Source organism: Yersinia sp. 2541 StPb PI, assembly GCF_052217145.1.
In the GTDB taxonomy this organism is placed as follows: Bacteria; Pseudomonadota; Gammaproteobacteria; order Enterobacterales; family Enterobacteriaceae; genus Yersinia; species Yersinia enterocolitica_E.
Window position 1 is genome coordinate 4381914 of record NZ_JAZGQB010000001.1, and the last position, 57671, is coordinate 4439584.

A 57671-nucleotide genomic window follows, 5' to 3' on the forward strand; every position below is an offset into this window, starting at 1 on the left:
TTCGACGTCGGCGCGACAAGTAATCGGGGATTGGAAGCGTGGGCCTTCACCGGTTTCAAAATAGAGCCCCAGCCCCATAGCATCAGGGATGGTCAGAATGTCTGAAAACAGAATCGCGGCGTCCAATGGATAGCGACGTAATGGCTGCATCGTCACTTCACAAGCCAGTTCCGCATTTTTGCACAGCGACATAAAATCCCCGGCAACCGCGCGGGTAGCTTTATATTCCGGCAAATAACGGCCCGCCTGACGCATCATCCATACCGGCGTTACATCTACCGGTTGACGCAATAAGGCTCGCAGATAGCGATCGTTTTTCAACTCATTCATGGTGGAGCTCCCTTAATTATCTGGCGGCCATCTTTTAGCGGACCATATTGTAGCATGTCAGATAATACTTTCCTGCTAACTGCCGCCGCTATTAAGGGCGTGATAATGACTCACTCTCGTGGGATTTAAACTGCGTCGGCTATGAGGTTAGCGCTTCAGCACTCCCTTCTGATTAGATCAACTCACGGTGCTCGCGGCATAACACCACGGTATCTTCAATTAATCGTCGTGCTACGGTGCCTGGCGGCGGCAGTAATGGCAATTGGTCATAACGATACCAACCGGCATTTAGCAGCTCTTTAGGGTCATGTCGCAATTCACCACTGTCATACTCGGCCATAAACGCCATCATCAGTGAATGGGGGAACGGCCAAGGCTGTGATGTTACGTAGCGCAGATTTTTAATGTGAATATTACTTTCTTCTAAAACTTCACGGGAAACCGCCTGCTCCAGAGTCTCACCCACTTCGACAAAGCCTGCCAATACGGTATTAATGCCGCCTCGATGCCGTACATGCTGCGCCAATAAAATTTCATCATCACGGCGAATGGCAACAATCACACAAGGGGCGACTTGTGGGTAATAGCGCTCACGGCAGTGATTACACAGACAAGCCCACTCGGAACGGCTGGCCTGCATTTGGTGACCGCAATAACCACAAAAACGGTGAGAACGATAAAACTCTGCCAGTTGCACACCACGCCCAGCCAATTGGAACAAGCCGCGATCCACATCCAGTAATTGCCGCACGGAACCCATATCAGTAGACATCATCTGACGGATCAACCATACCGCCTGCCCTTGCCATTCACCGATTTGCCTTGCCGCTGCGCCCTGCAATGACCAATTAGCGGCATTACCTTGTGGTAACTCCCCTTTCGGCAACCATAATTTGTTTTCATGACTGACAATCCACCAGCCACTTTCTTTACCTGTAAGTTGTAGTTCCATATCGTTGTTGCACAACCTCGACTTCACTGGCAATCTAGAATCCGGCTTGTTACATTTTTGTAACCCACTATTACTTTTCCTTACTCACGGAGTCGTTCATGCTCAACCGACTAGAAAGCCTGACTCAACGCGTTGGCGGCAGTAATGAATTAATTGATCAATGGCTTCATGCGCGTAAAGAACTGTTAGTTTCATATTGCACAGTGATCGGTATTAAGCCGCAAAAAGAAAAGCATACCCCGCTTAACGAAAAAGCGCTGGAGAACTTTTGCCATAATTTAGTGGATTATCTCTCTTCCGGGCATTTTCATATCTATGACAGAATTATCAAACAGGTGGAAGGCGCGTCTAGCCCAAAAATGGCGCTGACGACCAAAGTGTATCCTGCGTTAAAAAATAATACTCAAACGATCATGACATTCCATGATCGTTATACCAACATTGAGATCGATCAGGACAGTTGTATCGAGTTTCAACAAGCATTATCTGATATCGGCGAAGCCCTTGATGCCCGTTTCCGCTTGGAAGATCAATTGATTCAATGGGCAGCCGAGTCATGGCAAGCCGCCCAGCCAGTTATTCAAACAGGGCCGGTAAAATAGCCCGCTGAACAGCACGGGCTTGTAGTTTTAATTCAACCTCATATACTGGGGTTTCTTGTCGGAGTGCCTAGCACCTGTTTTCTTAGGAAAGCAAACGCAGGCTGAGACCGTTAATTCGGGATCCGCGGAACCTGATCGGGTTAATACCCGCGAAGGGAACAAGAGTAATTTATCGCTACAGGCCCGGTCTTTATCCTTACAGGTAGCTGCCGGTTACTGGCCAACATCGTTACTCCCGCCAAGCTCCAGACAAGCAATTTTCCCTATAAACCACACTGGTAGGAATTGCTATGTCTAATAATACAACCACTAAAAGTTCATCACGCCCACGTAAACCTATTCCACGTAAACAACAACGTGAACAAGCTCAACAGTTTATTGATACTTTGCAAGGTGTCACTTTCCCCAACTCCCAACGTATTTACCTACAAGGCTCACGGCCAGATATTCTGGTACCGATGCGCGAAATCCAGCTCAGTCCGACACTGATTGGCGGTGGCAAAGACGCACCACGCTATGAAGATAACGAAGCCATCCCGGTGTATGACACTTCCGGCCCATATGGTGACTCAAATGCCAAACTGGATGTTCACAGCGGGTTACCCAAATTACGCGATAGCTGGATAGCTGAACGCCAGGATAGCGCCGCACTGACCTCTGTCAGCTCTGGCTTCACCCAACAACGTTTGGCCGACGAAGGCTTGGATCATTTGCGTTTTGAGCATCTGCCACACCCGAAGAAAGCCATCACAGGCAAATGCGTCACCCAACTGCATTACGCCCGTCAGGGTATCATCACGCCAGAGATGGAGTTTATCGCGCTGCGAGAAAATATGGGCCGTGAACGTATTCGTGGTGAGGTACTACGCCAGCAGCATCCAGGACAGGCTTTTGGCGCTAACCTGCCAGAAAATATCACTGCCGAATTTGTACGTCAGGAAGTGGCGGCGGGCCGAGCTATCATTCCCGCCAATATAAACCACCCAGAATCTGAGCCGATGATTATTGGTCGTAACTTTTTAGTGAAAGTGAATGCCAATATCGGTAACTCTGCGGTGACCTCCTCCATCGAAGAGGAAGTAGAAAAACTGGTGTGGTCAACCCGCTGGGGTGCAGATACCGTAATGGATTTGTCCACGGGACGCTATATCCATGAAACCCGCGAATGGATCCTGCGCAATAGCCCGGTCCCTATTGGTACCGTTCCTATCTATCAGGCATTAGAAAAAGTAAATGGTGTGGCTGAGAACCTAACCTGGGAAATGTTCCGTGACACACTGTTAGAGCAGGCCGAGCAAGGGGTGGATTACTTTACTATCCATGCCGGTGTGTTGTTGCGCTATGTACCGATGACCGCCAAACGCTTGACCGGTATCGTCTCCCGTGGTGGTTCAATTATGGCGAAGTGGTGCCTTTCCCATCATCAGGAAAACTTCCTGTATCAGCATTTTCGCGAAATCTGCCAGATCTGTGCGGCCTATGATGTCTCACTGTCACTGGGTGATGGCCTACGCCCTGGTTCCATTCAGGATGCCAATGATGAAGCCCAGTTCGCTGAGCTGCATACCTTGGGTGAATTGACCAAAATCGCCTGGGAATATGATGTGCAGGTGATGATTGAAGGCCCCGGTCATGTGCCGATGCAGATGATTCGCCGCAATATGACGGAAGAGTTGGAACACTGCCATGAAGCGCCATTCTATACCTTAGGCCCGCTAACTACGGATATTGCGCCGGGTTATGATCATTTCACTTCAGGTATTGGGGCCGCCATGATTGGTTGGTTCGGTTGCGCCATGTTGTGTTACGTCACACCGAAAGAACATCTTGGCCTGCCTAATAAAGAGGATGTGAAACAAGGTCTTATTACTTATAAAATCGCCGCCCATGCCGCAGATTTGGCCAAAGGCCACCCCGGTGCGCAGATCCGCGATAATGCCATGTCGAAAGCGCGCTTTGAATTCCGCTGGGAAGATCAGTTCAATCTGGCGCTTGATCCAGAAACCGCACGAGCCTATCACGACGAAACCCTGCCGCAGGAGTCCGGCAAAGTGGCCCACTTCTGCTCAATGTGCGGGCCGAAATTCTGCTCGATGAAAATCTCTCAGGAAGTCCGCGACTATGCCGCTACGCAAGAACAGGCTGTGGCGCAAGAGCTAGCAGCGACACAAGAAACAGCAGCCCAACCGATCGAAATTTTACAATCAGGTATGGAACAGATGTCAGCGGAGTTCCGCTCTCGCGGCAGCGAGCTGTATCACAGCCCCGTTAACCTCAAGAGCGAGGCCAATAATGAACCTGTCTAATCATGCCTCATTTTCTGCAAAGAAAGGTTTCCCTGCGACGGTACAGCGTCTTGGTCTCTATCCCGTCGTCGATAGCCTACTTTGGATAGAGCGCCTGCTTGCCGCAGGCGTAACCACAATACAACTACGTATCAAAGAGTTAGATGATGCGCAGGTAGAACAAGGCATTGCCGCTGCCATAGCGTTAGGCAAACGCTATCAGGCACGCTTATTTATCAATGATTATTGGCGGCTGGCGATTAAGCATGGTGCCTATGGTGTTCATCTGGGTCAGAAAGATCTGGAAACAGCCGACTTGGCCGCGATTCAGCAAGCTGGATTACGGCTGGGCGTATCAACCCATGATGAGCAGGAACTGGCGATAGCTAAAGCTGTCCGGCCCTCTTATATCGCCATGGGCCACATCTTCCCCACACAAACCAAGCAAATGCCGTCATCACCACAAGGGTTGACGGTACTCAAGCAGATGGTCGACAACACGCCAGACTACCCGACAGTTGCCATCGGCGGCATCAGCATTGAGCGCGTACCGGCGGTCCTGGCCACGGGTGTCGGTAGTGTAGCGGTCGTCAGTGCTATTACCCTGAGTGACGATTGGCAGCAGGCAACAGCACAATTACTGCACCTGATTGAGGGCAAGGAGCTGGCTGATGACAAACAAGCATGAGTTGAGTGACAGCGAATTCTTGCGCTACAGCCGCCAGTTATTACTGGAGGATATCGGCCCTGAGGGCCAGTTGAAGCTGAAAAGTGCCTGTGTGCTGATTATCGGCCTTGGCGGCCTTGGTTCGCCTGCTGCGCTCTATTTGGCGGCAGCCGGTGTCGGTAAGCTATTACTGGCTGATGATGACCAACTGGAACTGACCAATTTACAGCGCCAAATCCTGTATCGCACCACAGATATCAGCCAAACATCCTCAGCTAATCAAAGTAAAGCACGGTTAGCCCAACGTCATTTGCAAAGCCTCAATCCGTTGATTGAGATTGTCCCATTTGATACGCGGCTGCTAGGTGCGGCATTGGCCGATGCGGTAGCTAACGCTGATTTGGTGCTGGATTGCAGCGACAACATGGAGACGCGCCATCAGGTAAATTCAGCCTGTATCACTGCACAAAAACCATTAATTAGCGGTAGTGCCGTGGGATTCAGCGGGCAATTGCTGGTGATTGAGCCGCCTTATTCTCAAGGCTGCTACGCCTGTCTATATCCCGATAAAGAATTACCACAACGTAACTGCCGTACTGCTGGCGTATTGGGGCCGGTGGTCGGCGTCATTGGTACCTTGCAAGCACTGGAGGCCATCAAGATGTTGGCAGGACTGCCGTCGGCACTGAGCGGGAAATTACGCTTATTCGATGGCAAGCAGCAGAGCTGGAGCACCCTGCAACTGACTCGGGCCAAGCATTGCCCTGCCTGCGGAGGTGCACAGTGAAAACGGGTTATATACAGATTGTGCTCAATGATCAGCCATTAGAAGTGGTGAGCAATATCACTGCGGCAATGCTGCTCAATCAGCTCAAACGCCACCAGCCGGGTACGGCTCTGGCAATTAATCAGGTCATCGTCCCCCGCACTGACTGGGAAAAATGCCAGTTACACGCGGGTGATAACATTTTGCTATTCCAAGCGATTGCCGGGGGCTGACATGCTGAAGATCGCCGATACCACTTTTACCTCACGTTTATTTACCGGTACGGGAAAATTCTCCACCCCGGAACTAATGCTGGAAGCATTGCGCGCCTCGGGGTCACAACTGATTACTATGGCGATGAAACGGGTTGATTTACGGGCAGGGAACGATGCAATTCTTGCGCCCTTGCAACAATTAGGTGTGCGTTTGCTGCCTAATACCTCGGGGGCCAAAACTGCGCAAGAGGCTGTATTTGCCGCCCGTCTGGCGCGTGAAGCGCTGGGTACCCATTGGATAAAATTGGAAATTCATCCCGATGTGAAGTATTTACTGCCTGACCCAATAGAAACCCTGAAAGCCGCCGAAATACTGGTGAAAGAGGGATTTGTTGTTTTGCCTTACTGTGGTGCGGACCCGGTATTGTGCAAGCGGCTGGAAGAAGCAGGCTGCGCTGCCGTCATGCCATTGGGTGCACCGATTGGCTCAAATTTGGGCTTACGTACCCGCGACTTTCTGCAAATCATTATCGAGCAGGCCAAAGTGCCCGTGGTAGTCGATGCTGGAATTGGTGCGCCAAGCCATGCGCTTGAGGCAATGGAATTGGGAGCTGATGCCGTGCTGGTCAATACCGCAATTGCCGTGGCACGCTCACCCGTACACATGGCGCATGCTTTCCGTTTGGCGGTTGAATCCGGTGAATTGGCGCGTCAGGCGGGGCTTGGCAACCAACAGTTTGGCAAGGCCATTGCCACCAGCCCACTGACTGGCTTTCTCAGCCAGTTAGAGGAGGAGCATCATGTCTGAAGATTTCAGCCAACACTGGCAACAATTAGATTGGGATGATATTTCTCTGCGTATTAACAGTAAAACCGCCGCTGATGTTGAACGGGCCATTAATGCCGTCAAACCGAATCGCGACGACTTAATGGCGTTGATTTCGCCCGCAGCACTGGCTTATCTCGAACCGATGGCGCAGAAGGCTCAACAATTAACCCGCCAGCGTTTTGGTAACACGGTGAGTTTTTATGTGCCGCTCTACCTTTCTAATCTGTGTGCTAATGATTGCACTTATTGTGGTTTCTCGATGAGCAATCGCATCAAGCGCAAAACCTTAGATGAAGCAGAAATCATCCGTGAGTGTGATGCTATCAAAGCGCTAGGCTTTGAACATCTGCTACTGGTCACTGGTGAACATCAGGCAAAAGTAGGAATGGATTACTTTCGTCGTCACTTCCCAGTCATCCGTAGTCGATTCAGTTCACTGATGATGGAAGTTCAACCATTGGCGCAAGAAGAGTATGCGGAGCTAAAAACGTTGGGATTAGACGGTGTGATGGTTTATCAGGAAACCTATCACCCAGCGACTTACCAGCAACATCACTTGCGCGGGCACAAGCAAGATTTTCACTGGCGACTGGCAACCCCAGATCGTCTCGGTCGGGCTGGGATCGACAAGATCGGACTAGGTGCGTTGATCGGGCTGTCTAATAGTTGGCGCACGGACTGTTATATGCTGGCGGAGCATCTGTTTTATCTGCAACAGACCTATTGGCAAAGTCGCTACTCTATTTCGTTTCCACGACTACGACCTTGTGCGGGCGGTATCGAGCCAGCATCTCTGATGAGTGAGCCGCAACTGCTGCAATTGATCTGTGCTTTTAGATTGTTTGCCCCGGATGTGGAACTGTCGCTATCTACCCGTGAATCACCTTTCTTCCGCGACAATGTCATTCCGGTCGCGATTAATAATGTCAGTGCGGGTTCCAAAACTCAGCCTGGTGGGTATGCAGATAATCATCCAGAACTTGAGCAATTTGCTCCGCATGATAATCGCACACCGGAGCAGGTAGCACTGGCATTGACACAGGCGGGGTTACAGCCGGTGTGGAAGGATTGGGATCGCCATTTAGGGCGTTCTCTGCAATAAACCGGCCGTTTAAATCCTAAAAAAAGCAAAAAAAAACCGCCCCGTAAGGAGCGGTTTTTACGTTGGTGAACAACAAAGAGATTAGTCTTTGCTGTTACCAAAACCGGCGTTAAGCAATTCAGCCAGGTTAGCCGTTGCTTCATCCGCGCTAACTTGCGGTACAACGGGAACTTCACCCAGAGCTTTACGGCGTGCACGATCCTGATGATAAGCGTAACCGGTACCGGCTGGGATCAGACGGCCCACGATTACGTTTTCTTTCAGGCCACGCAGTTCATCACGTTTACCGGCAACTGCCGCTTCAGTAAGAACGCGCGTGGTTTCTTGGAACGAAGCCGCAGAGATGAAGGACTCGGTCGCCAAGGATGCCTTAGTGATACCCAGCAGGTCACGCGTGAACGTAGCCTCGATTTTGCCTTCGGCTGCCAGCTTACGGTTAGCGATTTTAACGCGAGACATTTCTGCCTGCTCGCCTTCCAGGAAGTCAGTGCTACCTGAATCAACGATGGTGCCTTTACGCAACATCTGACGAACGATAACTTCGATGTGTTTATCGTTAATCTTAACGCCTTGCAGACGGTAAACTTCCTGCACTTCGTTGGTGATGTAACGGGTAACTGCGTGAACGCCACGCAGACGCAGAATGTCATGTGGAGATTCTGGGCCGTCGGAGACCACGTCACCGCGTTCTACAATTTCACCTTCGAACACGTTGAGCTGACGCCATTTCGGAATCATCTCTTCGTATGCATCGCTACCATCCAACGGTGAGATAACCAGACGACGTTTGCCTTTGGTCTCTTTACCGAACGAGATGATCCCGCTGATTTCAGCCAGGATTGCAGGCTCTTTCGGACGACGTGCTTCGAACAAGTCAGCAACACGTGGCAGACCACCGGTAATATCCTTGGTACCGCTTGATTCCTGAGGAATACGCGCCAGGGTATCACCCGCACCGATCTGAATGCCGTCTTCCAGCTGTACAATCGTTTTACCTGGCAGGAAGTATTGAGCAGGCATATCAGTACCTGGGATCAATACATCGTCGCCTTTGGCGTCAACGATTTTCAGTGCCGGACGCAGGTCTTTACCGCTACCGGTACGCTCTGCACTATCCAGTACTACCAGAGAAGACAAACCAGTCAGTTCGTCGGTCTGGCGGGTAATGGTCTGGCCGTCAACCATGTCCGCGAAGCGAATGAAACCGCTCACTTCGGTCACAACTGGCATGATGTGCGGATCCCAGTTAGCAACGGTTTCGCCGCCCTGGACTTCTGCGCCATCGCCTTTAGCCATTACAGCACCGTAAGGCACTTTGTAGCTTTCTTTAGTACGGCCGAATTCGTCGATCAGCTTCAGCTCGGTATTACGAGAAGTAATAACCAGCTTGCCCGCTGCATTGGTAACGAACTTGACGTTGCTCAGTTTCAAGCTGCCTTTGTTCTTAACCTGAATGCTGGACTCTGCTGCCGCACGAGATGCCGCACCACCGATGTGGAACGTACGCATCGTAAGCTGGGTACCCGGCTCACCGATTGACTGCGCTGCAATAACACCAACTGCTTCACCTTTGTTGATGATGTGACCACGTGCCAGGTCGCGACCATAGCAGTTTGCACACACACCAAAGTCAGTTTCACAGCTTACTACTGAACGAACTTTAACGCTGTCGACGGAGTTTTCTTCTAACAGATCACACCATTTTTCGTCCAATAGGGTGTTACGCGGAACCAGAATATCAGCCGTACCCGGCTTGATAACTTCTTCTGCGGTCACACGACCCAGAACGCGATCGCGCAGTGGCTCTTTAACATCACCACCTTCGATAACCGGGGTCATCACGATACCGTTATGGGTACCACAATCGTCTTCGGTTACCACCAGATCCTGTGCCACGTCAACCAAACGACGGGTCAGGTAACCGGAGTTCGCAGTTTTCAATGCGGTATCCGCCAAACCTTTACGCGCACCGTGGGTTGAGATGAAGTACTGAAGTACGTTCAAACCTTCACGGAAGTTCGCAGTGATTGGCGTTTCAATGATCGAACCATCTGGCTTGGCCATCAGACCACGCATCCCTGCCAGCTGACGAATCTGTGCAGCAGAACCACGCGCACCGGAGTCGGCCATCATAAAGATGCTGTTGAATGACACTTGCTGTTCGACAACGCCGTCACGGTTGACAACATCTTCTACAGACAAGTTATCCATCATCGCCTTGGCAACACGTTCGTTAGCCGCGGCCCAGATATCGATCACTTTGTTATAACGTTCGCCTGCGGTTACCAGACCAGATTGGAACTGCTCCTGGATCTCGGCAACTTCAGTTTCAGCTTCTTCGATGATCCCTGCTTTCGCTTCTGGGATAACCATGTCATCGATACCTACAGAGGCGCCTGAGCGTGCTGCGTAAGCAAAACCGGTGTACATGATCTGGTCAGCAAAGATAACCGTTGGCTTCAAGCCCAGGATGCGGTAACAGGTGTTCAGCATCTTGGAGATAGCTTTCTTGCCCAGCGGCTGGTTCACGATAGAGTAAGGCAGGCCTTTCGGGACGATCATCCACAAAATAGCACGGCCAACTGTCGTATCGATGATGCTGGTACGCGTAATGCTTTCGCCTTCGACATTACGAATTTCTTCAGTAATACGCACTTTTACGCGAGCATGTAGCGATGCCAGGCCACCACGATAAATACGTTCAGCTTCTTTCGGGCCAGTCAGAACCATGCCTTCGCCTTTGGCGTTAACACAGTCGCGGGTCATGTAATACAGACCCAATACAACGTCCTGAGAAGGAACGATGATTGGCTCGCCGTTCGCTGGTGACAGGATGTTGTTGGTAGACATCATCAACGCACGCGCTTCTAACTGAGCTTCCAGTGTTAGCGGTACGTGAACAGCCATTTGGTCACCATCGAAGTCGGCGTTATATGCCGCACAAACCAATGGGTGCAACTGGATTGCCTTACCTTCGATCAGAACCGGTTCAAACGCCTGGATACCCAAACGGTGAAGGGTTGGTGCACGGTTCAGCAGCACTGGGTGTTCGCGGATAACTTCATCCAAGATATCCCAAACCACAGCTTCTTCACGCTCAACCATCTTCTTGGCGGCTTTAATGGTGGTAGCAAGACCACGCAATTCCAGCTTGCCGTAGATGAACGGTTTGAACAGCTCAAGAGCCATTTTCTTAGGCAGACCGCACTGATGCAGACGCAGGTATGGACCAACGGTGATAACCGAACGACCTGAGTAGTCAACACGTTTACCCAGCAAGTTCTGACGGAAACGACCTTGCTTACCTTTGATCATGTCAGCCAGTGACTTCAACGGACGCTTGTTAGAGCCGGTAATCGCACGACCGCGACGGCCGTTATCCAGCAATGCATCTACTGCTTCTTGCAGCATACGCTTTTCGTTACGTACGATGATGTCAGGAGCCGCCAAGTCCAGCAGGCGCTTCAGACGGTTGTTACGGTTGATCACGCGACGATACAAATCGTTCAGATCAGAAGTCGCAAAACGACCACCATCCAACGGAACCAATGGACGCAAATCTGGCGGCAACACAGGCAGCACGGTCAGGATCATCCACTCTGGCTTATTGCCAGACTGTACGAACGCTTCCAGCAGCTTGATACGCTTAGTCAGCTTCTTACGCTTGGTTTCAGAATTTGTTTCGTTCAATTCTTCACGCAGGATCTCGCACTCAGCTTCCAGATCCATGTTTTTCAACAGGGCCTGAATCGCCTCGGCGCCCATTTTCGCGTCGAACTCATCACCAAACTCTTCCAACGCGTCCAGATACTGCTCTTCAGTCAGGATCTGACGACGTTCCAGGTTGGTCATACCGCCTTCAACAACCACATAGGATTCGAAGTACAGTACACGTTCGATGTCACGTAATGGCATATCCAGCAGTAAACCGATGCGGGATGGCAGCGATTTCAGGAACCAGATGTGCGCAGTTGGAGAAGCCAGTTCGATGTGACCCATACGCTCACGGCGTACTTTGGTTTGAGTCACTTCAACGCCGCATTTCTCACAAATAACACCGCGATGTTTCAAACGCTTGTACTTACCGCACAGGCATTCGTAATCTTTTACTGGGCCAAAGATACGGGCGCAGAAAAGGCCGTCACGTTCTGGTTTGAACGTACGGTAGTTAATGGTTTCCGGCTTTTTAACTTCACCGAACGACCAGGAACGGATCATGTCTGGCGATGCCAGAGCAATTTTGATCGCATCAAACTCTTCGGTCTTAGTTTGCGCTTTCAGAAACTTTAATAAGTCTTTCACGGATTGGCTCCTGTCGGAGTTAGACCTGATAGGCGCTCAAAACGAAATTTGAGCGCCCCTGTGACCAGTGCGAACCACCAGCAGACTCCCGGCTGTAAGAGTCTGCCGTCTGGCGAAGAGTTACTCTTCTTCCAGCTCGATATTGATGCCCAGCGAGCGGATTTCTTTCAACAATACGTTGAAGGACTCCGGCATGCCTGGTTCCATACGGTGATCGCCATCCACGATGTTTTTGTACATCTTGGTACGGCCGTTTACATCGTCGGACTTGACGGTAAGCATTTCCTGCAATGTGTACGCGGCGCCATAAGCTTCCAACGCCCACACTTCCATCTCACCGAAGCGCTGACCACCGAACTGAGCCTTACCACCCAGCGGCTGCTGAGTAACCAGGCTGTAAGAACCGGTAGAACGCGCATGCATCTTGTCATCAACCAAGTGGTTCAGTTTCAGCATGTACATGTAGCCGACAGTAACCTGACGTTCAAATTGCTCGCCGGTACGGCCGTCAAACAGAGTAATCTGACCAGAAGTTGGCAGACCACCTAGCTGTAACAGTTCCTTGATCTCTTTCTCTGTCGCGCCGTCGAAGACTGGTGTTGCAATTGGCATACCTTTTTTCAGGTTCTCAGCCAGACGCAATACTTCGTCATCGGTGAAGGTGCTCAGATCAACTTTCTGACAAACGTTGTCGCCCAGATCGTAGGCTTTCTGGATGAACTCACGCAGTTTGGCAACTTCTTCCTGCTTCTTCAGCATGGCGTTGATTTTCTCGCCAATGCCTTTCGCTGCCATCCCTAAGTGGGTTTCCAAAATCTGACCGATGTTCATACGCGATGGTACGCCCAGCGGGTTCAGAACGATGTCTACCGGCGTACCGTTTTCATCGTAAGGCATATCTTCGATCGGGTTAATTTTGGAGATAACACCTTTGTTACCGTGACGACCGGCCATCTTGTCACCCGGTTGAATCTGACGTTTAACCGCCAAATACACCTTGACGATCTTCAGCACGCCTGGTGCCAAATCATCACCTTGGGTGATCTTACGACGCTTGGCATCCATCTTCTTCTCGAATTCGGATTTCATTTCGTCGTACTGCTCTGCCAACTGTTCCAGTTGGTTTTGCTTGTCTTCGTCGGTCAGGCCCAGTTCGAGCCAACGATCACGTGGTAACTTACTCAGCTTGTCAGCTTCGATGCCACCAGAAACCAGTACTGCATGGATACGTGCAAACAGGCCCGCTTCCAGGATCTGCAACTCTTCAGTCAGGTCTTTCTTAGCCTGCTTCAGTTGCATCTCTTCGATTTCTAACGCACGTTTATCTTTTTCTACACCGTCGCGAGTAAAGACTTGTACGTCAATAACCGTACCGGAAACACCGTTTGGTACACGCAGAGAAGAGTCTTTAACATCAGACGCTTTCTCACCGAAGATCGCACGTAACAGCTTCTCTTCTGGCGTCAGTTGGGTTTCACCTTTAGGTGTTACCTTACCCACCAGAATGTCGCCGCCAGTCACTTCAGCACCGATATACACGATACCGGACTCATCCAGTTTGGACAGTGCAGCTTCACCCACGTTCGGGATATCAGCCGTTATCTCTTCTGGCCCCAGCTTGGTGTCACGGGACACACATGCCAGTTCTTGAATGTGGATGGTGGTGAAGCGATCTTCTTGTACCACGCGCTCGGAGACCAAGATGGAGTCTTCGAAGTTGTAACCGTTCCAAGGCATGAACGCTACGCGCATGTTCTGACCCAATGCCAGTTCGCCCAGATCTGTTGATGGGCCATCTGCCAGCACGTCGCCGCGCTCGATTGGCTCACCCAGATTCACACACGGCATCTGGTTGATACAGGTGTTCTGGTTTGAACGGGTGTATTTGGTCAGGTTATAAATATCAATGCCTGCTTCGCCCGGATACATTTCGTCTTCGTTAACTTTAATAACGATACGGGATGCATCTACGTATTGAACCGTACCGCCACGTTTGGCTACAGAGGTTACCCCTGAGTCAACCGCTACTGCACGTTCCATACCAGTACCCACCAGCGGCTTATCAGCACGCAGAGTAGGAACCGCCTGACGTTGCATGTTCGCACCCATCAATGCACGGTTGGCGTCATCGTGTTCCAGGAATGGAATCAGAGAAGCACCAACGGATACGATCTGTTGAGTGGAAACGTCCATATAGTCAACCTGGTCGCGGCTAAACAGGCTTGATTCGCCTTTGCTACGACAAGTGACCAAGTCTTCCAGGAAGCGGCCTTCATCATCTAGGTTGGAGTTCGCCTGAGCGATAACGAAATTGCCTTCTTCAATAGCAGACAGGTAGTTAATTTCATCGGTCACCACACCATCGCGTACGCGACGATAAGGTGTTTCCAGGAAACCATACTCGTTGGTCTGTGCGTAGACAGACAAGGAGTTGATCAGACCGATGTTTGGACCTTCTGGCGTTTCGATTGGACATACGCGACCGTAGTGAGTCGGGTGTACGTCTCGAACTTCAAAGCCAGCACGTTCACGGGTCAAACCGCCCGGGCCCAATGCAGAGATACGGCGTTTATGCGTAATCTCAGACAACGGGTTGTTCTGGTCCATAAATTGTGACAACTGGCTGGAACCGAAGAACTCTTTCACCGCCGCCGAAATCGGCTTGGCGTTGATCATGTCCTGAGGCATCAGAGTGTCGAGGTCACCCAGAGACAAACGCTCTTTAACTGCACGCTCAACACGAACCAGACCTACACGGAACTGGTTTTCAGCCATTTCACCAACGGAACGAATACGACGGTTGCCCAAGTGGTCGATATCATCCACTTCGCCGCGACCATTACGGATATCGATGAGCTTTTTCATCACTTCGGTGATGTCTTCTTTGCTCAGGATACCGGAACCTTCGATTTCGTCACGCAGCAGGGAACGGTTGAACTTCATCCGGCCAACCGCTGACAAATCATAGCGGTCTTCAGAGAAGAACAGGTTCTCAAACAGATTTTCAGCAGCTTCACGTGTTGGTGGCTCACCAGGACGCATCATGCGGTAGATCTCAACCAAGGCGCTCAAACGATCGCTGGTTGGGTCAACACGCAGGGTCTCGGAGATATAAGCACCGTGATCCAGGTCGTTGGTGAACAATGTTTCGATATGCTTGTGGCCAGACTGGCTCAGTTTAGCCAGTAAATCCAGTGACAGCTCCATGTTGGCTGCACAGATAAGCTCACCGGTGTTCGTATCGATATAGTCTTTTGCAACCACTTTACCGGCAATGTATTCAACCGGAACTTCGATGCGATCAATGCCGTCTTTTTCAAGCTGGCGAATATGACGCGCAGTAATACGACGCGCTTTCTCGACGTAAACTTTGCCATTCGCTTCAATATCAAAGGATGCCGTTTCACCGCGCAGGCGCTCTGGAACTAATTCCATCTGCAGCTTGTTGTCACGAATCTCAAAGACCACTTTCTCGAAGAACAGATCCAAGATCTGTGCAGTGGTGAAACTCAATGCGCGCAGAATGATGGTTGCAGGCAATTTACGACGACGGTCAATACGGACAAACAGGTTGTCTTTCGGGTCAAACTCGAAATCTAACCATGAACCGCGGTAAGGGATGATACGTGCGTTGTACAGCACTTTACCCGATGAATGGGTTTTACCCTTATCACTGTCAAAGAATACGCCAGGGCTACGGTGTAGCTGAGATACGATAACCCTCTCAGTACCGTTAATGACAAAGGTACCGTTTTCGGTCATGAGTGGAATTTCACCCATGTAGACTTCTTGTTCTTTGATGTCTTTGACCGTACCTTCAGGAGCTTCGCGCTCATAGATTACCAGACGCAGCTTAACGCGTAGCGGTGCGGAATAGGTCACACCACGGATCTGGCACTCTTTAACATCAAATACAGGTTCACCAAGACGGTAGCTAACGTATTGCAGCTCCGAATTGCCACTGTAGCTCTGAATTGGAAAAACAGAACGGAATGCTGCTTCCAGACCGTGCTGCCCTTCGGGATCTTGCTCGATGAATTTCTGGAACGAGTCAAGTTGGATAGAAAGGAGATAAGGTATGTCCAGAACTTGTGGACGTTTACCAAAATCCTTACGAATACGTTTTTTCTCGGTATAGGAGTAAACCATAGGGTTCCTCAGCTCGCTGAAAAGTCGACCCACTCTGTCTGCCCCGAACATAGGACAGTTCATGCAACACTATTATTTAGAATGAGAAGTTGAAACACTTCTCGAAATACTCTTTTCTATCACTCTTAAACCATTTCATCGCGTTACTTTGACTACCGAGCTACCCGAGTGGGTCGTAGCTGAGAACGCAGTATATTAAGTCGTAAATAGAAAGGAATATTGGGGGGTTAGTCAGCCGCTAAACAGTGTGAAATGCGACTAACGCCCTACAGCGCAAAAAGGCTGATGACTAAAAAGTCACCAGCCATCAGCCTATAAGTTAGGCTGCGAACTCAAAGCTAAACTTACTTGATCTCAACAGAAGCACCAGCTTCTTCCAGAGATTTTTTCAGAGACTCAGCTTCGTCTTTGTTCACGCCTTCTTTCAGAACTGCAGGTGCAGACTCAACCAGATCTTTAGCTTCTTTCAAGCCCAGGCCAGTTGCGCCGCGAACAGCTTTGATTACTGCAACTTTGTTGTCGCCGAATGAAGCCAGAACAACGTTGAATTCAGTTTGTTCTTCTACAGCTTCAGCAGCAGCAGCAGGACCTGCAGCAACAGCAGCAGCTGAAACGCCGAATTTCTCTTCCATAGCAGAGATCAGTTCAACGATTTCCATTACAGACAGAGCTGCAACGCCTTCCAGAATTTGGTCTTTAGTGATAGTTGACATAACAAGTGTTCCTAAAATACAGAAATAGTTTATACGTTAAAAAGCAGTGACTGACAAAAGTGAGGGCGATTAAGCCGCTTCAGCTTCTTTCTGATCACGCAGCGCAGCCAGAGTACGAACCAATTTGCCAGCAGCGGCTTCTTTCATGGTTCCCATCAGACGTGCGATTGCTTCTTCGTAGGTTGGCAGAGTTGCCAGGCGGTCGATCTGAGCCGCAGGGATTAACTCGCCTTCAAAGGCTGCTGCTTTAACCTCAAATTTTGCATTATCTTTAGCAAATGCTTTGAACAGACGAGCAGCTGCGCCCGGGTGTTCAGAAGAGAATGCGATCAAGGTTGGACCAACAAACGTGTCTTTCAGGCATTCGAATTGAGTGCCTTCAACAATGCGGCACAGCAAGGTGTTACGAACAACTTGCATGTGAACGCCAGCTTCACGACCTGCTTTACGCAGTTCAGTCATTTTGTCAACGGTAACGCCACGAGAATCCGCAACAACCGCAGACAGCGCACCTTTGGCTACTTCTTTAACTTCAGCAACAATCGCTTGTTTGCCTTGAAGATTTAGTGCCATTAGTTCTTGCTCCTGGATTAACCGGAGAGTAATTCCCCGGAACTCACGTCACCCAATCCACTACAAAATGCAATGAACGGGCGTTGAAACACGGTGAGCAGAATTCAGCAAGGACAATTCTTTATAGGAAAGAAAAAAATGCTTTAGGTTCTGTCACCGTCTACGCAGGAAATTAAGTGTCTTACGACACACCTGCGGTCTTGGACGGAGGCTTGGATAAGGCCAAGCTCCAACCGAAAATTCTGGTGTTCTGCTGATAAGTAACCCCATCAACAGAAGCATGGGCGTAAGATTCTAGACAAACCTTACGCCCACGTAAAGCGATAAAATCAATTCGTGATTAGATCACTACTGCTGACAGACCGCTTTGATCGATTGCAACGCCAGCACCCATGGTGGTGGAGAGGCTGATTTTCTTGATATAAACGCCTTTCGCTGTAGCAGGTTTAGCACGCTTCAGCGCAACAACCAGAGATTCTAAGTTTTCTCTCAACTTATCTGAGTCGAAATCAACTTTACCAATGGTAGTGTGGATAATACCGTTTTTGTCGTTGCGATAACGAACCTGACCTGCTTTAGCATTCTTAACTGCTTCAGCAACGTTAGGAGTAACAGTACCCACTTTAGGGTTAGGCATCAGGCCACGTGGACCCAAGATTTGGCCCAATTGACCTACAACGCGCATTGCATCTGGGGAAGCAATAACAACGTCGAAGTTCATTTCGCCTTTCTTGATCATATCAGCCAGATCTTCCATACCTACCAATTCAGCGCCTGCTTCTTTCGCAGCTTCAGCGTTTGCACCCTGAGCGAAAACAGCAACGCGTACTGAACGGCCAGTACCATGTGGCAACACAGTTGCACCACGAACGTTCTGGTCAGATTTACGTGCGTCGATACCGAGGTTAACGGCAACGTCTACACTTTCTACGAATTTAGCAGTAGCCAGCTCTTTCAGCAGGGCAACAGCTTCGTTGATATCGTATTGCTTAGTCACATCAACTTTGTCACGGATCACGCGCATGCGCTTGGTCAGCTTAGCCATTTATTAACCCTCCACTACCAGGCCCATGGAACGAGCAGTACCTTCGATTGAACGCATCATGTCGTCAATTGAAGCACCAGTCATATCCGCAGCTTTGGTTTCTGCGATTTCACGGACCTGAGCACCGGTCACAGTCCCTACTTTGTCTTTGTTCGGCTTGCCAGAACCAGACTTAATACCTGCCGCTTTTTTCAGCAGAACTGCTGCTGGCGGGGTTTTAGTAACGAAAGTGAAAGAGCGATCAGAATAAACAGTAATAACAACAGGGATCGGCAGGCCTTTTTCAATGCTTTCAGTCTTAGCATTGAACGCTTTACAGAATTCCATGATGTTAACACCCTGCTGACCCAAAGCTGGACCAACTGGTGGACTTGGGTTCGCCATACCAGCTGCTACTTGCAGCTTGACATAGGCTTGTACTTTCTTAGCCATTTACGATTTCCTCGATTTGGGTAGTATCGCCTCGCGTTCGAGGCTCCCCGTGTTTTGTCTCGCTATTATTTACGATGAAATAAGTTGCCACGGATGACAAAAAGCAAGACATCTAAAAACAAAAGGCGCGAAATTATATTTTAATTTCGCGCCTAAGACAAGACTCAAATTTCAATCACTGCTGAAAAATGAATCAGCCTTTTTCTACCTGACTGAAATCCAGCTCGACCGGTGTTGCACGGCCAAAGATAGAAACAGATACTTTCAGGCGGCTCTTCTCGTAGTCCACTTCTTCAACAACACCGTTAAAGTCGGCAAATGGACCATCGCTGACACGCACCAGTTCACCTGGTTCAAACAGTGTTTTAGGACGTGGTTTATCACCCACTTGTTGAAGACGATTCATAATCGCATCAACTTCTTTATCACTGATTGGTGCAGGGCGATCGGATGTACCACCGATAAAGCCCATTACACGTGGCACGCTACGCACTAAGTGCCAGCTGGCATCGTTCATCACCATCTGGACCAGTACATAGCCTGGGAAGAATTTGCGTTCACTTTTACGACGTTGACCACCACGAATTTCGACGACTTCTTCCGTTGGAACCATGACTTCGCCAAACAGCTCTTCCATGTCATGTAACTTGATATGCTCACGCAGCGATTGAGCTACGCGGCCTTCAAAACCGGAAAACGCCTGAACGACGTACCAACGCTTTTTTGGTGCTTCAGACATCTTAGAACCTCAGGCCAGTAATAAATGATACCAGGCGGACTAGGATACCATCTAGCCCCCATAGAATCAGTGACATTACAGCAGTTACCGCAGCAACGATTAACGTTGTATGCAGAGTTTCCTGACGGGTAGGCCAAATCACTTTACGCACTTCCGTGCGTGCTTCACGAGCAAACGCTACAGTGGCTTTACCTTTTGCCGTCATCAATGCAACAGCACCGGCAACAGCGATAATTACTACAACTGCCAACGCACGCAACGGCAGGCTGTAATCACGGAAATAATAGTTACCAACAATAGCTGTAACTAATAATACAGCAACGATTAGCCATTTAGCCGTTTCCAGGCCGCGTCCGCTCCCTGGAGCCTCGGTATTCGCACTCATAAACCAACCTGTCACTATGATTCAGAACAACAACTTTGCTTCGCATCGCAAAGCAAACCAAGCCGAAGGATGCTCTAGAGACTCTCTAATCGGCACCACTCGGCACTATTCGCCGTATTTCCAGAGCCCATCTCACCAGTAATTATGATGAAAAAACCACTGATGAGATAGGTTCTAGCATGACAACGTAGAAAAAGGGCATCAAATGATGCCCTTTTATCGCATGTCGCGTCAAATCTTATTCAATGACTTTAGCAACAACGCCGGCACCTACCGTACGGCCGCCTTCACGAATTGCGAAACGCAGACCATCATCCATTGCGATAGGCGCAATCAGGTTAACAATCATTTGAATGTTATCACCTGGCATCACCATCTCAACGCCGTCTGGCAATTCAATAGTACCGGTTACATCCGTTGTACGGAAGTAGAACTGAGGACGGTAACCTTTGAAGAACGGAGTATGACGGCCGCCTTCGTCTTTGCTCAGAATATAAACTTCTGATTCGAATTTAGTATGTGGCTTGATAGAACCTGGCTTAGCTAATACCTGACCACGCTGTACGTCATCACGTTTAGTACCACGCAGCAGAACACCAACGTTCTCACCCGCGCGGCCTTCGTCCAGCAGTTTGCGGAACATTTCAACGCCAGTACATGTTGTTCTAATGGTATCGATAATACCAACGATTTCAACTTCTTCACCAACTTTAACAATGCCACGCTCTACACGGCCAGTGACAACTGTACCACGGCCTGAGATAGAGAATACGTCTTCGATTGGCAGCAGGAATGGTCTATCGATTGCACGCTCAGGCTGTGGGATGTAGCTATCCAGTGCCTCAGCTAATTCAATAATTTTTGCTTCCCATTCTGGCTCGCCTTCTAACGCTTTCAGCGCTGAACCACGGATAACGGGAGTATCGTCGCCAGGGAAATCGTATTGAGACAGAAGTTCGCGGACTTCCATTTCTACCAATTCCAGCAATTCTTCATCGTCAACCATGTCACACTTGTTCAGGAAGACCAGGATATAAGGAACACCAACCTGACGACCTAACAAGATGTGCTCGCGAGTCTGTGGCATCGGGCCATCAGTTGCAGCAACAACCAAAATCGCGCCGTCCATCTGAGCAGCACCGGTTATCATGTTTTTAACGTAGTCGGCATGCCCTGGGCAGTCAACGTGCGCATAGTGGCGCGACGGGGTGTCATATTCAACATGTGACGTGTTGATGGTGATACCACGCGCTTTCTCTTCCGGAGCGTTGTCGATCTGGTCGAATGCACGAGCACTACCGCCGTAGGTTTTAGCCAGTACGGTGGTGATTGCAGCAGTTAGGGTAGTTTTACCATGGTCAACGTGGCCAATAGTACCCACATTAACGTGCGGTTTTGTACGTTCAAACTTTTCTTTAGACATCGATTGTCCCTCTAAGACACGGAATCGGTGGTTTCACCACATCAACCAAGCGCATGCTTGCTGAATCCATAACACAGAAAGAAAATCAGGGGACGAGAGAATGAGAAATGGTGCTGATAGGCAGATTCGAACTGCCGACCTCACCCTTACCAAGGGTGCGCTCTACCAACTGAGCTATATCAGCACATCTTGGAGCGGGCAGTGGGAATCGAACCCACATCATCAGCTTGGAAGGCTGAGGTAATAGCCATTATACGATGCCCGCATCTTAGAACTCGGCTACCTGACTTAATCTGCAGAAATTTGAAAGGAAGGGCTTGGCCACTTCACTCTTCATCGAGAGCGGTGCTCTCGCCTTGAGTGTGTATTAGGAGTTCGATCTTCTGAATCACCCTGAGACTCAAGGTTAAATATGGTGGTGGGGGAAGGATTATTCGTCACTTCGCTCCTCACCCTTCGGGCCGCCGCTGCGCGTCGTTGACTCGCTACGCTCGGCTCGAACCTTCGTCGAAGGTTTTCACCTTCCCCTTAAGTAACTCATTTAGATTCATGACACTGAATCGGCTTGAGACTCAAGAGTAAATATGGTGGTGGGGGAAGGATTCGAACCTTCGAAGTCGATGACGGCAGATTTACAGTCTGCTCCCTTTGGCCGCTCGGGAACCCCACCTAAATTTTAGTACTTGAATGGTGCCGGCACCAAGAGTCGAACTCGGGACCTACTGATTACAAGTCAGTTGCTCTACCAACTGAGCTATGCCGGCATCAAGTGCAGCGCATTCTAGGTAGAGCGAGCTTATGATGCAACAAAAAAATTGCATAAGTCGACCTTTCGCTCACAAAACAGCCACTTTTTAAAAGCCAGATGTATTATTAACCATAGTTAGCTCATTTCACATCCAGCACACCCGCTTTTGTAATCAACGCCATGAATGAAAAATTCCCCCTTAAATGAGTTCACCTCTCATTGTGCCACCAATTTTAGTACCACTGACTGAGTATAAATTTAGTTTTGCGCCTCAAAAAAGGGAGAGTGCCCCAATTGAGTGCATCTCGTCTAAAAAAATATTGCTCCAATGAGGGTAATCACACTACTCATATTTGGCTTGTTTATTGCTTAAACATAGACATAAGCATAGACCAGCAGCGGTTGAGGAGTTTTATCATGAAGATAGTTTTACTTAATGCGGCAACATTGCCTATATATCGCAGTGAGCTGGCAAGTTTACTGATTGATGCCGTAGCTCATGGGGCATCTGTAGGCTATGACTCCCGCTCTCTGTCGCAGAAAGAAGCTGAGAGCTATTACGATGGTCTGCGCCCGGCCATCGCCAAAGGAGCATTACTATTATGGATAGCACGCGATGAGATGGGGATTACTGGAACTATCCAATTAGACCTTTGCCAAAAGCCAAATGGTTTAAATCGAGCCGAAGTGCAGAAATTATTGGTGCATAGCCGTAGCCGTCGTACTGGTATTGGGCACAAATTGATTCTCGCGATGGAGAGTACCGCGGTTCAACTACGCCGTGGATTGCTATATCTCGATACTCAAGCAGGTTCTCCTGCTGAATCTTTTTACCGTGCACAAGGTTATCGTTGCATGGGAGAAATTCCGGATTATGCCTGCACACCCGATGGCAGCTATCATCCGACCGCAATCTATTTCAAACGTTTATTTTCAGTAAATCAATCACATACTGCCATAGCCAGTTGATGACCGTGATTGTTATCTATAAAAAGGGTAGAACCTACCATCTGTGTTCTTAATTGATTGGAATAGCAACGTACATCAAATAAATCACTCACTAAGCACAAAAATGTCTACGCCAAAAAGCAAGCTGCCTATAATATGCAGCTTGTTTCTTATCTGGAGTTGGCGTCCAGCGCCTTTCCCAACCTGCGTTAACAGGCAGAATTTGGCTTATGACAAAAAGAGATCAATCTTTAGCGACGCCTTATCTACAGTTCGATCGTACTCAGTGGGCAGCCTTGCGCGACTCAGTACCATTGACACTAACAGAAGAAGAAATCGTTAAACTCAAAGGGATTAACGAAGACCTTTCATTAGATGAAGTGGCACAGATATACCTGCCACTTTCGCGCCTGCTTAACTTTTATATTAGTTCTAATTTGCGGCGACAGGCGGTTCTGGAACAATTCCTTGGAACTGATGGCCAGCGTATTCCCTATGTCATTGGCATTGCAGGCAGTGTTGCTGTCGGTAAAAGCACCACCGCGCGCTTACTGCAAGCGTTACTGAGCCGCTGGCCGGAACATCGCAGTGTAGAACTGATTACAACAGATGGTTTTCTTTATCCCAATAAAGTCCTGAATGAGCGTGGGCTGATGAAGAAAAAAGGATTCCCACAATCCTATGATATGCATAATCTGGTGAAGTTTGTCTCAGAAGTAAAATCAGGGACAGGTTATGTTACGGCGCCGGTTTATTCTCATTTAATATATGATGTTGTCCCTGACGGTAATAAGATCATCAAGCAACCTGACATTCTCATATTAGAGGGCTTAAATGTTCTACAAAGTGGAATGGATTACCCTCATGATCCGCACCATGTATTTGTCTCTGATTTTGTAGACTTCTCTATATATGTCGATGCCCCTGAAGATTTACTTCAAAGTTGGTATATAAACAGGTTCCTTAAGTTTAGACAGGGTGCATTTTCCAATCCTGATTCTTATTTCCATAATTATGCTAAATTGCCTGAAGCAGAGGCAATCAAGATTGCCACTCAATTATGGAAAGAGATTAACGGATTGAATTTAAAGCAAAATATACTACCAACGCGTGAGCGTGCCAGTCTGATAATGACTAAAAGTGCCAACCATGCCGTTGAGAGTGTACGTTTGAGAAAATAGCCAAAGTGGGAGGTTCTAGCCTCCCATCTATTATAAAATTAAACGCCACGTAGAGATATTTCACCGCCAATATAAGGTTTTACATTGCCATTTTGCTCCAATAATAATGCACCTTGTTGGTCAATACCTCTAGCAATACCAAATATCTCTTGATTGCCAATAATCAATTTCACAGGGCGATCAAGGTAATTGTCCATTTCTCGCCAACGAGAAATAAAAGCAGATAAGCCTTCGTTTTCAAATTTAACGACTGCAAGTCGTAATTCAGATAACAGTTCAGCCGTCAGTTTATTACGATCAATATTAACACCCGCTTCCTGTAAGTTGATCCAATCCTGACTGATGACGTTAGTCGTTGATTCACGCATTGTTAAATTAATGCCCGCACCAATTACCAACTGAGCAGCATCTCCTGTTTTCCCTGTGAGTTCTACCAATATACCTGCCAGTTTTTTATCATTTAAATACAGGTCATTTGGCCATTTTACACGAACCTGCTCAGCTCCGAGTTTACGTAGAACCTCAGCCATAACAATCCCAACCACCAGGCTTAATCCCATTGCAGCAGCAGGGCCTTGCTCCAGCCGCCAGAACATAGATAAATAGAGATTCGCACCAAAGGGAGAGATCCACTGACGTCCCCGTCTTCCTCGCCCTGCATGTTGGTATTCAGCCACACAAGCATCGCCAGACTTCAATTCAGTAATGCGGTCTAATAAATATTGATTCGTCGAGTCGACGACAGGCAAGATAGCCACCTGGCCTGCGGGGAGATAATTTAATATTGTTTGTTCATTAAGCAGTTGAATAGGTGCAGGTAAACTATAGCCCTTACCAGGGACAGTAAAGACATCTAGTCCCCACTCTCTGATAGTTTGCATATGCTTGTTAATTGCGGCACGACTCATCCCAAAGGTTTCGCCTAATTGCTCTCCTGAATGGAAAGCACCATCAGCTAATATGCCAATCAACCGTAAAGGGATTTTAATATCTTTCACGACAAACACTCCACAGCATTAACCTCACCATTACTTGCGATAAATCGCACTTCTGGTTCCAACCAGATTGCAAATCTCTTAGCAACTTGCTGACGGATATAACTGGCAAGGCCTATCACATCCTGACCTGTCGCTTCTGCTAGGTTAATCAACACTAGCGCCTGCTGCTGATGCACCGCCGCACCGCCAATCTGATATCCCTTAAGCGCACATTGATCGATAAGCCAACCAGCAGCCAGCTTAACAGACCCATCGGGTTGCAGGTAATGGGGCGCATTGGGGTAGCGCTTTACAATCTCTTCAGCTACAGCGGCATCCACAACTGGATTCTTAAAAAAACTGCCTGCATTGCCGGTCACTGCGGGATCGGGTAGCTTACTACGCCGCATGGTACAAACTGAGTTGAATATCTCTTCTGCTGTAACTGTCGATGGATCCATTCGCGTTAGATCACCATAGCCCAATGTTGGGATCCATGATTTTACCAATTTAATGCCTACGGCTACGATGGCAAATCCATGACCATAGTGATGCTTAAAAATGCTGTCGCGATAGCCAAATTGACAATCTTTAGCGGAAAGGCGTAGCACTGTACCCTTATCCATATCAAGTAAATCAACGTATTCGCATACCTTTTGCAGCTCAACACCATAAGCACCAATATTCTGAATGGGTGCAGAACCGACACAACCTGGGATTAACGCCAGATTTTCTAGGCCTGGCATGTTATTTAGTAATGAATAACAAACCAATTGATGCCAATTTTCTCCAGCCCCAACATGCAGGTGCCAGGCAATATCATCCTCAGTAGAAGTGATACCCTTAATCCGATTAAGTAATACTGTTCCTGAATAGTTTTCAATAAACAGCACGTTGCTGCCTTCGCCAAGTAAAAGCACTGGCTGATGCTTAGAAACAGACTCATGCCAAGCATTAATCAATTCTTCAGGTGAGTTAACGCTAATTACTTTGCTCGCATAAGCTGCTAATGCAAAAGTATTGAGATGTTTTAGCGGGGAATGTTGATTCGACATGACATTGGATACTCATTCTAACTAGTTCTGGCGCTAGTCTAACCGATCATAATACTCATATTGTATTTTGTTTTAACTGAAGGTAAAAAAAGCCACCTATCAAGGTAGCCTTTTATTTTATTCATCGCTGTGACGGCCGGATTTGACTCACCTGCCCCTGCAATATTTGACTCGTCTGACTATGAGCCCTGCGACGCAACCACTCTAAGGTCACTATTTATACCTATTTCACTATTCTGCCCATAGCAAAAACCCCACGCTTTTGGCATGGGGTCTCGGCTTTATTTGATGCCTGGCAGTGTCCTACTCTCGCATGGGGAGACCCCACACTACCATCGGCGCTACGGCGTTTCACTTCTGAGTTCGGCATGGGATCAGGTGGGACCACCGCGCTATGGCCGCCAGGCAAATTCTGTCTAAACTAAACCCGCTATATGTCTCCACACAGCCAGCCAGCCCAATCTCGGAACTTCGCTGAAAATTTCTATCTCTCAAATCTAAAACACCTTTGGTGTTGTAAGGTTAAGCCTCACGGATCATTAGTACTGGTTAGCTCAATGCATCGCTGCACTTACACACCCAGCCTATCAACGTCATAGTCTTTAACGTTCCTTCAGGGGGCTTAAAGCCCCAGGGAAGACTCATCTCGAGGCAAGTTTCCCGCTTAGATGCTTTCAGCGGTTATCTCTTCCGAATTTAGCTACCGGGCAATGCCATTGGCATGACAACCCGAACACCAGTGATTCGTCCACTCCGGTCCTCTCGTACTAGGAGCAGCCCCTCTCAATCTTCCAACGCCCACGGCAGATAGGGACCGAACTGTCTCACGACGTTCTAAACCCAGCTCGCGTACCACTTTAAATGGCGAACAGCCATACCCTTGGGACCTACTTCAGCCCCAGGATGTGATGAGCCGACATCGAGGTGCCAAACACCGCCGTCGATATGAACTCTTGGGCGGTATCAGCCTGTTATCCCCGGAGTACCTTTTATCCGTTGAGCGATGGCCCTTCCATTCAGAACCACCGGATCACTAAGACCTACTTTCGTACCTGCTCGAGCCGTCACTCTCGCAGTCAAGCTAGCTTATGCCTTTGCACTAACCTCACGATGTCCGACCGTGATTAGCTAACCTTCGTGCTCCTCCGTTACTCTTTGGGAGGAGACCGCCCCAGTCAAACTACCCACCAGACACTGTCCTCACCCCGGATCACGGGGCCGAGTTAGAACATCAAACATTAAAGGGTGGTATTTCAAGGTTGGCTCCATGCAGACTGGCGTCCACACTTCAATGCCTCCCACCTATCCTACACATCAAGGCTCAATGTTCAGTGTCAAGCTATAGTAAAGGTTCACGGGGTCTTTCCGTCTTGCCGCGGGTACACTGCATCTTCACAGCGAGTTCAATTTCACTGAGTCTCGGGTGGAGACAGCCTGGCCATCATTACGCCATTCGTGCAGGTCGGAACTTACCCGACAAGGAATTTCGCTACCTTAGGACCGTTATAGTTACGGCCGCCGTTTACTGGGGCTTCGATCAAGAGCTTCGCCTTGCGGCTGACCCCATCAATTAACCTTCCAGCACCGGGCAGGCGTCACACCGTATACGTCCACTTTCGTGTTTGCACAGTGCTGTGTTTTTATTAAACAGTTGCAGCCAGCTGGTATCTGCGACTGGCTTCGGCGCCGGGAGCAAGTCCCATTACCTAATGCCAGCGTGCCTTCTCCCGAAGTTACGGCACCATTTTGCCTAGTTCCTTCACCCGAGTTCTCTCAAGCGCCTGAGTATTCTCTACCTGACCACCTGTGTCGGTTTGGGGTACGATTTAATGTTACCTGATGCTTAGAGGCTTTTCCTGGAAGCTTGGCATCAACTACTTCACCACCGTAGTGGCTCGTCATCACACCTCAGCGTTGATAAGCAACCGGATTTACCAAGTCGCTCCGCCTACATGCTTAAACCGGGACAACCGTCGCCCGGCTAGCCTAGCCTTCTCCGTCCCCCCTTCGCAGTAACACCAAGTACAGGAATATTAACCTGTTTCCCATCGACTACGCTTTTCAGCCTCGCCTTAGGGGTCGACTCACCCTGCCCCGATTAACGTTGGACAGGAACCCTTGGTCTTCCGGCGTGCGGGTTTTTCACCCGCATTATCGTTACTTATGTCAGCATTCGCACTTCTGATACCTCCAGCAACCCTCACAGGTCACCTTCAACGGCTTACAGAACGCTCCCCTACCCAACAACACCTAAGTGTCGCTGCCGCAGCTTCGGTGCATGGTTTAGCCCCGTTACATCTTCCGCGCAGGCCGACTCGACCAGTGAGCTATTACGCTTTCTTTAAATGATGGCTGCTTCTAAGCCAACATCCTGGCTGTCTATGCCTTCCCACATCGTTTCCCACTTAACCATGACTTTGGGACCTTAGCTGGCGGTCTGGGTTGTTTCCCTCTTCACGACGGACGTTAGCACCCGCCGTGTGTCTCCCGTGATAACATTCTTCGGTATTCGGAGTTTGCATCGGTTTGGTAAGTCGGGATGACCCCCTAGCCGAAACAGTGCTCTACCCCCGAAGATGAGTTCACGAGGCGCTACCTAAATAGCTTTCGGGGAGAACCAGCTATCTCCCGGTTTGATTGGCCTTTCACCCCCAGCCACAAGTCATCCGCTAATTTTTCAACATTAGTCGGTTCGGTCCTCCAGTTAGTGTTACCCAACCTTCAACCTGCCCATGGCTAGATCACCGGGTTTCGGGTCTATACCTTGCAACTAGACGCCCAGTTAAGACTCGGTTTCCCTACGGCTCCCCTATTCGGTTAACCTTGCTACAAAATATAAGTCGCTGACCCATTATACAAAAGGTACGCAGTCACCCAACAAAGTAGGCTCCCACTGCTTGTACGTACACGGTTTCAGGTTCTATTTCACTCCCCTCGCCGGGGTTCTTTTCGCCTTTCCCTCACGGTACTGGTTCACTATCGGTCAGTCAGGAGTATTTAGCCTTGGAGGATGGTCCCCCCATATTCAGACAGGATGTCACGTGTCCCGCCCTACTCATCGAGTTCACAGCAAGTGTGTTTTGGTGTACGGGACTATCACCCTGTACCGTGCGACTTTCCAGACGCTTCCACTAACACACAAACTGATTCAGACTCTGGGCTCTTCCCCGTTCGCTCGCCGCTACTGGGGGAATCTCGGTTGATTTCTTTTCCTCGGGGTACTTAGATGTTTCAGTTCCCCCGGTTCGCCTTGCATGGCTATGTATTCACCATGCAATAGTGCAACGAATTGCACTGGGTTTCCCCATTCGGGTATCGTCGGTTATAACGCTTCATATCAGCTTACCGACGCTTTTCGCAGATTAGCACGCCCTTCATCGCCTCTGACTGCCTAGGCATCCACCGTGTACGCTTAGTCGCTTAACCTCACAACCCAAAGGTGTTTTTCGTTATTGGTGTGGCTGTGAACACACTCTGCTATGTTGTGCAGTGCGCGCAATCCTCATGAACGTTAAGTTCACTCCGGTTGCTGTGCGCTGTACGCCTTGCTGAGTGTCTTCTCGCTCACACTGCAACAATGATTACCCATTGGCATTGCGATTATTTGAGAGACTCTAATACAGGTTAATCCTTATCTCAGTCATTCTACGGAGAGATAAGTTTCAGCTGTATTGTTTCAATTTTCAGCTTGTTCCAGATTGTTAAAGAGCAATATCTTAAACACGACTCGTTAAAGTCATCTTTAAGATATTCAGTTGATAATGTCTTTCACACATTATCGGCGTGGCGTCCCCAAGGGGATTCGAACCCCTGTTACAGCCGTGAAAGGGCAGTGTCCTAGGCCTCTAGACGATGGGGACACAAAAATTTCTACTGAATCACTGATTCAGTATTTTTGTGTAAAGGTGAGAATGTGGTGACACATTCGAACGACTGATGCAGTAAAAACTCGATACCGAGGTCTTATTACACAATCATCACCCTCATCAACAGGTGCTCTTGCTCATTTACATTCATCAGACAATCTGTGTGGACACTGCGCAATGCGTATCGTTAGGTAAGGAGGTGATCCAACCGCAGGTTCCCCTACGGTTACCTTGTTACGACTTCACCCCAGTCATGAATCACAAAGTGGTAAGCGCCCTCCCGAAGGTTAAGCTACCTACTTCTTTTGCAACCCACTCCCATGGTGTGACGGGCGGTGTGTACAAGGCCCGGGAACGTATTCACCGTAGCATTCTGATCTACGATTACTAGCGATTCCGACTTCATGGAGTCGAGTTGCAGACTCCAATCCGGACTACGACAGACTTTATGTGGTCCGCTTGCTCTCGCGAGTTCGCTTCACTTTGTATCTGCCATTGTAGCACGTGTGTAGCCCTACTCGTAAGGGCCATGATGACTTGACGTCATCCCCACCTTCCTCCGGTTTATCACCGGCAGTCTCCCTTGAGTTCCCACCATTACGTGCTGGCAACAAAGGATAAGGGTTGCGCTCGTTGCGGGACTTAACCCAACATTTCACAACACGAGCTGACGACAGCCATGCAGCACCTGTCTCACAGTTCCCGAAGGCACCGAAGCATCTCTGCTAAGTTCTGTGGATGTCAAGAGTAGGTAAGGTTCTTCGCGTTGCATCGAATTAAACCACATGCTCCACCGCTTGTGCGGGCCCCCGTCAATTCATTTGAGTTTTAACCTTGCGGCCGTACTCCCCAGGCGGTCGACTTAACGCGTTAGCTCCGGAAGCCACGCCTCAAGGGCACAACCTCCAAGTCGACATCGTTTACAGCGTGGACTACCAGGGTATCTAATCCTGTTTGCTCCCCACGCTTTCGCACCTGAGCGTCAGTCTTTGTCCAGGGGGCCGCCTTCGCCACCGGTATTCCTCCAGATCTCTACGCATTTCACCGCTACACCTGGAATTCTACCCCCCTCTACAAGACTCTAGCTTGCCAGTTTCAAATGCAGTTCCCACGTTAAGCGCGGGGATTTCACATCTGACTTAACAAACCGCCTGCGTGCGCTTTACGCCCAGTAATTCCGATTAACGCTTGCACCCTCCGTATTACCGCGGCTGCTGGCACGGAGTTAGCCGGTGCTTCTTCTGCGAGTAACGTCAATCAATCGTGCTATTAACACGATTGCCTTCCTCCTCGCTGAAAGTGCTTTACAACCCGAAGGCCTTCTTCACACACGCGGCATGGCTGCATCAGGCTTGCGCCCATTGTGCAATATTCCCCACTGCTGCCTCCCGTAGGAGTCTGGACCGTGTCTCAGTTCCAGTGTGGCTGGTCATCCTCTCAGACCAGCTAGGGATCGTCGCCTAGGTGAGCCATTACCCCACCTACTAGCTAATCCCATCTGGGCACATCCGATGGCGTGAGGCCCTAAGGTCCCCCACTTTGCTCTTGCGAGGTCATGCGGTATTAGCTACCGTTTCCAGTAGTTATCCCCCTCCATCAGGCAGTTTCCCAGACATTACTCACCCGTCCGCCGCTCGCCGGCAAAGTAGTAAACTACTTCCCGCTGCCGCTCGACTTGCATGTGTTAGGCCTGCCGCCAGCGTTCAATCTGAGCCATGATCAAACTCTTCAATTTAAGATTTGTTTGATTTGCTGCTAATAAAAGCAGCGATGCTCAAAGATTACTTTCTGCAAATATGCATTCGAACCGAAGTTCAAATGTGTACTGCTTTGGTCACTCTTCAAGACTTTGATATTTCTTCTGCCTGTCGAAACAGGCTTCGATATCGTCTTGCGAGTGCCCACACAGATTGTCTGATAAATTGTTAAAGAGCGTTCGTTACCCGTTTGCCTTTCGGCGAATCTTACGGTAACGCGGGAGGCAGATAATACGCTTTCCCGCTGAAGAGTCAAGAGTTTCTTTGGTTTCTTTCGAAGTCAAAATCATTCTTTTCGCTTCCTGACCCGGCGAAGTCTGTTTCGTTGTTCCCAGTCAGTGGAGGCGCATTATAGGGAGTTCCTGCCAGCCTGCAACCCCTAATTTGAAAAAACTTTTCAACCGCGTTTTATTTCAACGATTTGCCGTGATAAACGGCATTATTGCTATTTTTTGTACTGTAGCGCCAAGAAATCCTGAGAAAAACTGCTTACCTGTTGCCAATCCGTATATTCAACTTCTTTACTGGTATCCGTTTCGCCGCCCGTCATACGCATAATAAGTTGAATCATCACCCGGTCTATCCAGCGATAACGGGGATAACGCAAAGCGCCCGCAAATACCGTACATAGCGTTGGCTGCCACGGGGTACTGAGTAAGAACTTACGCACATAGGAATTGGTTTGCGGGGATCGCTTTTCCGGCTTGCGTGCTGTCAGATTCACTGCAAAGAACGCACTCGGCATCTGATTAAGTTGTTCAACGTGTTTGTTGACGAATTTACTCAATACTGGGCTGAAGTGCCCATAACGCACCGACGCACCAATCATGACTTGCTGGTATTGATTCAGATCGATTTGCCCTACCTGCGATAAGTCCTGTATTTCACAGGTAGCTGCCGCTGATAACTGTTTAGCTATATAAGAAGCAATAGTCTGTGTTTGGCCATCTCGGCTGGAGTAAAGAATCAGAACTTTCATTGCAATGTTCCTTATGCAGAATTACTCACGCCAGAATGTTGGAGTGAATAGAACCAGCAGGGTGAAAACTTCTAACCGACCAAATAGCATGGTGATCACCAATATCCACTTAGCGGCCGGGTTCATCGACGTGAAGTTATCAGCTACCACCCCCAGACCAGGGCCAAGGTTATTCAGCGTCGCAGTCACCGCTGCGAAAGCAGAGAACTCATCAACACCGGTCGCGATAATAGCCAGCATGCTAATAATAAATACCAGAGCATACGCGGAGAAGAATCCCCAGACCGCCTCCAGGATTCGTTCCGGCAGCGCCCGCCGCCCCAATTTGATGGTATAGACCGCATTCGGGTGGACCAGTCGCTTTAACTCACGCGAACCTTGCAGGTAGAGCAACAGAATACGGATAACTTTCAGGCCGCCACCGGTTGAGCCCGCACAACCACCAATAAACGCAGAACATAATAAGAGTATCGGCAGGAACAACGGCCATTTTGAAATACTGTCAGTGGTGAAACCCGCAGTAGTAGCCATTGATACTACTTGGAAAAATGCCTGATTTATCGTCTCCAGACCGGATTTATAGACATTATGATACCAAAGCACCAAGGTACACACGGCGACCAGTGTCAATTGGACAAAGATAAACATACGGAATTCAGGGTCACGCCAATAAACTTTTAAACTGCGCCCACTCAATACCGCGAAGTGCAAACCAAAGTTACAACCAGAAATCAGCAAGAAGATAGCGATAATGGTGTTAATAGTTGGGCTGTTGAAGTAACCGATACTGGCGTCATGGGTCGAGAAGCCGCCAATCGCAATTGTCGAGAAGCTGTGGGAGATTGCATCAAATACCGACATCCCTGCCCCCCATAAAGACAGCGCGCAAGCAATGGTCAGTAAGACATAGATAAGCCACAGGGTTTTAGCTGTCTCCGCAATGCGGGGCCGCATTTTATTATCTTTCAATGGGCCAGGCATTTCCGCCCGATAGAGCTGCATTCCCCCGACCCCCAAGATAGGCAGGATAGCCACCGCTAACACGATTATCCCCATACCGCCGAGCCATTGCAGCATTTGGCGATAAAATAGAATGGCTTTCGGCAGTGAATCTAACCCTACTAATGTGGTCGCGCCAGTAGTAGTCAGCCCGGAGAATGATTCAAAGAATGCATCCGTTAATGAAAGATTAGGCCGCTCTGAGAATAAGAAAGGTAATGCCCCTACACTGCCCAGCACCGTCCAGAACAGAACCACGATGAGAAAGCCCTCACGAGGCTTTAACTCATGCTTCTGTTTTCGGTTCGGCAACCAAAGAAAGAGGCCAATTGCCAGAGCAACAAAAAAGGTTTCGCTGAAGGCACGGCCGGCACCATCACGATAGATCAATGCCACCAGTCCGGGAATAAACATTGTTCCAGAGAATAAGATGACCAGCAGACCAACAATACGGGTTATGGCACGAAAATGCATTCCGGCACGTTCCTTAGCAATTCACTTGGATGGGGATTATTGCGAAATGGGCGTCAATTGCAACGTACCACGACTGAGATCACGCAATTTGTCCCCAACCTGACTGGCTTGAGTTGCTGGCAAAGAGAGATGAAGCGTTACGAATTGTGCGTACTCACTCCGTATAATCTGGCCTTCAACCTGCTGTAACAAGGTTTCTACTATGGCAAGCTGCCCATAGTCACACTGCAAAGTATATTCTACCTGTGGGACTTTATATTTTACTTCGATCTGTTTTAACGCTTGTTGAACACCGCTACCATAAGCCCTTACTAACCCACCAGTACCGAGTTTGATGCCACCATAATAGCGCACAACTACTGCGGTTATCTCACCAATGCCACTCCCCATCAGTTGAGCCAAGATAGGTTTACCCGCAGTACCTGAGGGCTCACCATCATCAGAAAAACCTAATTGCTGCGAATCCGTCGGCTTGCCGGCAACAAAAGCCCAGCAATGATGCCGGGCGGTGGGATGCTGCTGCTTAACCTGCTGAACAAAATCTTTCGCTTCACTCACCCCACTGGTATGGGCCAGCAAGGTGATAAAACGACTTTTTTTGATCTCTTCGCTGATAGTCACCGGACTTGCAGGGATTAGATAAGGCTGCATCAGGCCAGTTTCAGGTCACGTGTCATGTTCTCAACCCGGTTATCGTGAATAACGATATTATCTTCTATACGAATACCGCCATAAGGCTTCAGCGCATCAATACGTTCCCAATTGAAATACTTGCTGAACTCACCGTTACGCCAAGGTGCCAGCAGAGATTCGATGAAGTACAGACCCGGCTCAATAGTCAGTACCATACGCGGTTGTAAAATACGCGTACAACGCAAGTAAGGATATTTGGATGGTGCGCCAAGATGGGTGCCTTTATCATCTTGCATAAAACCAGCAGTATCATGCACTTGTAGCCCAAGAGGATGGCCTAACCCGTGCGGCAGGAATGGGCAGGTAATGCCTTGTTCGACCATGGCCTCTTCACTGATACCGGTAACCAGATGATGCGTACGCAATAACTTCGCAATGCGCTGGTGCATCTGGATATGGTAATCGGTATAGCGCTCACCACTTTTAATGGTTTTGATCAGTTCAAGCTGCTCGGTATTAAGGTCATTAACCAACGCGGCAAAATCGCTATCACTGTTTGCGGCGTAAGTGCGAGTCAGATCTGCGGCATAACCGTTATATTCCGCACCGGCATCCATCAAGAAACTACGCATTTCTGCCGGAGGCTGATGTTCGAACGTGGTGTAATGAAGTACCGCCGAGTGTTCATTCAGCGCAACAATATTATCGTAAGGGACATCAGTATCACGATGACCGGTAGCCATCAGATAGGCCAGATTGATATCGAACTCACTCATACCGGACTGGAATGCTTCATGTGCTGCACGATGGCCGACAACTGCCGTCTTTTGTGCTTCACGCATACAAGCCAGTTCATAATCCGTTTTATAAGAACGATAGAAATGCAGGTAATCCAATACTGGTTGCGGGTTAATGTTTTCAGCACTAAACCCCAGCGCCTGCGCACGTTGTTGGGAATAACCGATATAGGCCACACGCTCCCGTTGCACCGGTAATTGCTGGGCAATATCATCTGCATCGGCTAATGGCTGGATATCGATAGCCTTGGTCCAGAAGCTATCTGGTAATGGCTCAACACTGTGCCAATAATCAACTGGGGAATAAAACCATAATTTTGGTGTATTAACCCCATCGACCCATAACCAACAGTTTGGTACTTGAGTGACCGGCACCCAAGCTTTGAACTGCGCATTGGCTTTAAAAGGATAGTCACGGTCATCGAGAAAAATACGTTGTAACTCACCGGAATGAATCAGTAAAGCGTCTAACTGATGGCGTTCCAGCACATCGCGGGTGCGCTGTTGTAGAGTGGATAAATGTTCGTTATATAAAGAAGCCAGCGTTTCCATCACAGTACCCTTTGCTATTAGAACTTAATTTTTTTCATCTTATCATAGTCGCCAGAATCATGTTTTAGCGACCGCTTATCTGCCTATCAAATACATTACCCGCCCCCCAAAACTGAATATTTCCCCCTCTAATCCACTGCGAATAAATATGATAGAAATCAATTACCCCATCTGAATGACTGTGATCTTCACTGCAAAAAATCAATCTCTTATTTGCAATTCGTTAACAAAATATCCACACTTCCTGAATATCTGGTCATACCAGATCACATGCGCTTATTCAGGAGATAGATATGCTCTACCAAAGCGAAACACTACAGCTTCACTGGTTGGAAAACGGCATTGCCGAGTTGGTGTTTGATGCACCGGGTTCAGTAAATAAGCTGGATACTAAAACTGTAGCCAATCTGGGTGAAGCCCTAACGGTGTTAGAGAAACAAAGCGAACTCAAAGGGTTGCTGTTGCGCTCCGCCAAAGCGGCCTTTATCGTCGGTGCCGATATCACCGAATTTTTATCCCTGTTTAATGCCCCACCAGAAAAGCTGCACCAGTGGTTGGTTTTTGCTAATGATATTTTCAACCGTCTGGAAGATTTACCGGTTCCGACCATTTCTGCGATCAATGGATATGCATTAGGTGGTGGCTGTGAATGTATTCTGGCCACAGATTTCCGTGTTGCCTCGCCAGAAACACGGATCGGTCTGCCGGAAACCAAGTTGGGCATCATGCCAGGCTTTGGCGGTTCTGTGCGGTTACCACGTTTGTTAGGTGCGGACAGTGCATTAGAAATTATTACCGCAGGCAAAGATGTGAATGCCGCTGAAGCATTAAAAATTGGTTTGGTTGATGCCGTTGTCACCCCCGAAAAACTGGCCGATGCCGCCCTAATCATGCTGAAACAGGCGATTGACGGCAAGCTGAACTGGAAAGCCGCGCGTCAGCCGAAACTTGACCCACTGAAACTCAATTCAACTGAAGCGGCCATGTGCTTTACCATTGCTAAAGGCATGGTGATGCAAGTCGCCGGGAAGCACTACCCAGCACCACTGGTTGCAGTAAAAACCATCGAAGCTGCCGCTAAACTTGGCCGAGCTGAAGCATTGAAACTGGAAACCAACAGTTTTGTCCCGTTGGCAGGTTCCAATGAAGCACGCGCGTTAGTTGGGATATTCCTCAACGACCAATTTGTGAAAGGGCAGGCGAAAAAACTGTCGAAAGGTGTTAGTGCACCGAAACAAGCAGCAGTTTTGGGCGCCGGGATTATGGGGGGTGGGATTGCCTATCAGTCAGCACTGAAAGGTGTGCCAGTCATTATGAAAGATATTAATGACAAATCCCTGATTCTGGGGATGAACGAAGCGGCCAAATTACTGAATAAACAGTTGGAACGCGGCAAAGTGGATGGCCTGAAAATGGCAAACATTTTAGCGACTATCCAACCCACTCTGGATTACACCGGCATTGAGCGTGCTCAGGTCATTGTGGAAGCGGTAGTGGAAAATCCCAAAATCAAAGCTGCGGTGCTGGCAGAGGCTGAAGCACTGATCGGCGAAGATACGGTACTTGCTTCTAATACCTCTACAATCCCTATCGACCAACTCGCAAAATCACTTAAACGCCCTGAGAATTTCTGCGGTATGCACTTCTTCAACCCCGTGCACCGCATGCCGTTGGTTGAAATCATTCGTGGCAGCAAAACCTCAGATAAAACCATCGCTGCGGTGGTGGCATACGCCACACAAATGGGTAAAACACCAATAGTGGTTAATGATTGCCCAGGCTTCTTCGTTAACCGCGTGTTATTCCCTTATCTGGCTGGCTTTGGCATGTTGGTTAGAGACGGTGCTGACTTCCGCCAAATTGATAAAGTGATGGAAAAACAGTTTGGCTGGCCGATGGGACCAGCCTATCTGCTAGATGTCGTGGGTATTGATACCGCACACCATGCACAAGCCGTGATGGCCGTTGGCTTCCCTGATCGGATGAACAAAGATTATCGCGATGCGGTTGACGTGATGTTCGATAACCAACGATTTGGCCAAAAAAATGGCCAAGGCTTCTACCGCTATACCCAAGATGCAAAAGGTAAGCCGCGTAAAGAAAATGACGAAATTGTGGATAACTTGCTGGCAACAGTTAGCCAACCGATTCAGAAATTCAGTGACGACGATATTATTGCCCGCACCATGATACCGATGATCAATGAAGTGGTGCGATGCCTGGAAGAAGGCATTATTGCCAGCCCAGCCGAAGGTGATATGGCGTTGGTATATGGTCTTGGCTTCCCTCCTTTCCACGGGGGCGTGTTCCGTTATCTCGATACTATCGGCAGTACAAACTATGTCGAAATGGCCCAGCGCTATGCTCACCTTGGCGCGCTGTATCAAGTCCCCGCAGGGCTGAGAGCCAAAGCTGAACACAACGAAAGCTATTATCCTGTGGCAGCAGCGCTGCTTGATGTTTCTACCAGTCAACCGGCATGAGGTCTGAAAATATGGAAAATGTAGTCATTATTGATGCCGTCCGTACACCTATGGGCCGCTCCAAAGGGGGCGCATTCCGTCAGGTTCGGGCTGAAGATCTCTCCGCTCACTTAATGCGTGAGGTTCTGAGCCGTAATCCTGGGCTAAACGCGGCCGAAATTGACGATATCTATTGGGGTTGTGTGCAGCAGACATTGGAGCAGGGTTTTAACATCGCTCGCAATGCTTCTTTACTGGCAGAAATCCCCCATAGCGTACCAGCCGTTACTGTTAATCGCCTGTGTGGTTCATCAATGCAAGCTTTACATGATGGTGCCAGAGCCATCATGGTGGGTGATGCACAAATCAGTTTGATTGGTGGCGTAGAGCATATGGGTCATGTGCCAATGAATCACGGTGTGGACTTCCATCCTGGTATGGGCCGAACTGTGGCTAAAGCCGCCGGAATGATGGGATTAACTGCTGAAATGCTGGCAAAAATCTACAATATCAGCCGCCAATCTCAAGATGAATTTGCTGTTCGCTCTCACCAACGCGCTTATGCCGCGACTCAGACGGGGCATTTTGCCAGTGAGATTGTCGCCACCAATGGGCATGATGCTGATGGTATCCTGAAACGTTTTGATTTCGATGAAGTTATTCGCCCGGAAACTAATCTCGCAGGTTTGGCAGCATTGCGCCCAGCCTTTGATCCGGTCAATGGCACGGTGACTGCCGGAACATCATCTGCATTATCCGACGGCGCTTCTGCCATGCTTATCATGAGTGAATCCCGAGCTAAATCATTAGGTTTAAAACCGCGAGCCCGTATTCGCTCAATGGCCGTGGTGGGTTGCGATCCGTCAACCATGGGTTATGGCCCCGTGCCCGCTAGCCAATTGGCATTAAAACGTGCCGGGCTAACCTTGGAAGATATTGGTTTATTTGAATTAAACGAAGCGTTTGCAGCTCAGTCGCTGGCTTGCCTGAAAGGGTTGGGTCTGCTGGAAAGCATGGATGACAAAGTGAACCTGAATGGGGGCGCTATTGCATTAGGCCATCCACTGGGTTGTTCAGGTGCTCGTATCTCTACCACCTTACTTAATCTGATGGAACGCCGTGACGTGCAGTTCGGTTTGGCAACCATGTGTATCGGTTTAGGCCAAGGCATTGCGACCATTTTTGAACGCGTATAACCTCCAAACGAATTAATCTGAAAAATATTAAGGGCCTGAATACAGGCCCTTATAACCGCTGTACCTGGTGTTTAGTTGCCGTTTTCCCGCCTGTCAGGGGCGGGCTTTTTTTATCCGCGATACAAACAACAATATGGATAAAATTTTAATATACCCAAAATAATTGAAGTTGCATTAAGGCAGCTAACACCGATGCAGCTTCAAATATGACTGGTATATTAGATAAAGGCGAAAGCATCACCATAGATATACGCTTCCTGAGCGCCGCGCTCAGCACAAAAACGCTCACGAGCAATTTTAGCCATTTCAAAACGGCCAGCGATATAGATATCTTGCTCAGCAAGAGAGCCATAGTCTTGTAATACAGCACTCAATACCGTTCCTGTGCGGCCACGCCACCCATCTTCCGGCTGCTCTACCACTGGGATAACTTTCAACTGTGGATACTTAATTGACAGCGCTTCCAGCTCGTTTAGATCATATAAATGCACGGCTTCGCGCCCACCCCAATAGATAGATACTTCACGGTCAGGTTGCTCGGCTAATGCCGCCAATAAAATTGAACGCACATAGGAAAAACCAGTGCCGCCAGCAATCAGGACCAATGGACGTTCACTGCCCTCACGGAACCATGCTTCTCCGTGAGGAATATCCACATCCAGCGTTTTCTCTTTCAGAATACGGTCCATCACTGCCATGGCGTACAGATTCAGTTCCGACGCCCCGATATGCAGCTCGATAAAGTCTTGCTGCAACGGCGTGGATGCCATAGAGAATGGGCGCTTATCACGTTCGTCCATTACTACCATCAAATACTGCCCAGCACGGAAAGAAAACGCAGATGCAGGCACCAATTGCACCCGGTACACCGTATCGGTAATGGCCTCTACGGAGGTTACTTTACAGCTTAAAGTTGTCATGCCTTCCCTCTGTCGGGTCATCAAATGCAAAACCAAGGACAAAATCGACGCCGGTTAGCGTTTCGTCTCTTTGTCACTGAAAATGGCGAGCTCATCCCAAATAGCATCAATACGGGCGCGAACGTCTTCATCCATTTTAATTGGACGCCCCCATTCACGCGAAGTCTCAGCAGGCCACTTATTGGTGGCATCCAGCCCCATTTTCGATCCTAAACCGGAAACCGGTGAAGCGAAATCCAAATAATCTATTGGTGTATTTTCAATCAACACCGTATCGCGGGATGGGTCCATTCGGGTCGTAATTGCCCAAATGACATCATTCCAATCACGAGCATTAATATCATCATCACAAACAATAACAAATTTTGTATACATAAACTGACGTAAAAACGACCAAACCCCCATCATTACGCGTTTAGCATGCCCTGCATATTGTTTCTTGATGGTTACAACAGCCAGCCGGTATGAGCACCCCTCGGGCGGAAGATAGAAATCAACAATTTCCGGGAATTGCTTTTGTAAAATAGGAACAAACACTTCATTCAGCGCAACCCCCATCACCGCAGGTTCATCCGGTGGACGACCCGTATAAGTGGAATGGTAAATTGCATCTTTGCGCTGAGTAATATGTGTGACCGTAAAAACAGGGAAGCTATCTATCTCATTATAATAACCCGTATGATCACCATAAGGGCCTTCTGGCGCCATATCACCCTGCTCAATATATCCTTCCAATACAATTTCTGCACTCGCAGGAACTTCAAGTGAGTTGGAAAGGCACTTTACGACCTCTGTTTTATGCCCGCGCAACAAACCGGCAAAAGCATATTCAGACAGCGTATCGGGAACCGGGGTTACCGCAGCCAGAATAGTCGCAGGATCTGCGCCCAAGGCGACGGCGACGGGGAAACGTTCACCGGGGTGTGCTTCACACCACTCTTGATAGTCCAAAGCGCCGCCACGATGGGATAACCAGCGCATAATTAATCTGTTTTTACCCAACACTTGTTGGCGGTAGATACCCAGGTTTTGTCGTTCTTTATGCGGGCCACGCGTAATAGTCAGCCCCCACGATACTAACGGAGCTGCATCCTCAGGCCAGCAATGCATAACTGGAATGCGGCTAAGATCGACATCATCGCCCTGCCAAACTTGCTCCTGACAAGGAGCCGAACTCAAGCATTTCGTTGGCATATTCAACACTTGCTTAAATTTCGGCAGTTTATCGAATAAATCACGGAAACCTTTCGGCGGATCCGGCTCTTTCAGGAAAGCCAACAACTTGCCAACATCTCGCAGGGCGCTGACATCTTCTTGCCCCATGCCCATGGCAACCCGTTTGGCCGTACCAAACAAGTTACACAATACGGGCATTGTGTAACCCTTAGGGTTTTCAAACAGTAATGCAGGCCCACCGGCGCGTAAGGTACGGTCGGCAATTTCTGTCATTTCCAGATAGGGATCAATGGGCTGGCTAATACGTTTAAGTTCACCCCTCTGTTCCAGCAACGAGAGGAAGTCACGTAAGTCACGGTATTTCATGCTGATCATTTCGGCGGCTATGTGATGCGCCATTATAGGCTGTCTTTATAGCAGTTGCTGTCTTTTTGTTAAAAATGAATACAGGCTCACTCAAAAAAATATCATGCTGCAATTTATCGCTAATTATCATCAGTACAAATATGATTTTGTCGATATAAAATAGACTAAATCTTTGTATAACAAACTATATATCCTGACTGATGTATTCTTCCTCTCTATATATATCCTTCTACTTTTGTTATGCTGCCAAGTAGTACTTAAAGGCATGTGAAATTATGAAACACTGGCATTTATTATATTGTAAACGTGGTCAGCTTTTGCGCGCCAAAGAACATTTAGAGCGGCAAACTGTGGATTGCTGGACACCGATAGTGACTATCGAAAAGATAGTGCGAGGGAAACGCATTGAGGCGACTGAGCCCTTATTCCCTAACTATCTGTTTGTGGAGTTCGATCCTGAACATATTCACACCACAACAATCAGCGCAACACGTGGTGTAAGCCACTTCGTCCGTTTTGGCGCACAACCCGCTGTGATCCCAGCAATTGTTATTGCCGAGATGCAATCTCATACAACGGATAAAATCATTGCTCCAGAGGTGCCGGTTCCAGGCGATATCGTGACGATCACTGAGGGTGTTTTTGCTGGGTTACAGGCGATTTATACTGAACCAGACGGTGAAGCGCGCTCAATGTTGTTACTGAACATGCTTAATAGCCAAGTGATGCAAAGTTTGGATAATCGTCAATTCGAAAAGCAATAATATATCTGCCAAGGTAGGCACGCTCGGTACCTACCTTATCAACAACCATCCCCATGGCTTAACGTTGCATATGATCGTCATGTAACCATTGTGCGACTTGCTTGGCGAAATAAGTTAATACCCCATCAGCACCGGCACGCTTAAAGCACAACAGAGACTCCATAACGGTTGGTTTCTCTTGCAGCCAGCCATTCTGGAAGGCAGCCATATGCATAGCATATTCGCCTGACACCTGATAGGCGAAGGTCGGCACACCAAAGGTATCTTTCACCCTACGTACCACATCCAAATATGGCATCCCCGGCTTAACCATTACCATATCAGCACCTTCCTGCAAGTCCTGAGCAATCTCTTGTAAAGCCTCATCACTGTTGGCCGGGTCCATCTGATAGGTTTTCTTATTCCCACCTTTCAGATTACTGCTAGAGCCAATGGCATCACGGAATGGGCCATAGTAGCAAGACGCATATTTCGCTGAATAGGCCATAATTTGCGTATTCACCAACCCTTGTAGCTCTAGTTGATCGCGCACTGCACCGATGCGTCCATCCATCATGTCGCTTGGCGCGACAATCTCGGCACCAGCCTCGGCGTGTGATAACGCCTGACGGACTAAAATCTCTTTAGTTATGTCATTAATGACATAACCATCGGTATCAATTACCCCATCTTGCCCGTGGGTTGTATAAGGATCGAGAGCAACATCAGTAAGGATACCTAACTCTGGTACTGCGTCCTTTAACGCACGCACGGTTCTTTGTACTAAGCCATTCGGATTATAGGCTTCTTCGGCATGTAATGATTTCAAGCTAGATTCAATAACTGGAAACAGCGATATGACCGGCACACCTAGCTTAGCTATGGCCTCAGCTTCTTTCACTAGCAGATCGATCGTCATACGTGAAACACCCGGCATTGACGGGACGGCTTGCTGCTGGTTGGTCCCCTCCATAACAAACACCGGATAGATCAGATCATTGACTGTCAGCTGATTCTCTGCGACCAGACGACGACTGAAATCATGACGGCGCACACGGCGCATACGGCGACCAGGGAAGGTGCCCGGAAATGCATAGCTCATCTTGTTCTCCTAACTCAAACCAACCGGAAAATCCGGCGGGCGTTTTCATCAGTTTTCTGCCCCAGCCATTTAGGGTCTTCTTGTCGCCAGACAGCAACCTGCTGGACGATATGGGGTAGAAAGCAGGGTTCATTGCGGCGGGATGCCGGCTTAGGATGTAAATCCCTTGGCAATAAATAGGGGGCATCTGTTTCTAGCAACAATTGCTGAACAGGAATACGTGGCAGTAACGCCCGCAGCTCAAGACCACGACGCTCATCGCACACCCAACCGGTAATACCAATAGATAAGCCTAATGCCAGACAAGAGTCCAACTCATCAGCCGTGCCAGTAAAACAATGCACAACCGCAGCGGGGAGCTTATCTAGCCAAGGCGCAAGCAAGGCAATGAAACGTTCGTGGGCATCGCGGCAATGTAAAAATACCGGCAGTTCGAGTTCGGCAGCCAGCGCCAGCTGTGCAGTAAATGCGACTTCTTGTGCTACTGGAGTAGAAAAATTGCGGTTAAAATCCAGTCCGCATTCACCAATAGCGACTACTGCCGCATTCGCTGCTAATAATCTGATTTGCTGTTCAACATCTATTTGCCAACAACTCGCCTGATGGGGATGAACACCCGCAGTTGACCAGCAGTAGCCGGGATAGGCAAGGGTAAGCTCCAGTGCTGCCTGGCTTTCTTCAGCATCAGTACCAGTAATAAGCATACCGGTAACTGCAGCATTTTTGGCTCTGTTGACCACTTGATCGTAATCTTTGGCAAATTGCGCGCTGGTTAAATTCACACCAATATCAAACATGAACGTTCCAAAACAGAAGCCGCCTCAAAGGGCGGCTAAAATATCCAGGCATATACCCACAGATTTAAGGCACTTTCGGATGGCTATCCGCTTCTTCATCCTCTTCGTCAATATCTACCCGGCGTTGCTTACCCGTATAAAAACGAGCAAAGAACACCCCAACCTCAAAGAGCAGATACATCGGGATCGCCAATAATGTCTGAGACAGCACATCTGGCGGGGTGAGAAGCATGCCGACAACAAAAGCGCCGACAAATACATAAGGGCGTTTTTTCTTCAATGCCTCGGGCGTTGTAACCCCTGCCCAGCACAGTAGAATTATCGCAATTGGGACTTCAAAAGAAATACCAAAAGCCATAAAGAGCGCCATAACAAAATCAAGGTATTTAGTGATATCCGTGGCAATCAGCACACTTTCCGGTGCTGTTTTGGCAAAAAAACCAAAAGCTAACGGGAAAACCACAAAGTAAGCAAATGCCATACCCAGATAAAACAATAGGCTGCTGGAGATAAGCAGCGGCACCATCAGACGGCGTTCATGCTTATATAACGCTGGGGCAATGAAAGCCCACACCTGATAAAGGATCATCGGTGCGGAAACAAACACCGAGACCATCATGGTCAATTTAATCGGGGTAAAGAAAGGTGATGCAACATCTGTTGCGATCATACTGGCACCGGCGGGCAACTGTTTGATTAACGGTGCTGATACCAAGTGATAAATATCATTGGCAAAAAATACCAATACCAGAAAAACCACCAAAATAGTGATTATGCAATTCAATAGCCGCTTACGCAGTTCTATCAAATGAGTGATTAAGGGTTGGGTATCATCAACAGCCATGTTTACCGATCGCCGCCAGGTTGGTGAGTTAGAGATTGTTCAGTACTGAATGAATCAGTGCTATGGGAGTCAGTTGCGGTAGTTTGGACCTTGGTTACGGATGGATTCGTAACAGTCACAAGATCCCCGGCTACAGTAGGAATAGGCTTAACAGATTCCTCAACCTGAACTACGGGTTTCTCAACGCCAGCAGGCACAGTTTCAACAGTTGGTTTAATTGTCACCAACGCGCCCGCATTATCGACATCAGGAATTTGCGGTGATGCCGAAACTTGAGTTGCGGACTCCGCAGGCGTAACACCATCATGAATCGCTTCCGGCTCAGTCACCAGTGGATTATGGATAGTATGCGGTGCCTGGGAGCTAACGTCTGAGTGATAAGAACGTTTCAGCGCTTCTGCGGCTTCCTTAAGTTCATCCATCGAAGCTTTCAACTCCGGTGTCAGATTCTGCAAGCCAGCCTGTTCTGCTTTTTTCAGGCTGTCTTGCAACTCTTGAATCTTAAGTTCTTGTGCCAACTCGTTTTGTACGGTTGCCGCCAGTGAACGTAGTGTACGAATCCAACCGGCAACCGTTCTTACAGCAACCGGTAATCTTTCCGGCCCAAGCACGACTAGGCCGATCACAAGTACCAGCAGCAGTTCACTAAACCCGATGTCGAACACAGCTTATCCCTGCTCTTTGTCGTGACTCTTAGACTCTTCAGCTTTAACTACCGGCTGCTGTTTTTCAGTAATCGATTTTGCAAAATCAGCATCATTGCTGGTTTTATCAGTGTTAGTTGGAGGAGTCTGTGGATCATCACCAATTGCCTTTTTAAAGCCTTTGATGGATGCACCCAGGTCTGACCCCAAAGTCCGCAGTTTGTTCGTGCCAAACAGCAGAACGACAATCACGGCAATGATTAACAACTGCCAAATACTTATACCGCCCATCACATTCACCTCTATATTACAGGGGTTATTCCACAGAGGGCCGCATTATACGTCATACTGCCTCTTTGGATACTAATCTAACTTACCGCATTTTGAACTCGCGCATAGCGTTTTTAACTGATGAATGACTTCTTGAACAACTTTTACATAACACTCATACATAACGCCCAAGCTATGCTCTCGTCCATTAACCGGCACTCTTAGCAATAAACAAATTAACTGGTTCGTCGCCAACCGATAAACCAAGCCAATGCGCCTGCGATAATACATCCCGTAGAGATTTCTACCGCATCCGCCAAAAATAAAATGGTACCACTGACTAATAGTGTAGCGCCAACACCGAACAAATACCGTGACTGACCCTGACGTTGTTGCTGACCTTGCATCTGGGTGGTTAGTTTATCAACACTTTGCTGTAATAATTTATGTTGCTGCAAGCTGTCGTAAACCAATTCCGGCAACTCAGGAAATTTTTCTGCCCAAAAAGGTGCCTTTTCTTTCAATGCCCGGATAACAGCAGGCAGACCGACTTGATCCCGTAGCCAGCTTTCCAGGAACGGTTTCGCTGTTGTCCAGAGATCAAGCTGAGGATACAACTGACGACCCAAGCCTTCGACATACAATAAGGTTTTTTGTAGCAGAACCAACTGTGGCTGCACTTCCATATTAAAGCGGCGCGCAGTGTTAAAGAGATTCAACAACACATGTCCAAACGATATTTCGGCCAGTGGTTTTTCAAAAATGGGTTCACAAACAGTGCGAATAGCGAACTCAAAATCCTCAACATTGGTATCACGGGGAACCCAGCCTGAATCAACGTGCAGTTCCGCAACCCGCCGATAATCCCTATTAAAGAAAGCAATAAAGTTTTCAGCCAGATAGCGCTTATCTGCTTTGTTCAGTGAGCCTACAATACCGCAGTCAATACCGATGTAAAGTGGATCATGAGGATGCTCATAGCTGACAAAAATATTCCCCGGATGCATATCTGCATGGAAAAAACTGTCACGAAAAACTTGGGTGAAGAAGACTTGAACCCCACGTTCGGCCAGCAACTTCATATTGGTACCTTGGCTTTCTAAAGCCGTAATATCAGATACCGGAATGCCGTAAATACGCTCCATCACCAATACACTTTCCCGGCAATAATCGGAATAGACTTCGGGAATATAGAGCATTGGGCTGTTTTCAAAATTACGACGTAATTGGATAGCATTAGCTGCCTCACGCAGCAGGTTCAGCTCATCAAGCAGGGTTTTTTCGTATTCACGCACCACTTCGCGTGGCCGTAATCTACGTCCATCAGGCAACAACTTAGGTACCCAGCCAGCCAGCCGGTACATCAAGCGCACATCTGCTTTGATAATCGGCAAGATATCAGGGCGAATCACTTTCAGGACCACTTCCTGACCGTTCTCTTTTAAACGCGCCGTATGTACCTGAGCAATTGAGGCGGAGGCCAAAGCTTGCTGATCAAAATCGTCAAACCAGGTTTCTAATGGCCCACCCATTGCTATTTCAATATACTTTCGTGCGAGTGCGCCATCAAATGAAGCAACCCGGTCTTGTAATAGGGCAAGTTGATCGGCAATTTCCGGTGGGAAGAGATCACGGCGAGTAGACATCATCTGACCAAATTTGATCCAGACTGGTCCTAATTCTTGTAAGGCAAGGCGTAAACGCTCACCCAATGGCTTATCTTTATGTCGATTCGGCAACCAGAAAAACAGATGACGGCCAATACGTAGTGGTAACGTCAAACGGATATTCGGGATTAACTCATCTAACCCGTAGCTCAAGAAAACCCGAATAATTAGATACAGGCGCCGAAGTTCTCCTGGCGTCATTATTTTTTCTCCATGGTTGCCAATCTGGCATTCAATGCCTCAGTTGCACGGGCTGTGGCATCAACCTCTTCGTTAAACCACACCACTTCCAGCGGTGCTGGAGCCACTTTCCATTCTTCGGTTATTGCTTCAGCCAGATAGTGTTGTTGCTGCTGCAATTGCCCACTCAGAAAATAGCTACTTTTATGCACAACCTGCCCGATGGTTTCCGCGGCAATATCACCGATATAGGGCGCCAGCCACTCAGCCGGATCCCACTCAGCAAGATCCAAAAGCGCGACAACTTGCTGAACCACTTGTATATCGCCTTCAACAATCAGTTTACCGCTACGCATCAAAGGTGAAAGTTGCTGGCGATCCCGCAGTTTTGCCAACACAGCAACTTCCGTTTTAACTATGCAATCCGCATCACCATCCCATTGACTTAACACGTCAACCTGCCGTTCACTAAATACCAACAGCAAAGGAAAATTGATCTCACGTAACTCGATCCGCAGGACTTTTCCTACCAAGCGTAAACGTGCAGCCTTCATGCTTTTATCGCGAAACAGCACACTGTTTAATGATGTTTCTATCGCAGCAGTAATGAGTTGCGACAGCAACATAGGTTTCAGTGAGAAGGATTTAGATATCAGTGATTTTAGCGGCATAGCCATATTCCTGTTAAAACTTAAAGCCCCGATGTAACGCAACAATGCCACCGGTTAAATTGGAATAGGTTACGTTTTCAAACCCGGCATCTACCATCATGCCTTTCAGCGTTTCTTGATCGGGGTGCATCCGAATAGACTCCGCTAAATAACGGTAACTTTCAGAGTCCTGGGCCACAAGTTCGCCAATCTTGGGCAAAATATGGAAGGAATAAGCATCGTAGGCTTTGCTCAAAGGTTCCAGAAGTGGTTTGGAGAATTCGAGAACCAACAAACGACCACCGGGCTTTAATACCCGAAACATAGAGCGTAAGGCTTTTTCTTTTTCGGTTACATTTCGCAGGCCAAATGAAATGGTAATACAATCAAAGTAATTATCAGGGAAAGGTAAAGCCTCAGCATTAGCCTGCACATAACTGACATTACCTACAATACCTTTGTCACGTAGCTTTTCTCTACCCATACGCAACATCGATTCATTGATATCAGCCAGAACCACTTCACCCTGCTCACCCACAAGGCGAGAGAACTTGGCCGTTAAATCTCCGGTGCCACCCGCCAGATCTAATACCCGTTGACCGCGCCGAACACCACTACAGTCAATGGTAAAACGCTTCCAAATACGGTGAACACCGAACGACATCAGGTCATTCATCAGATCGTATTTGGCGGCTACGGAATGAAAAACTTCTGCCACCATGCCTTCTTTCTGTTCTTTGGCTACGGTGCGGAAACCAAAATGAGTGGTTTCCTTCTCCTGATCTACCATTTTCTGTGCCTGCTTTTCAGTCAATCTTTCGAGGAAGTGTACCAGAACTCCGATGAAAGCCCCACCTCACCTGGTATTAAGGTAACTGCTTATTCGCAGTATTCTCAACATCATACAGAAGAGGACCATGCAACTAACCCTGATACTTCAGCGGTGCCGAATCATTTATATCCTTCTTACACAAAACTACAGCGGCATTAGTAGCTCTCATCCGCGTCACTGATTATAAGCTAACTCAGCGGTGCCACTCATGTTGCCTTACTGCAATCCTGATTGCTTTGGATATGTCTCTGACTCAGCATCATCAGATAGCGCTAAATCGCCTTCTGGTTGATGCTCAGCGCTGGCTCTTTCTGCCAGTAATGGGCTAATAGGCCGTTTTACCTCGACCCCCAGAGTGCGAAAACTTTCTACTTGCCCAATCAGGTTACCACGGCCTTGCGACAGTTTGTTCATTGCCTGACGATAACTTAGGTGCGCTTTATCGAGGCTTTGCCCCAACGACTCCATATCATCAACAAATAAGCGTAACTTGTCATAGAGTTTGGCTGCCCTATCGGCAATACGCTGTGCATTCTGGCTTTGATGCTCGTAACGCCATAAATTAGTAATCGTCCGCAAAGCCACCAGCAATGTTGTCGGGCTAACCAACATAATATTGTGCTGTAGTGCCTCACTTATCAACTCTGGCTGGCGATCAATGGCCACCAGAAATGCAGGTTCCACCGGAATAAACATCAATACATAATCAAGCGACCGCAACCCCGGAAGTTGTTGGTAATCCTTACGGCCTAACATTCTAATATGGGCGCGCAACGATGATAAATGCTCATTGAGTGCTACTTCCCGCTCTGCGTCATCTTCGCTATTAAAATAGCGCTCATATGCAACCAACGACATTTTAGCGTCAATCACCACATCTTTACCCTGTGGTAAGCGCACAATGACATCTGGCTGCATACGACTGTTGCTATCAAGCTTTACACTTACCTGAGTTTGATACTCATAACCTTCACGCAGCCCAGAAGCTTCAAGCACTTTAGCCAGAACGACTTCCCCCCAGTTCCCCTGCGTTTTATTATCACCTTTCAGTGCTTTAGTCAGGTTTAGTGCTTCTCGCGCCATTTGAGCATTCAATTGTTGCAGACTGCGTATTTCATGGGTCAGCGTGTGGCGCTCTCTGGCTTCCTGTCCAAAGCTATCCTGAACCTGACGGCGGAAACCATCCAACTGTTCCCGTAAAGGCAGTAATAAGCGGTCCAGACTTTGTTTATTTTGTTCGTCCGCACGACGGCCAGTTTGTTCAAAGATGCGGTTCGCCAGATTTTCGAATTGTGTGGTCAGCCGCTGTTCACTGTTAATGAGAAGTCGCTGTTTTTCCTCGCCAGTCAGACGTGTTTCTTCCAAACGGATAGTGACTTCGCGCAGTTCCGCCTCTTGGGCGCTATTCACTTCTCTTTGAGCACGGAGTTCTTGATTGAGTTGATCACATTCATTACGCCAATGAGCTAACTGTTGCAGTTTTTCAGCATTTGCTGCCAATTGGCTGTGCAAACTACGTTGTTCCAATTCATCTTGCCGTAATTGCTGCTCATTGCGCTGTAAAGCAGTTTGTAGCTCGACAATATTCTGCTGCGCCTGCTGTAAGGACTGCTCTAGTAATCGCCGTTCTATATCCTGTTGCGCTTTATTCCGTTGCTGGTACAAGCTGGCAATTAGCCAACCAATAAGTCCACCGATAAGGCAGCCTGCCAGTCCATAAAATAAACTGATATCCACGGTTATCTCCCCATTAACCTATTGTCAGTCAAGGTAAGGGGATACTGTATGGATGTCCAGAGTGTTTTTCCGTTACATGCTATCTTGCGAAGCTGTGCGCATAAATAACACACAGTCCAAAAAACGCTCACCTTGCGACCCCAAATAGGTTAAAACAGCTATCCATTGACGAACGGCGTGCCACTTACGTACTTAATCTATCCAGTGAGATAGCCATTGAATGCCGAACGCGCCCGGAGCCAGAATACCGAAGGCCCAAATTAGAGCGGAAGTGATGTTGGCTAACTGAAAGTAGAACTTTGGCATAGCACAGATCCCGGCAACCAAAGGAACAACTGCGCGTAGTGGGCCAAAGAAGCGGCCAATAAACGCGCCAAAGAATCCCCAACGCTCAAAGAATGCATGGCCACGAACGAGTAACTGAGGATTGCGAGAAAGTGGCCACAAAGTGCCTACTCGGTCTTTGTAATGGACACCAACCCAATAGGAGAGCCAGTCGCCAAAGAAAGCACCTGCCGCAGCAGCGGCCCAAATGGGCCAGAAAGAGATACCACTTTCACCGATTAGCGCCCCCAATCCGAGCAAGATAACCGTTGCAGGTAGCAGTAAAGAAAGAAAGGCGAGGGACTCACCAAAAGCCAGAATAAAGACGATAGGAATCGCCCATGCTTCGTGTTCACGAACAAAATCGATAACGATAGTAATGACATCATTCAGGGTCACATGCATTTTCCTGTTAGCAACATAGTTGCTATTAGCATACCCAATGTGTCGTGATCTTTGTTTAACAAAAAATAAACGGCCGGAAGATTCCGACCGTTTATAGACTCAAGATCATTGCCGTTACAGCAAGGCTGCCAACGAACGAATCCTAATAATCTGACTCAAATCAGTGATTCGTTTAAGCCGGAGCCACTAGCCACACTGCAACTTCAAGTAAGAAAGAGTGCAGGTTAATACAATGAATCAAAGATATCAGGCGTTAGCCGTCACTACTTTATTGCCAGCCATTTCAGCAGAGCGGCGGATCCACAATTCACGCCATTTTTTCAGTGCTGATATCAGGATAATGACGCCCAGTGTCATCATAATAATCGAGATGATGCCATTGAACAGATTGTAGCCCTTAGCTGCTGAGTTGAAATACACGTGAGTGATCATCCAGTAACCAGCATAGTTTACGGTTACAAACAGATAGGCCAGTGGAATAACACAGGTCAGCATGTAAATACGTTTGGTTGCCAACCGCAGAATAATAGTGGCACCAATGATTAAACCAACAGAAGCCATTAATTGGTTTGATACGCCGAATAACGCCCAGACAGAGTTGATATCACCTGAGTTAAGCAGGTAACCCCACAGTGCGCAGGCAATAACACTGCATGCCAATGTACCTGGTAACCAATCAGTACGTTTCAGTGGTGCCCAAATATCACCTAAGAAGTCTTGCAGCAGATAACGAGCAACACGCGTGCCGGAGTCAACAGCAGTCAGAATAAATACCGCTTCAAACATAACAACAAATTGGAAGAAGTAAGCCGCCAGACTGCTGAACCATGGCACACGAATGAAGATATCCGTCATACCAACAGCTAAGGTTACCGCACCACCGGTACGACCATAGAGATCCAGGCCAATTTCCTGACTCAGTTTTGGCAAGTTCACCACTTCCATACCGAGCATGCTCCAGGCTTCAGCGGAAGAGTTAATCGCAAAGTAGTCAGCAGGATGCAAGGAGGTTGCCGCGATCAAGGCCATAACCCCAACCATACATTCGGCCAGCATCGCACCAAAGCCGACGGGTAAGATATCACTCCATTTGTCGATCTGTTTTGGTGTTGTCCCTGAGCCGATAAAGGCATGGAAACCAGAAATGGCACCACAGGCAATGGTAATAGAGATAAACGGCCAGACTGGGCCTGCCAACACCGGGCCTCCACCATGAATAAACTGGGTCAATGCCGGGAATTGAATTTCAGGGTTAATAAATACAACTCCAACAATCAACGCACCGAATACACCGATCTTCATAAAGCTGGAAAGATAACCACGAGGGGTTAATAGCATCCACACAGGGAGGGCGGTCGCAAAGAAAGCATACATTGGCAGGATGATACTGACGGTATCCGCTTTCAGCATTAACCAATCGCCCAGCCAGGTTCCTTCAATATAAGGGCCGACAAATACGCACACCATGATAGCAGCGATACCGACATAAGAAGCGCCCTTCATGCTGCCAGTCATGCGCTCCCATAAGCCAACGCAGATAGCGATAGGGATTGTCATGAACACGGCGAAAGTACCCCAAGGGTTACGTTCCAGTGCATGTACCACCACCATCGACAACCCGGCCATGGTAATAGTAATGATGAACAACATTGCCAGACCGGTACACCAGCCAGCAACCGGACCAAGCTCTGATTTTGCCACTTCCGACAGGGATTTCCCCTGATGTTTCATGGAAGCAAACAGCACAACCGTATCGTGAACCGCGCCGCCGATCACACAACCGATCAGCAACCACAGAAAACCAGGTAAATAACCATATTGGGCTGCCAGCACAGGGCCGACCAATGGACCAGCCGCAGCGATTGCCGCAAAGTGGCTACCAAAGTTCACCCATTTTTTAGTTGGAACGTAATCTTTACCATCTTCGAAGGTGTGGGAAGGTGTTACTTCACTGTCATCGACGCGCAAAACCTTACGAACAAAAAAGATACCGTATAAACGGTAGCAGATCATAAGGATACACGCTGAAGCGATAACAAAGGTAATCGCATGTTGCATGAGCATTCTCTCCAGGGAATTTGTCAGGCGTTAACATACGCCTGACCCCTAAGAGAAATATCAGCGATCTGGTTAAGCGGTAGTTTGTATCATTAAGCGGTTAAAAAGAGCCACCCAGTGGTGACTCAATATCATAAAGATCAGAAAGAGTGCGGGTAGATAAACCACTACTCTAAAAAATAGGACTGTAACTTTTTGCGCTCAGCGCTACCCAGGCCGAACTCCTGTTGCAACCACTGTTCACGACTACCATAACGCTGTTGAATACTACGCAGAGCAGTTTGAATAAACTCTTCTTTGGCCGATAAGACAAAAGCGAATTGCCCTAACGCTTGGTCATTCAGTTTGAGTGCCAACTCTGCCAGCATATGCTCACGGAAAGGGGCCAGAGTGGTTTCAGTCAACAGATAATCTTCCAATACCGTCGATTCATCGGCACCCAAGGCAAATAACACCAGTGCAGAACCAATACCAGTACGGTCTTTCCCGACAGCACAATGTTGTACCACACCCGCAGCAGCATGCTCCGAAGATGCACAATTTTGCAACAATCCAACCAGTTGTTTATAGGCTTGATTATTAAAAGGCAGCCGGCGATAAAGCTCTAACATAAAACCACGGGCATCAAATGCCGCTAATGTCTCGTTAGTCAGTTTTTCCAAATTGGCATTGACTTCACTGCTCAGCGGGTTGGCCGGAATATTGTGATAACTGGCGCCAGTCCACACCACATCTGGTTTAGCCTGAACTTCATCGGCATCGCGATAATCAAGAATTTGAGCGACGGAGCCACTACTGAGGAAATCACAATCTCTGGTACTTAAGCGGTCGAGTGAACCTGAGCGGAACAGCAATCCGCGCTTGATACGCCGCCCATCAGCAGCCTGATTACCGCCAAGGTCACGAAAATTAATACCGCCATCAAGTGCGATTAGGGAGGGATGGGATAGAGCAGTTTTCGTCATATTTTCCTCTTATTATTGTTCTTTATAAGAGTGATGACCTTAGCAGATAAACCGGAAAAATAAAAAACGGGCCAGAAGACTGACCCGATAACAGACCGTTTGTTGACTCGCCAATCGTCGCTATTAGCTCAGACGGCGGGCCTAGATCAAATGACGAGCTGCTTCTACCACAATTTTCACCGCGTCACTTTCAGTCGCTTTCATAGTTTCTTCGTTTGGGATCTCTTGCTGGGTGCGGTTTACAATTACCCCTGCGACCATGCCGGCGCGCAAGCCCTGGCTGGCACACATGGTGAGCAAGGTTGCAGATTCCATTTCATAATTCATCACGCCCATAGATTGCCATTCTTCCATGGAGCCTTTAAAACGGCTGACAACACGACCAGAGAAGGTGTCATAACGCTCCTGCCCCGGATAGAAGGTATCGGAAGAGGCGGTCACACCAATATGAGTAGTCGCCCCCACTGATTTGGCAGCATTAACTAATGCAGTGGTGCAGGTAAAGTCAGCCACTGCTGGGAACTCCATCGGCGCAAAGTGCAGGCTGGCTCCGTCTAAACGTACAGCGGCGGTGGTAACCAACACATCACCAACATTAATATGTGGCTGAATAGCACCAGTGGTACCAATACGTAGGAAAGTCCGTACACCAAGCTGTGCCAGCTCTTCAACCGCAATAGAAGTCGATGGGCCACCGATACCCGTTGAGCAGACGATCACTGCTTTGCCATCCAATTCGGCGCGCCACGAAGTAAATTCACGATGAGAGGCCAAATGTACTGGGTTATCCATCAATTTAGCGATTTTCTCAACACGCTGTGGATCACCCGGAACGATAGCCAGAGTCGCCCCTTGCAGATCATTTTTAGTCAGGCCCAAGTGAAAAACGTCAGATTTAGCCATGTGTGAGAGTCCTCTTTCATGAGAGATGTTGTAGGGAGGTGCAAAGAAATACTTTACTCAAAATTATCACTTTATTTCGTGATGACAGTCACCTTGCCAAAAGAAATGAATTACACGATACATTTTAAATGTGACAAAAATCACATTTAATGGCAGTTAAGACTATTTTTTAGACAAAGCTGGCGAGAAATGACAATTATACCCAAGCTGATTACAGTTGCAGCTAACACCACTGCAACGCCAAGTACGAAAGGTATATTTCTCTATAAGCAGGAATGATAGACCAATATCCTGCTATCAATTGCTAACTGCTATCAATTGCTAACTTCTATCGATTGTTAAACTCTATCAACTATTAGTCTGAGTTATAAAATTCAAGATATGAATCACCAAAAATTATAATTACAAAAAACCTGATCTCATTAATCTCAAAGATTACCTATAGTTAAACTCGGCAACAGCAAAAAACAGGGCGCAATAGGTAATTAAACCAGAGGTTTTTCCTCATATCGCAAGGAGACTACAGTGAAAACTGATCAACTTATGACTCTCCGGCAGGCGGCAGGCGGTTTCACCCCTGCGGTAGACCCACTGGCCTCGACGATCCGCCATACCGATCAACAAGGCATTCACTGCGGGGAAACCACCATTCCGTCTCAGGGCGATGAATTACCGGCCTATATTGCCAAACCGGCCCAGCAAAATGGGCCATATCCGGTGGTTATTGTCGTGCAAGAAATTTTTGGCGTGCATGAACATATTCAGGATATCTGCCGCAGACTAGCGAAACAGGGGTATCTGGCAATTGCCCCTGAGCTGTTCTTCCGGCAAGGCGATGCCAAAGAATATGATGATATCAATGCATTAGTGAAAAACCTGGTGGGTAAAGTACCAGACCGTCAGGTTATGGTAGATCTTGATCATGCGGCACATTGGGCATCACGCCATGGCGGGG

45 protein-coding genes, 5 tRNA genes, 3 rRNA genes, 1 other RNA gene and 1 riboswitch (2 of these 55 cut by a window edge) are annotated in these 57671 nt (G+C 48.3%); of the genes, 13 read left to right on the forward strand and 41 right to left on the reverse strand.

Translation table 11 applies throughout. The features are described 5' to 3' along the window. On the reverse strand, positions 1-330 hold the beginning of the coding sequence (gene hemE / locus V1953_RS19660; RefSeq protein WP_083162069.1) for a uroporphyrinogen decarboxylase. 738 nt of this gene lie to the left of the window's left edge; the window shows 330 of its 1068 coding nt (coding positions 1-330); it begins with the start codon at positions 328-330; the stop codon falls past the left edge of the window. Positions 331-502: 172 nt separating this feature from the next. Next, positions 503-1282: an NAD(+) diphosphatase gene (gene nudC, locus V1953_RS19665; RefSeq protein ID WP_083162067.1), complete on the reverse strand. Its 780-nt coding sequence runs from the start codon at positions 1280-1282 to the stop codon at positions 503-505. Between the two features lie 98 nt (positions 1283-1380). Between nudC and rsd the strand changes: the two genes are divergently transcribed. The 7 genes from rsd (at position 1381) to thiH (ending at position 7748) form a co-directional block, all read left to right on the forward strand. Continuing rightward, positions 1381-1884 carry a sigma D regulator gene (gene rsd, locus V1953_RS19670; RefSeq protein ID WP_083162065.1) on the forward strand — a complete coding sequence of 168 codons (504 nt, stop codon included), beginning with the start codon at positions 1381-1383 and terminating at the stop codon, positions 1882-1884. 49 nt (positions 1885-1933) lie between these two features. Beyond that, positions 1934-2059: riboswitch (TPP riboswitch) on the forward strand. Positions 2060-2174: 115 nt separating this feature from the next. Next, positions 2175-4190, forward strand: coding sequence for a phosphomethylpyrimidine synthase ThiC (gene thiC, locus V1953_RS19675; protein ID WP_442821350.1), 2016 nt, complete (start codon positions 2175-2177; stop codon positions 4188-4190). Then, positions 4177-4857 carry a thiamine phosphate synthase gene (gene thiE, locus V1953_RS19680; protein ID WP_442851231.1) on the forward strand — a complete coding sequence of 227 codons (681 nt, stop codon included), beginning with the start codon at positions 4177-4179 and terminating at the stop codon, positions 4855-4857. Before thiC ends, thiE begins: the two co-directional genes overlap by 14 nt. Next, complete coding sequence (locus V1953_RS19685; RefSeq protein ID WP_442851232.1) at positions 4841-5623, forward strand: HesA/MoeB/ThiF family protein; 783 nt, start codon at positions 4841-4843, stop codon at positions 5621-5623. Before thiE ends, V1953_RS19685 begins: the two co-directional genes overlap by 17 nt. Further along, complete coding sequence (gene thiS / locus V1953_RS19690; RefSeq protein ID WP_083162059.1) at positions 5620-5835, forward strand: sulfur carrier protein ThiS; 216 nt, start codon at positions 5620-5622, stop codon at positions 5833-5835. Before V1953_RS19685 ends, thiS begins: the two co-directional genes overlap by 4 nt. Before the next feature lies 1 nt (position 5836). Continuing rightward, positions 5837-6625, forward strand: coding sequence for a thiazole synthase (locus V1953_RS19695; protein ID WP_442821352.1), 789 nt, complete (start codon positions 5837-5839; stop codon positions 6623-6625). Further along, positions 6618-7748 carry a 2-iminoacetate synthase ThiH gene (thiH, locus tag V1953_RS19700; RefSeq protein ID WP_083162055.1) on the forward strand — a complete coding sequence of 377 codons (1131 nt, stop codon included), beginning with the start codon at positions 6618-6620 and terminating at the stop codon, positions 7746-7748. Before V1953_RS19695 ends, thiH begins: the two co-directional genes overlap by 8 nt. 81 nt (positions 7749-7829) lie before the next feature. On the opposite strand, the gene rpoC is transcribed toward thiH, so the two are convergent. From rpoC to V1953_RS19770, 14 genes are all read right to left on the reverse strand, one after another. Further along, complete coding sequence (gene rpoC / locus V1953_RS19705; protein ID WP_005192331.1) at positions 7830-12050, reverse strand: DNA-directed RNA polymerase subunit beta'; 4221 nt, start codon at positions 12048-12050, stop codon at positions 7830-7832. A 120-nt stretch (positions 12051-12170) separates the two neighbouring features. Then, positions 12171-16199 carry a DNA-directed RNA polymerase subunit beta gene (gene rpoB / locus V1953_RS19710; protein WP_004704685.1) on the reverse strand — a complete coding sequence of 1343 codons (4029 nt, stop codon included), beginning with the start codon at positions 16197-16199 and terminating at the stop codon, positions 12171-12173. Between the two features lie 344 nt (positions 16200-16543). After that, positions 16544-16912 (reverse strand): 50S ribosomal protein L7/L12, encoded by a 369-nt coding sequence (rplL, locus tag V1953_RS19715; RefSeq protein WP_004876762.1) that lies wholly within the window; start codon positions 16910-16912, stop codon positions 16544-16546. 69 nt (positions 16913-16981) lie between these two features. Beyond that, on the reverse strand, positions 16982-17485 hold the full coding sequence (gene rplJ / locus V1953_RS19720; protein ID WP_083162045.1) for a 50S ribosomal protein L10: 504 nt from the start codon (positions 17483-17485) through the stop codon (positions 16982-16984). Positions 17486-17825: 340 nt separating this feature from the next. Beyond that, a complete protein-coding gene (gene rplA, locus V1953_RS19725; RefSeq protein WP_049614735.1) occupies positions 17826-18530 on the reverse strand; it encodes a 50S ribosomal protein L1 in 705 nt (234 codons plus the stop codon). Between the two features lie 3 nt (positions 18531-18533). Next, the gene (gene rplK / locus V1953_RS19730; protein WP_004712403.1) at positions 18534-18962 is read right to left on the reverse strand and encodes a 50S ribosomal protein L11; all 429 of its coding nucleotides are present in this window, start codon (positions 18960-18962) and stop codon (positions 18534-18536) included. 193 nt (positions 18963-19155) lie between these two features. Next, a complete protein-coding gene (gene nusG / locus V1953_RS19735) occupies positions 19156-19701 on the reverse strand; it encodes a transcription termination/antitermination protein NusG (RefSeq protein ID WP_002210671.1) in 546 nt (181 codons plus the stop codon). A 1-nt stretch (position 19702) separates the two neighbouring features. After that, entirely contained in the window at positions 19703-20086 is a 384-nt protein-coding gene (secE, locus tag V1953_RS19740; RefSeq protein ID WP_005192343.1) for a preprotein translocase subunit SecE, read from the reverse strand. Between the two features lie 238 nt (positions 20087-20324). After that, the gene (gene tuf / locus V1953_RS19745) at positions 20325-21509 is read right to left on the reverse strand and encodes an elongation factor Tu (protein ID WP_042568960.1); all 1185 of its coding nucleotides are present in this window, start codon (positions 21507-21509) and stop codon (positions 20325-20327) included. 108 nt (positions 21510-21617) lie between these two features. Beyond that, a tRNA-Thr gene (locus V1953_RS19750) sits at positions 21618-21693 on the reverse strand. 6 nt (positions 21694-21699) lie between these two features. Continuing rightward, a tRNA-Gly gene (locus tag V1953_RS19755) sits at positions 21700-21774 on the reverse strand. Positions 21775-21922: 148 nt separating this feature from the next. Beyond that, positions 21923-22050: non-coding RNA, RtT sRNA (locus V1953_RS19760), on the reverse strand. Positions 22051-22094: 44 nt separating this feature from the next. Continuing rightward, a tRNA-Tyr gene (locus tag V1953_RS19765) sits at positions 22095-22179 on the reverse strand. 18 nt (positions 22180-22197) lie between these two features. Beyond that, positions 22198-22273 (reverse strand) — tRNA-Thr (locus tag V1953_RS19770). 401 nt (positions 22274-22674) lie between these two features. Here V1953_RS19770 and V1953_RS19775 point away from each other — a divergent pair. After that, a complete protein-coding gene (locus V1953_RS19775) occupies positions 22675-23226 on the forward strand; it encodes a GNAT family N-acetyltransferase (RefSeq protein WP_083162043.1) in 552 nt (183 codons plus the stop codon). 209 nt (positions 23227-23435) lie between these two features. After that, a complete protein-coding gene (coaA, locus tag V1953_RS19780) occupies positions 23436-24386 on the forward strand; it encodes a type I pantothenate kinase (RefSeq protein WP_083162041.1) in 951 nt (316 codons plus the stop codon). Between the two features lie 38 nt (positions 24387-24424). Here the strand turns inward: coaA and birA are convergent, their stop codons facing one another. From birA to pepQ, 10 genes are all read right to left on the reverse strand, one after another. Next, complete coding sequence (gene birA / locus V1953_RS19785) at positions 24425-25384, reverse strand: bifunctional biotin--[acetyl-CoA-carboxylase] ligase/biotin operon repressor BirA (protein WP_083162038.1); 960 nt, start codon at positions 25382-25384, stop codon at positions 24425-24427. Then, positions 25381-26418 carry a UDP-N-acetylmuramate dehydrogenase gene (gene murB / locus V1953_RS19790; protein WP_083162036.1) on the reverse strand — a complete coding sequence of 346 codons (1038 nt, stop codon included), beginning with the start codon at positions 26416-26418 and terminating at the stop codon, positions 25381-25383. Before murB ends, birA begins: the two co-directional genes overlap by 4 nt. A 290-nt stretch (positions 26419-26708) precedes the next feature. After that, positions 26709-26824 (reverse strand): 5S ribosomal RNA (rrf, locus tag V1953_RS19795). Between the two features lie 112 nt (positions 26825-26936). Continuing rightward, a 23S ribosomal RNA gene (locus tag V1953_RS19800) occupies positions 26937-29844 on the reverse strand. A 358-nt stretch (positions 29845-30202) separates the two neighbouring features. Further along, positions 30203-30278: transfer RNA gene (locus V1953_RS19805), tRNA-Glu, on the reverse strand. Between the two features lie 198 nt (positions 30279-30476). Further along, a 16S ribosomal RNA gene (locus V1953_RS19810) occupies positions 30477-32019 on the reverse strand. Together the 16S, 23S and 5S rRNA genes with 1 tRNA gene alongside form the textbook arrangement of a ribosomal RNA operon. Before the next feature lie 467 nt (positions 32020-32486). Further along, the gene (hemG, locus tag V1953_RS19815; RefSeq protein WP_442821353.1) at positions 32487-33020 is read right to left on the reverse strand and encodes a menaquinone-dependent protoporphyrinogen IX dehydrogenase; all 534 of its coding nucleotides are present in this window, start codon (positions 33018-33020) and stop codon (positions 32487-32489) included. A gap of 21 nt (positions 33021-33041) precedes the next feature. Beyond that, the gene (gene trkH, locus V1953_RS19820) at positions 33042-34493 is read right to left on the reverse strand and encodes a Trk system potassium transporter TrkH (protein WP_083162032.1); all 1452 of its coding nucleotides are present in this window, start codon (positions 34491-34493) and stop codon (positions 33042-33044) included. Positions 34494-34529: 36 nt separating this feature from the next. After that, complete coding sequence (locus tag V1953_RS19825) at positions 34530-35144, reverse strand: IMPACT family protein (RefSeq protein WP_083162030.1); 615 nt, start codon at positions 35142-35144, stop codon at positions 34530-34532. Beyond that, positions 35144-36475, reverse strand: a complete 1332-nt coding sequence (pepQ, locus tag V1953_RS19830) for a Xaa-Pro dipeptidase (protein ID WP_442851233.1) — start codon at positions 36473-36475, stop codon at positions 35144-35146. The genes V1953_RS19825 and pepQ overlap by 1 nt, the downstream gene beginning before the upstream one ends. A 293-nt stretch (positions 36476-36768) precedes the next feature. On the opposite strand from pepQ, the gene fadB reads away from it, so the two are divergent. Continuing rightward, positions 36769-38958: a fatty acid oxidation complex subunit alpha FadB gene (fadB, locus tag V1953_RS19835; protein ID WP_442851234.1), complete on the forward strand. Its 2190-nt coding sequence runs from the start codon at positions 36769-36771 to the stop codon at positions 38956-38958. Between the two features lie 11 nt (positions 38959-38969). Next, positions 38970-40133: an acetyl-CoA C-acyltransferase FadA gene (gene fadA, locus V1953_RS19840; protein ID WP_083162024.1), complete on the forward strand. Its 1164-nt coding sequence runs from the start codon at positions 38970-38972 to the stop codon at positions 40131-40133. 218 nt (positions 40134-40351) lie between these two features. Here the strand turns inward: fadA and fre are convergent, their stop codons facing one another. Then, positions 40352-41053, reverse strand: coding sequence for an NAD(P)H-flavin reductase (gene fre / locus V1953_RS19845; protein WP_442851235.1), 702 nt, complete (start codon positions 41051-41053; stop codon positions 40352-40354). Positions 41054-41107: 54 nt separating this feature from the next. Continuing rightward, on the reverse strand, positions 41108-42604 hold the full coding sequence (gene ubiD / locus V1953_RS19850) for a 4-hydroxy-3-polyprenylbenzoate decarboxylase (protein WP_083164017.1): 1497 nt from the start codon (positions 42602-42604) through the stop codon (positions 41108-41110). Between the two features lie 266 nt (positions 42605-42870). Between ubiD and rfaH the strand changes: the two genes are divergently transcribed. Next, entirely contained in the window at positions 42871-43359 is a 489-nt protein-coding gene (gene rfaH / locus V1953_RS19855; protein ID WP_083162020.1) for a transcription/translation regulatory transformer protein RfaH, read from the forward strand. Positions 43360-43417: 58 nt separating this feature from the next. Here the strand turns inward: rfaH and hemB are convergent, their stop codons facing one another. The 13 genes from hemB to udp all read right to left on the reverse strand — a co-directional run bounded on the left by hemB (position 43418) and on the right by udp (position 56716). Next, positions 43418-44440, reverse strand: a complete 1023-nt coding sequence (hemB, locus tag V1953_RS19860; protein WP_083162018.1) for a porphobilinogen synthase — start codon at positions 44438-44440, stop codon at positions 43418-43420. A 14-nt stretch (positions 44441-44454) separates the two neighbouring features. After that, positions 44455-45237, reverse strand: a complete 783-nt coding sequence (tatD, locus tag V1953_RS19865) for a 3'-5' ssDNA/RNA exonuclease TatD (protein ID WP_083162016.1) — start codon at positions 45235-45237, stop codon at positions 44455-44457. 64 nt (positions 45238-45301) lie between these two features. Continuing rightward, positions 45302-46081: a Sec-independent protein translocase subunit TatC gene (tatC, locus tag V1953_RS19870; RefSeq protein ID WP_083162014.1), complete on the reverse strand. Its 780-nt coding sequence runs from the start codon at positions 46079-46081 to the stop codon at positions 45302-45304. A 2-nt stretch (positions 46082-46083) separates the two neighbouring features. After that, the gene (gene tatB, locus V1953_RS19875; RefSeq protein WP_442851236.1) at positions 46084-46746 is read right to left on the reverse strand and encodes a Sec-independent protein translocase protein TatB; all 663 of its coding nucleotides are present in this window, start codon (positions 46744-46746) and stop codon (positions 46084-46086) included. A gap of 3 nt (positions 46747-46749) precedes the next feature. Beyond that, a complete protein-coding gene (tatA, locus tag V1953_RS19880) occupies positions 46750-47016 on the reverse strand; it encodes a Sec-independent protein translocase subunit TatA (RefSeq protein WP_083162010.1) in 267 nt (88 codons plus the stop codon). Between the two features lie 215 nt (positions 47017-47231). Then, the gene (gene ubiB / locus V1953_RS19885) at positions 47232-48863 is read right to left on the reverse strand and encodes a ubiquinone biosynthesis regulatory protein kinase UbiB (RefSeq protein WP_083162008.1); all 1632 of its coding nucleotides are present in this window, start codon (positions 48861-48863) and stop codon (positions 47232-47234) included. Beyond that, positions 48863-49513 (reverse strand): ubiquinone biosynthesis protein UbiJ, encoded by a 651-nt coding sequence (ubiJ, locus tag V1953_RS19890; protein ID WP_083162006.1) that lies wholly within the window; start codon positions 49511-49513, stop codon positions 48863-48865. Before ubiJ ends, ubiB begins: the two co-directional genes overlap by 1 nt. A 13-nt stretch (positions 49514-49526) precedes the next feature. Beyond that, positions 49527-50282 (reverse strand): bifunctional demethylmenaquinone methyltransferase/2-methoxy-6-polyprenyl-1,4-benzoquinol methylase UbiE, encoded by a 756-nt coding sequence (gene ubiE / locus V1953_RS19895; RefSeq protein WP_083162004.1) that lies wholly within the window; start codon positions 50280-50282, stop codon positions 49527-49529. A 258-nt stretch (positions 50283-50540) separates the two neighbouring features. Further along, positions 50541-52061: a DNA recombination protein RmuC gene (rmuC, locus tag V1953_RS19900; RefSeq protein WP_193784764.1), complete on the reverse strand. Its 1521-nt coding sequence runs from the start codon at positions 52059-52061 to the stop codon at positions 50541-50543. A gap of 192 nt (positions 52062-52253) precedes the next feature. After that, on the reverse strand, positions 52254-52784 hold the full coding sequence (locus tag V1953_RS19905) for a DedA family protein (protein ID WP_083164014.1): 531 nt from the start codon (positions 52782-52784) through the stop codon (positions 52254-52256). Positions 52785-53036: 252 nt separating this feature from the next. Continuing rightward, positions 53037-54848 carry a carbon starvation CstA family protein gene (locus V1953_RS19910; RefSeq protein ID WP_372560033.1) on the reverse strand — a complete coding sequence of 604 codons (1812 nt, stop codon included), beginning with the start codon at positions 54846-54848 and terminating at the stop codon, positions 53037-53039. Between the two features lie 167 nt (positions 54849-55015). Next, a complete protein-coding gene (locus V1953_RS19915; RefSeq protein ID WP_083162000.1) occupies positions 55016-55813 on the reverse strand; it encodes a tyrosine-protein phosphatase in 798 nt (265 codons plus the stop codon). 141 nt (positions 55814-55954) lie between these two features. Then, positions 55955-56716 carry a uridine phosphorylase gene (gene udp, locus V1953_RS19920; RefSeq protein WP_005187884.1) on the reverse strand — a complete coding sequence of 254 codons (762 nt, stop codon included), beginning with the start codon at positions 56714-56716 and terminating at the stop codon, positions 55955-55957. Positions 56717-57241: 525 nt separating this feature from the next. Between udp and V1953_RS19925 the strand changes: the two genes are divergently transcribed. After that, positions 57242-57671, forward strand: the 5' portion of a protein-coding gene (locus tag V1953_RS19925) for a dienelactone hydrolase family protein (protein ID WP_050312543.1). It continues 425 nt past the right edge of the window; the window shows 430 of its 855 coding nt (coding positions 1-430); it begins with the start codon at positions 57242-57244; its stop codon lies beyond the right edge, outside the window.

What these genes read in the sequence shown, in the direction of transcription:
- nudC (WP_083162067.1), bottom strand. Translation starts at nt 1,282, where the DNA reads ATGGAACTACAACTTACAGGTAAAGAAAGTGGCTGGTGGATTGTCAGT.
- rsd (WP_083162065.1), top strand. Translation starts at nt 1,381, where the DNA reads ATGCTCAACCGACTAGAAAGCCTGACTCAACGCGTTGGCGGCAGTAAT.
- thiC (WP_442821350.1), top strand. Translation starts at nt 2,175, where the DNA reads ATGTCTAATAATACAACCACTAAAAGTTCATCACGCCCACGTAAACCT.
- thiE (WP_442851231.1), top strand. Translation starts at nt 4,177, where the DNA reads ATGAACCTGTCTAATCATGCCTCATTTTCTGCAAAGAAAGGTTTCCCT.
- V1953_RS19685 (WP_442851232.1), top strand. Translation starts at nt 4,841, where the DNA reads ATGACAAACAAGCATGAGTTGAGTGACAGCGAATTCTTGCGCTACAGC.
- V1953_RS19695 (WP_442821352.1), top strand. Translation starts at nt 5,837, where the DNA reads ATGCTGAAGATCGCCGATACCACTTTTACCTCACGTTTATTTACCGGT.
- thiH (WP_083162055.1), top strand. Translation starts at nt 6,618, where the DNA reads ATGTCTGAAGATTTCAGCCAACACTGGCAACAATTAGATTGGGATGAT.
- rpoB (WP_004704685.1), bottom strand. Translation starts at nt 16,199, where the DNA reads ATGGTTTACTCCTATACCGAGAAAAAACGTATTCGTAAGGATTTTGGT.
- rplL (WP_004876762.1), bottom strand. Translation starts at nt 16,912, where the DNA reads ATGTCAACTATCACTAAAGACCAAATTCTGGAAGGCGTTGCAGCTCTG.
- rplJ (WP_083162045.1), bottom strand. Translation starts at nt 17,485, where the DNA reads ATGGCACTAAATCTTCAAGGCAAACAAGCGATTGTTGCTGAAGTTAAA.
- rplA (WP_049614735.1), bottom strand. Translation starts at nt 18,530, where the DNA reads ATGGCTAAGCTGACCAAGCGCATGCGCGTGATCCGTGACAAAGTTGAT.
- rplK (WP_004712403.1), bottom strand. Translation starts at nt 18,962, where the DNA reads ATGGCTAAGAAAGTACAAGCCTATGTCAAGCTGCAAGTAGCAGCTGGT.
- nusG (WP_002210671.1), bottom strand. Translation starts at nt 19,701, where the DNA reads ATGTCTGAAGCACCAAAAAAGCGTTGGTACGTCGTTCAGGCGTTTTCC.
- secE (WP_005192343.1), bottom strand. Translation starts at nt 20,086, where the DNA reads ATGAGTGCGAATACCGAGGCTCCAGGGAGCGGACGCGGCCTGGAAACG.
- tuf (WP_042568960.1), bottom strand. Translation starts at nt 21,509, where the DNA reads ATGTCTAAAGAAAAGTTTGAACGTACAAAACCGCACGTTAATGTGGGT.
- V1953_RS19775 (WP_083162043.1), top strand. Translation starts at nt 22,675, where the DNA reads ATGAAGATAGTTTTACTTAATGCGGCAACATTGCCTATATATCGCAGT.
- coaA (WP_083162041.1), top strand. Translation starts at nt 23,436, where the DNA reads ATGACAAAAAGAGATCAATCTTTAGCGACGCCTTATCTACAGTTCGAT.
- murB (WP_083162036.1), bottom strand. Translation starts at nt 26,418, where the DNA reads ATGTCGAATCAACATTCCCCGCTAAAACATCTCAATACTTTTGCATTA.
- hemG (WP_442821353.1), bottom strand. Translation starts at nt 33,020, where the DNA reads ATGAAAGTTCTGATTCTTTACTCCAGCCGAGATGGCCAAACACAGACT.
- trkH (WP_083162032.1), bottom strand. Translation starts at nt 34,493, where the DNA reads ATGCATTTTCGTGCCATAACCCGTATTGTTGGTCTGCTGGTCATCTTA.
- V1953_RS19825 (WP_083162030.1), bottom strand. Translation starts at nt 35,144, where the DNA reads ATGCAGCCTTATCTAATCCCTGCAAGTCCGGTGACTATCAGCGAAGAG.
- pepQ (WP_442851233.1), bottom strand. Translation starts at nt 36,475, where the DNA reads ATGGAAACGCTGGCTTCTTTATATAACGAACATTTATCCACTCTACAA.
- fadB (WP_442851234.1), top strand. Translation starts at nt 36,769, where the DNA reads ATGCTCTACCAAAGCGAAACACTACAGCTTCACTGGTTGGAAAACGGC.
- fadA (WP_083162024.1), top strand. Translation starts at nt 38,970, where the DNA reads ATGGAAAATGTAGTCATTATTGATGCCGTCCGTACACCTATGGGCCGC.
- fre (WP_442851235.1), bottom strand. Translation starts at nt 41,053, where the DNA reads ATGACAACTTTAAGCTGTAAAGTAACCTCCGTAGAGGCCATTACCGAT.
- ubiD (WP_083164017.1), bottom strand. Translation starts at nt 42,604, where the DNA reads ATGATCAGCATGAAATACCGTGACTTACGTGACTTCCTCTCGTTGCTG.
- rfaH (WP_083162020.1), top strand. Translation starts at nt 42,871, where the DNA reads ATGAAACACTGGCATTTATTATATTGTAAACGTGGTCAGCTTTTGCGC.
- hemB (WP_083162018.1), bottom strand. Translation starts at nt 44,440, where the DNA reads ATGAGCTATGCATTTCCGGGCACCTTCCCTGGTCGCCGTATGCGCCGT.
- tatD (WP_083162016.1), bottom strand. Translation starts at nt 45,237, where the DNA reads ATGTTTGATATTGGTGTGAATTTAACCAGCGCGCAATTTGCCAAAGAT.
- tatC (WP_083162014.1), bottom strand. Translation starts at nt 46,081, where the DNA reads ATGGCTGTTGATGATACCCAACCCTTAATCACTCATTTGATAGAACTG.
- tatA (WP_083162010.1), bottom strand. Translation starts at nt 47,016, where the DNA reads ATGGGCGGTATAAGTATTTGGCAGTTGTTAATCATTGCCGTGATTGTC.
- ubiB (WP_083162008.1), bottom strand. Translation starts at nt 48,863, where the DNA reads ATGACGCCAGGAGAACTTCGGCGCCTGTATCTAATTATTCGGGTTTTC.
- ubiJ (WP_083162006.1), bottom strand. Translation starts at nt 49,513, where the DNA reads ATGCCGCTAAAATCACTGATATCTAAATCCTTCTCACTGAAACCTATG.
- ubiE (WP_083162004.1), bottom strand. Translation starts at nt 50,282, where the DNA reads ATGGTAGATCAGGAGAAGGAAACCACTCATTTTGGTTTCCGCACCGTA.
- V1953_RS19910 (WP_372560033.1), bottom strand. Translation starts at nt 54,848, where the DNA reads ATGCAACATGCGATTACCTTTGTTATCGCTTCAGCGTGTATCCTTATG.
- V1953_RS19915 (WP_083162000.1), bottom strand. Translation starts at nt 55,813, where the DNA reads ATGACGAAAACTGCTCTATCCCATCCCTCCCTAATCGCACTTGATGGC.
- udp (WP_005187884.1), bottom strand. Translation starts at nt 56,716, where the DNA reads ATGGCTAAATCTGACGTTTTTCACTTGGGCCTGACTAAAAATGATCTG.